The following is a 44,313-nucleotide window of genomic DNA, read 5'->3' as shown; positions in this document are numbered from 1 at the left end:
CGCCCAAGCATGCCTCTTGGCTGAACCAGATCGAGATGTGGTTCTCCATCTTGGCGCGCAAAGTGATCCGCCGCGGTAACTTCCTCTCGGTCGATGATCTTCATGAGAAACTCGCCAACTTCATTGATTTCTTCAACGACAAGCTGGCCAAGCCGTTTCGCTGGACCTATACCGGGAAGCCACTCGCGGCTTGATTGGCTGGTCGGTATTAGGATTTTCACAGCAGAGCACTAGCTGCTGGTTCAGCGCGAAACGGAGTGGCTGGGCGAGTAGGCTCGTTAATACTTCTTCATCAAAACCTTCTTGCTCATCCTTATCTGAATATGATTAAAAAAGCTTCCTCAGCGGAGCGGCGATTTTTGGGCGACCTGAAGAAGACCTATCGAATTTATTAAGTTTTATGAAGATTCGGAGGTGACCTGAAGAGGGCCCATCGGATTTATTAAGATTTATAAAGATTTGGAGAATAAGCGCTACACACTTCTTTAATATTTTCACAAGAGTTGTTGCACCAAAACCGAGTAGGCACAGCGCATAATGCAGTCAGTGTCCTACTATGAATCTCCGGTTTGTGCAGCAACTCATCCATTCTGCACGGTCCATGAGAAGACGGTAGTACAACCGTAACGCTCACCTTATTTAAGGATGTGACACCGATGCAGAATCTAAACATTGCACTAGGTGCATTCGCGGCTGCTGGCACCAGCCTGACTGTCATCTATGCGCTGCACCCGCTGGCTCCGCGCCTCGGGCTGATCGATCACCCCGGCAGTTGGCGTAAGCTCCACCAGCGCGCGATCCCCACCATCGGCGGTTTGAGTATTGCCGCCGGTCTACTGGCCGCCTACATGCTCATCGCGCCTGCATCCGAGCCGAGCGGTATTGCCCTCTTGGGCGCCGCGTTGTTGGTCGTCGTCGGCGGCCTCGACGACCGCTTCAACCTCGATTACCAGCTCAGATTCCTCGCCCAGGCCGCGGCCGCCCTCATCCTCGTGTTGGGCGCCGGCGTCAAGGTCACCAACCTCGGCGACTTGCTCGGCCTCGGTCCCATCGACCTGGGCGCATTCTCGTTGCCGTTTTCAGTCATCGCCGTCGTCGGCCTCATCAACGCCTTCAACATGATCGACGGCATCGATGGCCTCTCAGGCGGACTCGCCTTGATCGCGCTGGTCAGCTTGTGTATCGCCGACCCGACTTGCTCCACGGGCGGCGCCTTCCTGCTGCCCATCGTCTGCGCCGCACTGCTGCCATACCTGGCGTGCAACCTCGGCATTGGCAGATTGCGCCAGAAAAAGATATTCCTGGGCGACGCAGGCAGCATGCTCCTCGGCTACCTCGTTGCTTGGGCCTTGATTAGCGCCACTCAGCCAGCAGAGGCCGCCGCAGTAGGCGATACCGCTGCAGCATCCAGGCTGGCACCGGTCATCGCCCTATGGCTGGTTGCCATCCCCCTGCTCGATGTCTTCAACGTCATGAGCTGGCGCATGCTGCGCAAGCGCTCCCCGTTCAAGGCCGACCGCAGCCATTTGCATCACAAGCTCACCCGCGTCCTCGGCCACTCCCGGGTTGCCCTAGCCGTCATCCTGGCAATAGCCAGTCTATTCGCGACCGTCGCCCTCGTGGTCTGGCATCTGGGCGTGCCAGAACCGGTGCTGTTCTACGCCGCACTGCTCGTCTTCGCCGGCTATGTGCTGATGCAGACCCGTGTCCCCCGCGTCTACAGCGTGCGTTATCGCCGCCGCCTCCAGCGGCGCCTTGCGCTGCAAACAGTGCTGTGATCCGCAAAGACAAGACGAGCCTTCATCCCATGCACATGTCTCCGCATCATCAACCGCGTTGGTACATCGTCCAGAGCAAGCCGCGTCAGGCCGAGCGCGCCCAGAGCTGCCTCGAGCAGCAGGGTTACCAGGTGTTTCTGCCGCGCATCACCGTCGAGCGCATCCGGCGCAAGCAGCGCTGCTTCGTCGAGGAGCCGCTGTTCCCGAACTATCTCTTCATCCGCCTACAGCGCTGGGTGGACAACTGGGCCCCGGTGCGCTCCACCCGCGGCGTAACGCGCCTAGTCGCCTTTGGTGGTGAGCCGGTCCCGGTCGGTGACCACCTCATCGACGCCATCGCCCAGCGCTGTGCATCGAACGCCGACCCCAGCGAGCTACAGGCCGGCCAAGAGGTACGCATCCTCGACGGCCCCTTCGCCGGCCTCAACGCCATCTTTCAGGCGCCGCAGGGTGAGCAACGTGCCAACCTGCTCATCGAGCTACTCCATCGCAAGGTCACCGTCAGCGTTCCCCAGCGCCAGATCAGCGCCTGCTATGGCTAGTGTGATTGGCCTGGCCGCAGCGGCGCACTCCCGAACGCCGCGCCGGCCAGGAACAGATAAGCCAGCACCACCGCCGGCATCTGCATGCTGAAATCCGCCAGCGAGTGCAGGCCCACCTGCACCGTTGCGGCCACGAACAACAGCGCCAGCTCGAACTCCTGGCGCTGCGCGCTCATCACCAATGCCGTGCCCAACAACAGCCCGAACGCCCCCAGCAACGCAATGGTGGCAGGCCAGCCGAGCTCCATCACCAGCTCCAGGTAATCGTTATGGCCGCGTCGAAGGATCGCCGGAATGGTCTCGTCACGTACCAGCCGGAATGCCGACTCGAAGCTCCCCAGCCCATAGCCGAGCAGCGGCCGCTCATCGATCGCCTCCTGCATCAGCGCATACCCTTCGAAGCGCAGGTCGCCGTTCTCGAACAGATGCGCAAAGCGCGCCATGGTCTGATCCCCACTCAGTAACAGGTTCAGCGCCAGCAACATCAGCGGCAGGCTCACCAGCGCCAGCCCGAGTGTCCGCGTGCGACCCGCCGGCAAGCGCAGACTCCAACCCAGCAACAGCACTGTCAGCCCGGCCAGGAAGGCCACCAACCCCATGCGCGACTCGCTCAGCAACAGCGCCAGAAAGCAGACCACAGTGGCAATCACCAGCAGCCAACCAGTGGTGCTTACATCCTCGATGAAGCTTCGCAACCGCGCACGCTGATCCGTCTCGCGGCTGGCCAATTGGCGCAGATAGCGCAGGATCAACGCCAGCGCCGCCAAGGTGCCGAGCCCAACATAGGTTGCATAGTTATTCCGGTTGATGAAGGTGGAGCGCACCAGATTGGCAGCGCCGATGTCATCGAACCAGAGAAAGGACCCGAACCCGGAGAAATAGACCACCAGCCCATAGACCGCATAGCTAGTCTGCGCCGCGATGAACAAGCGCAGCAATAACTCCCGGTTGCGGCCGCGCCGACACAACCAGAACGCCAGCCATGCGAACACCAGGAAGGTCAGGAAGTGAGTCGCCACCTGCAGCGAGCGCTCCGGCACCAGCGACAACGCCCCGGCCAGCTCCGGGTATTCCAGCAGCCCGCGCGTCTGCGCCCAGGCCGGATGCTCGAGCCCCGGGAACAGCCCCGGCAAGCTCTGCACGATGCCCCACAGAATCACCCCTAGCGCCAGCGCACTGGCCGCTACCACCGACGGTTGTGGCAGGGTGATGCCGCGCTCGCGGTGCCAGCGCTGCAGCACGAAGGACGCCACAGCCAGCGCCACCACCACCCCGTAGAGCGCCGGCCACACGGCATAGACACTGCCGAAGGGCAGCGGGCTGAATACCAGCAGCGCCGCCAACAGCCAAAACGACAAACCGCGTGTCGGCGCCTGCCGACGGCGCGGGGGGGGGAAGGACAAGACAGCGGGGCTAAGCATTGAACGACTCCTTATAACGGAATAACTGACCCTGAATGATGACTGATTCCTGAATGATTGACCCTGAATCACGCAGGCATCTTCATCGTTCTTCATTTTTATCGGAGCGCCTTCCATTAGATAATGCAGCCACTTTGACACTCCCGGTCACCGCAAGAACCAAGGTGCCTCAATGAAGAACCCCCGCATCGCAGTTCCGCTTCTGAGCACGCTGATGTCCTTTGGCGCTTACACCAGCGCCCAAGTCCAGCCCATGCTCGAAACAGAGTCACCAAGCGCTGCATCTGTCAGCACCCAGGCCGAAGCTGCTGGAACTGAGCAGGCCCTGGTCGGCCTCATTACGCCCGAGATCCTGAGCCAGGCCATCGCCGATGGAAACCTAGAGGAGGTCCTCGCCGAGGCCCTAGGTGAGAACCCAGGACCGGAGCAGATCAACGCTCTGCAAGGAGCGCTCGATGGACTGGCGGTGAACGTACCCGCCGATGCCGCCGTTGCCGCACGTGCCGTGGTCGCCCGCGCGCTAGCACTGGCTATCGACAACCCGCAGGCGGCGGTCGACCTCTCTCAGGCAGCGAGCCGCGTACTGACCTATCCCGGGGTTGCTGAAGCCGATCCCGCTGGCGTTGGGCAGGCCCTGGCGGATGTGGTGGGCGTGGTCACGCTAGCGAAGCGCTCGGCCGAGAGCCAAGGCCTCACCCTCACAGGGACCGAGGTCGCCGAGCAGGCGGTCCAGTTCGCCCAGACCAACGACGCCGTCAGTGCCGCAGTGCCGGACTTCAACGAGCGCGTCGCCGAGGCCGAAGAGCTGGCCAACATCCAAGCTGATCTGGCCGATGTCATCCCTGCCGCTGGAGACGATGAGGCGGACGACGCAGCGGGCGATGAAGACGGGGTAGGGGACGACACCGGCCTTGGAGAAGCCGCTGACCAGGTCAGCACGCTGGCCATCACCGGCGACCAAGGCGGCGGTGGCAGCTCGATCATCAGCACCGCAGCCCCCCGCTAACGTAATCACGCGAGACGATACCGATGCGAGCCCTCATCTCAACCTCGATCGTCATGGCTGTTGCGGTGCAAGGCCTGAGCATCTCTGCCGCCCAGGCACAAGACTCAGCCGGCGACATCGCCTTTGACGTCAGCGACGCGCTGCGCCCGCTGGAGGCCCGGGGCATCGGCTCTCTGCGCCTAGGCGCCTGGCTGATGACGCCAGTCGTCAACATCGGCCAGACCTACGACGACAACATCTTCGCCACGCCCGATGACAAGGTCGATGATTTCATCACCGACATCGACCCGGCCATCACCCTAGCCTCGGATTGGAACCGTCATCAGACCGCGTTCAAGCTCGACGGCAGCTTCGGTTTCTACCAAGAGAACCCAGACGAGAACCGGCGCGACTACTCCATCGCCAATACCACCGTGTTCGATGTCTGGGCCGGCACCCGGCTCACCACCGACCTGCTGTATCGCCATGCACAGACGCCACGGACTTCGCCCGATAACCTCGATGCCTCGGCCGAGCCGCTGAGGTTCGACCAACGCCAGGCCGGCCTCGTGCTCTCGCGCGACCTCAGCATCTTCACCCTCAGCCTGAGCGGCACGATGAAGCGCCTGACCTACTCGAATAGCGAGGCTGTCGGTGGCGGCACCATCAACAATTCCGATCGCGACCGTACCGACAGCGGCTATGCGATCACCCTCGGCTACCAGCCGTTCCCGCAGACCAGCGCCTCGCTCAGCCTCGGCTATGAGGACACCGACTACGACGACGCCGCCCAATTCGGCGGGCCGGACCGCGACAACAACGGCCTGACCATCGACCTCAACGCCAGCAAGACCATCAGCGAACTCTGGGTCATCGGCCTGAACCTGGGCTACCACCAGCGCAACTTTGCCGACCCCAGCCTGGACGACCTCAGCGGTAGCAAGGCCATCATCCTGGGCGCCGACGTCCAATGGAACCCGACGCGCCTCACCTCGGTCACGGCCACCCTGCTGCGCCGCTCCTACGAGACCACCGAGGCCGGCGCCTCGTCCATCGTCAGCACCTTCGGCACGCTCGGTCTGGAGCACCAACTGCTCAGCCAACTTGTGGTCAGCGCTGGGCTCGATTACAACCTCAGCGATTACGAAGGCGCCACCCGCGAGGACCACGATTACGGCCTCAGCCTGGGGCTCGAGTACGCGCTGATGCGGTTCCTGGCCATCGAGGCCGAATACAGCTATCGCCAGCGTGACAGCAACGTCGACAGCGCCGGCTACGACAAAAACACCGCCTACCTCGGCCTGCGGCTGAGCTTTTGATCACCGAATATCATGGAGAGACAGAACGCATGACCATTCCAGCATGCCCTAAGCACCGATTGCAGCGACTCGGCCTCGTGCTGTGGCTCGGGCTGCTGCTGCTCGCAATGCCCCAACTGCTGCCGGCCCAAGGCGCGGACTACCAGCTGGGCCCCGGCGACAAGCTGCGCATCACCGTCTTCGCTGAGCCCTATCTCTCGGGCGAATACATCGTCAGCGCCAACGGTTCGGTCTCGATGCCGCTCATCGAGCCAGTCAAGGTCGGCGGCCGCACCCTGCCTGAGGCCGAAGACCTGGTAGAGCAGGGCCTGCGTGCCGGCTTCATCGGCGACCCGAACGTCGCCATCGAGATCCTCGGCTACCGCCCCTTCTTCATCATCGGCGAGGTCAAGAGTCCGGGCAGCTATCCCTACGTTGCCGATATGTCCGTGCTGCATGCGGTCGCCATCGCCGGCGGCTTCACCGCGCGGGCGGCCAAGCAAAAGATCGAGATCCAGCGCAACGGCAAGGTCATGCGCTCGATCCAAAACACCACCCCGGTCTTCCCAGACGACATCATCACCGTCAAGCAGCGCTTCTTCTAGGCATCGCATGGATAAATCGCATGGATAATGGACGCAACGCGCTGCCTCCAGGGAGTCAGCCCTATCCCGCCTACCAGATCCCGGTGGGCCCGAACACCACCCTGAGCCCAACCGAAGAGGACGAAGGCCTCGACCTACGCGCACTGCTGAGTGTCCTCTGGCGCCGCCGCTACGTCATCCTCGGCACGGCCCTGTTCATCTACCTGCTGGCGTTCATCTATCAGATCCAGCTCACGCCCCGGTACACCGCCTCGACCCTGCTGACGCTCCAGTTCCGCAGCGAGGCCGTCGTCGACATCCAGGCGGTGATCTCCGGACTCTCGGCCAACGAGAGCGTCATTCAGACCGAGATTGAGGTCATCTCATCGCGCCGGCTGATCAGCCAGCTCGTCGACCGGCTGAACCTAACGCGCGACCCCGAGTTCAACCCGGCCCTGCGCGAGGACAGCTCCCTGCTGCGACTGATCGACCCGCGCACCTATCTCTCCTCGGATTGGCTCATGGCGCTGGGGCTGCAAGAACCGCCCGAGCCGCTGAGCGAAGCCGAGCGCGAACAACGCCAGCGCGCTGGTGTCATCGGCCGGGTCAGCAGTGCGCTGCGCGTCAGCAGCCCGCGCATGGCGTACACCATCAAGATCGCGTTCGAGTCCGAGAACCCGCAAACCGCCGCGCGGCTCGCCAACACCCTGGCGCAGGTCTATCTGGACGACCAGCTCGAGGCCAAGTTCGAGGCCACCCAGCGCGCCACCGACTGGCTCAGTATTCGTATCACCGAGCTGCGCCAACGCGTGGTCGCCGCCGAGCGCGCGGTCCAGGCCTATCGCGAGGAGCATTCGATCATCGAGTCCGGCGGCCAAGGCACCATCAGCGAGCAGCAGCTCTCCAAGCTCAACACCGACCTGGTCGCCGCCAAGACCCAACTGGCCGATGCCAAGGCCCGCTACCGCCAGATCCAGACCAGTGGCCCAGCCGACATTGGAGCCCTGGGCGAGGTCATGAGCGCGCCCATGATCCAACGTCTGAGCGAGCAGGAGGCCGACATCCGACGCAAGGCCGCCGAGCTCTCCGAGCGCTACGGCAGCAGGCATCCAGAGGTGATCAACGTCCGCACCGAGCTGCGCGACATTCGCCGCTCCATCAGCACCGAGATCGACAAGATCGCCAAGAGCGTCGAGAGCGAGGTCGAGCTGTCCCAGGCACGGGTCGAAGGTCTGAGCGCCACCCTGCAAGAACTGCAGGCCAAGAAGGCCGAATTGGAAGGCTCGCGCATCGAGCTGCGCGAGCTCGAGCGCGAGGCCGAATCCAGCCGCCTGCTGCTCGAGACCTTCATCAACCGCTTCAAGGAGGTCAGCACTCAGGATGGTCTGCAAAAGCCCGACGCCCGTATCCTCTCCGATGCGCAGCCCGGCGCCCAGACCTTCCCGAACAGTCGGCGGTCACTGATCATCGCCTTGATCCTCTCGCTGGGCGCCGGCATTGGCCTCGCGTTCCTGCTGGAGAAGCTGGACAACGGCTATCGCACCCCGGAGCAGCTGGAACGGGCACTGCGCATGCGCAGCCTGGGCATGGTGCCCAAGCTCAGCTCCCTAAAGCTGCGCGGTCGCACACCCTCGCAATACGTGCTGAAGAAGCCCGCGTCCTCCTACGGCGAGGCCCTGCGCACGGTCTACACCGCCATCACCCACGCCAGCGCCAGCGGCGACAAGCCCAAACGGCTGCTGGTGACCTCATCGATCAGCGGCGAAGGCAAGACCACCTTCTGCCTCAGCATGGCGCGCCTGCTGGCCCTAGCCGGCAACAACCGCATCCTGCTGCTGGAGGCTGACCTGCGCCGCGGGCGTATCCACAAGACGCTGTACAGCAATGATGCGACGGCTGAGGTTCCGCCCATCTCGGACTACCTCACGGGCGAGGTCGCGGACTGGCGCCGCTGCGTGTACACCGAGCCGGACAGCGGCCTGGACCTGATCACCGCCGGCGGCAAGGTAGAGCACCCACAGACCTTGCTGCAATCCGAAAACATGCAGCGCCTGCTGCACGAGGCCACTGACAGCTACGACCTCATCCTCATCGACACACCACCGCTGCTGGCGGTGGCCGATGCCCTGGTGCTGACTCGCTATGTGGACGCCGCCATCCTCCTCGTGCAATGGGAATCGACACCGCGCGATGCCGTCAAGAGCAGTCTGGACCTATTGCGCAAGGCGCATGCACCGGAGGGTGGGGTGGTGCTGACCCAAGTGGACGTAAAGAAGCACGCCTACTACGGCTACGGCGACTACGCGAGCTACTACGGCCGCTATGGCACCTATTACACCAATTGACCCTGAGCGCATCGATGCGCCTGCACCGGGCCGCGCCGCCAGCTGGACCGGGCGCGACAGCCTGGTCACTGCGCTCGCGCTCATCACCGCCCTTGCATTGCTGCTACTGGCCGGCAACCAACTGCTTAACCAACTGAGCCGCATCCCAGCCAACAGCTACTACGAAAAACGCCAATCACAGTTCCGTGCGCCCGAGCACGGCCAGGGCTACCTGCGCGAGGCCATCCAGCGCCTGAAGCAGATCCCGCCCGAGCGCCGCGGTGCGCAGGAATGGCGCCGCCTGGCCGCCGCCTGGCTGCTGCGCCGGGTGCCGCCGGACGACCCAGAGCAGCGCACGCAGCGCGATCGCGCCATCCGCCAAGCCATCACTGCCAGTCTGATCCAAGAACCGGTTCAGGCACACGGCTGGGCCTATCTAGCCGACCTCCAGCAGACCCCGCCCGGCGACTGTTCCGCAGCCATGGCCGCCCTGACGCAATCCTTCCGCGTGGCGCCGGTCGAGCCAACCTTGGCCGTTTACCGCCTAGCGCTAGCCGTGCGCTGCCCGATGCAATGGACCCCCGAACTGCTCAGCGCACTGCGCACCAACCTGCTGATCCCCTATGCAGACAACCGCGCCATTAGCGCCTGGGCGGCCGAACGCCCGCGCGTGCAAGCCATGATTCGCCGCCTGCTGCAACCGCACCCGCAGGCCCTAGCGCGCTTCGAGCGCGCGCTAAAAGCCGCGACCGGCTGAGCACGCTTTAAGGGCCATAGCCCCTTGCCATCAGCGGGCGGAGATGGTCAAATAACGCAGTGCGTTCATTAATGAACCCACTCGGCAATACAATCTAGCCAAGGTGCCCAAGCACCGGCCAATGTCCCAAAAAGATCAATCGGGGCAGTGCGGCAGCTATGGCTCATCAAGGAACCAGTCCCATGGACCCGACCTACGCGTACCTTACTGACCCAAGCACCCCCATCGCCATCATCGGCCTGGGCTACGTCGGCCTTCCGCTGGCGGTCGAATTCGGTAAACAGCGCCCGGTCATCGGCTTCGACATCAACCCCGGCCGCGTCGCCGAGCTGCAAGCCGGCACCGACAGCACCCGCGAGACCACCCCAGAGGACCTCGCCGAAGCACAACAGCTCCAATACACCAGCGACCCCGAGGCCCTGCGCGCCTGCAGAATCTTCATCGTCACCGTGCCCACGCCGATCGACGCCTACAAGCGGCCGGACCTAAACCCGCTGCTCAAGGCCAGCGCCAGCGTCGGCCAGGCGCTCAAGCCCGGCGACCTGGTCATCTACGAATCCACCGTCTACCCCGGCTGCACCGAGGAAGACTGCGTACCGGTGCTCGAGCACCATTCTGGCCTGACCTACAACCGCGACTTCTTCTGCGGCTACAGCCCAGAGCGCATCAACCCCGGTGACAAGGCACACCGCCTAACCACCATCAAAAAAGTCACCGCTGGTTCCACGCCCGCCATTGCCGAGCAGGTCGACGCCCTCTACCGCGCGATCATCACCGCCGGTACCCACAAGGCCGAGAGCATCGCGGTAGCCGAAGCCGCCAAGGTCATCGAAAACACCCAGCGGGATCTCAACATCGCGCTGATCAACGAGCTCGCGATCATCTTCAACCGCCTCAACATCGACACCCAGGCGGTGCTCGAAGCCGCCGGCAGCAAATGGAACTTCCTCCCGTTCCGCCCCGGCCTGGTCGGCGGCCACTGCATCGGCGTCGATCCCTACTACCTGACGCACAAGGCCCAGGCCATCGGCTACCATCCCGAGATCATCCTCGCCGGGCGGCGCCTCAACGACGCCATGGGCGCCTACGTGGTCGGGCAACTGATCAAGGCCATGACACGCCGGCGCATTCCCATTGGCGACAGCCGGCTGCTCGTACTCGGCCTCACCTTCAAGGAAAACTGCCCGGACCTGCGCAACACGCGGGTAGTAGACATCATCGACGAGCTGAAAGACTATCAGTGCCAAGTCGATGTCCACGACCCCTGGGCCTCAGCAGAGGAGGCGCGGGATGAGTATGGAATCGAGTTGACCGCGCAGCCCGCACAGGGGGCTTACGACGCCGTCATCGTTGCCGTCGCGCATGATCAGTTCAAGGCGCTAGGCCAACAAGGGCTAAGAGCCTTCGGCAAAGCCGAGCATGTACTTTACGACCTGAAATATGTGCTGCCAGCAGACGGGGCGGATGTGCGGCTCTAAGCACTAAGCGCTAAGAACGCTGTCCTCCCGTGGTCCAAGCCAGACCGCCCAAAATCTTCGCCCGCAATTCCCGATGCTCCGTCATTCCGGCCGGGAAGCCGGAAACCAGTCCAGGGAAAGCAACCTCGCAGCAAAAACAAAGTGCGAAACAGAGGCGAAACAGCGAAGACCACGCTTTTGGCGCAACACCCCCTTGCCAACAGCAAGCAGAAATGCTTTAATCACGCAGTGCGTTCATTGATGAACCCACTCGCCAACACAATCCAGCCAAGGTGCCCAAGCACCGGCCAATGTCCCAAAAAAGATCAATCGGGGCACTGCGGCAGCTATGGCCTAACAGAACGCTTCCCCAACGCAGCATGCGACTGACAAGCAGAGCAGGGCGGCAGCGTGCCTGACGCAAACAAGCACACTGCAAAAGCGCTCACCGACGACCTCACCTTCCAGGCCCTGCGCCAGCTGCAAGCCAACCCACGCCTGAGCCAACGCCAACTGGCGCGCGCGCTCGGCATCAGCCTGGGCAAGACCAACTACTGCCTGCGCGCCCTCATCGCGCGTGGCCTAGTCAAGGCCGAGAACTTTCGCACCAGCAAGAACAAGCTGGCCTACGCCTATCTGCTCACCCCAGAAGGCATCGACGCCAAGGCCCGCATCACCGCGCGCTTCCTCAAGCGCAAACAGGCCGAATACGACGCCCTCAAGGTCGAGCTAGAGCAGCTGCTTGCCGAGGCGCAAGCCGACGGCCTGATCGACTGACCGCTCAATAGCTCAGTTCAATTGCTGAAAGAGAAGCTACCGGTGCTGCAAAAGCACGCCTGGCCTCGCTGAAAAGCAAACCACATCATCGCTATCAAAACAGTACCCGCCCGGTGATCGCCGAACGGGCGATGCCTGCTGCTGCGCGATTAGCACCGCCAGACGAAAACAACGGTTGTCGTCTTCGTTTTGCAAAACAAAACGCAGAAATGAGCCGAGCCCTATGATCAATGCCACTGCGTTCATTCATGACAAAGCCTTAGTCGATAAAGGCGCCAGTATTGTCGGCAGAGTGAAGGGCGAATCATGACCGCTAACCAGCTGCCGACACAGCTCCCGAAGATCCAAAAGGCACAGCAGGTCAAGGGGAAAACGCTCGTATTTCGAGACGCTAACGCCGAAGACGCCGCCTTCATCCTCTCACTACGCACGGATGAAAAGAAATCACGCTACCTCAGCACGACGTCATCGGATCTGAGCGCACAGCAGAAATGGTTACAAAGCTATTCGCAAGCGACCGATCAAGCCTATTTCATCATCGAGTATCAGAGTGAGCCTATCGGCACCGTTCGTCTATACGACGCAATAGACAACAGTTTCTGCTGGGGTTCCTGGATCCTGAAAGATGGCCGGCCATCACAGGCAGCCATGGAATCCGCGCTCATGGTCTACGCCTACGCCGTCGACCATCTCGGCTTTACCGCCGCCCATTTCGATGTCCGCAAGGGCAATGAGCGCGTCTGGCAGTTCCACGAACGCTTCGGCGCCAAGCGCACCGCAGAAACAACGCTCGACTACTTCTACACGCTGAGTCTGGAAGCCATCCAGGCCTCAAGGACGTGCTACGCCAAATTTCTCCCGGCTGGCGTAACAGTCACCAACTGAATCGATCTAGCAAAATAAAGCAGCGACTATGTCTATCAGTGACTGCAAAATCATCGACTTACCCAAGATCGCCAATCCCCAGGGCAACCTCACCTTCATCGAAGGTGAAAACCATATCCCCTTTGAGATCCAACGCGTCTACTACCTCTACGACGTGCCAGGAGGAGGCGAGCGCGGCGGGCATGCACACAAAGAGCTGCAGCAACTCATTATCGCCATGTCGGGCAGCTTCGACATCGTCCTCGATGACGGTAAAGACAAGATCCGTTACCACCTCAACCGGTCTTACAACGGCCTCTATGTCTGTCCAATGATCTGGCGTGAATTGGATAACTTTTCTTCCGGATCGGTCTGCATGGTGCTGGCCTCCAATCGCTACGACGAAATCGACTACTACCGTGACTACGCCGAGTTCATGCGTGCACGCTGGGGCGCTGAATGAGTGTTCCTTTCCTTGACCTCGGCGCGGCCTACCAGGAGCTCAAAGACGAGCTTGACGCCGCCTATCAGCGCGTCATGGCCTCCGGCTGGTACATCCTCGGTGAAGAAGTCGAGCGCTTCGAGACCGAGTTTGCAGCCTACTGCGAGGCGGCCCACGGCATCGGGGTCGCCAGTGGGCTCGATGCCTTGCATCTGGCCTTGCGTGCCTGCGACATCGGCCCTGGCGACGAGGTCATCGTCCCTTCGCATACCTTCATCGCCACCTGGCACGCCGTCTCCCACGCCGGTGCCACGCCGGTGCCGGTGGAGCCGATCGAGGCCACCTACACCATCGACCCGGCACGCATCGAGGCGGCCATCACAGCACGCACCCGCGCCATCACCCCGGTGCACCTCTACGGCCAGCCCGCGGATCTCGACCCGATCCTAGCGATTGCCCGGCGGCACGGGCTCAAGGTCATCGAAGACGCCGCACAGGCCCACGGCGCCCGCTACAAGGGCAAGCGCATCGGCGCGCACGGCGATGCCGTCGCCTGGAGCTTCTACCCAGGTAAGAACCTGGGTGCCTTCGGCGATGGCGGCGCCGTCACCACCAACAACGCCGACCTGGCCGAACGCCTGCGGCTGCTGCGCAACTACGGCTCGCGCGAGAAATACGTCAACCAGGCGCAGGGCTACAACAGCCGGCTCGACCCGCTGCAGGCCGCCTTTCTCGGCGTCAAGCTGCGGCATCTGGATGCCTGGAACGACCGCCGCCGCGGCCTTGCCCAAGCCTACCTGCAAGGCCTGGCCGACAGCCCGCTGACCCTGCCGGTCGTGCCCGAGTGGGCCGAACCCGTCTGGCACCTGTTCGTGATCCGACACCCGCAACGCGACACCCTGCAGCGCCAACTGACCGAGGCCGGCATTGGCAGCCTGATCCATTACCCCATCCCGCCGCACCGGCAGCCCTGTTACGCCGATGCCGGGTACGATGATCGCCGCTATCCCATCGCAACGCGCATGGCGGGCGAGGTGCTGAGTCTGCCGATGGGGCCACACCTCTCGCGCGAACAGTTCGGCTGCGTCTTGGCGTACATGAGTGAAAACGATCGGACAGGCTTCGAAAGTAGTATAGGGAAGCGATAGATGCGCTCGTCGTGCTTCTCCTTTCGCTTTGAATAAGCTTTCACAAAATGAAATATCTAGAAAAATTTCTCAAGAGAAAGTTGAACAAGGATGGTTCGCTCTATTTTTGCCTTTCCGTTGTTCGCTCGCGGCCTTTGGCTTTCATAACGACGTGTCTCTATTCTTCCTACTATACAAAAAGATTGACCGGCAAGTTGTGGCCGATCGTGGTCCGATTTCGTGGTAAGTTGGTTCCGCTAACGATCTCAGTCAAATCGGCTAATGTTGTAACTGAAGGGAACTTGATAATTGAATCATGGCAAAACGGAACAGCCCCGATTTCAATTGCTCTTGGAAGAGGTTCAAAATTCGCCATTGAAGGTGACTTCATTATTGGGCAGGGTGTGAAAATCGCAGTGTCGGATGGCGCGACCCTGTCTTTAGGTGGAAGGAAACATTCTACTGGTTCAGGAATCACCTGCGACAGTATCATCATGGTCAGAAGTAGAGTCGAGATAGGTGCTGACGTCATAATTTCCTGGGGTGTATTCATCACCGACTCTGACTGGCATAAGATAAATGGTGCCGAGGACGTACTGCCTGTACAGATCGGCGATAACGTATGGATCAGCCATGATGCATCTATATTGAAGGGGGTTAAGATTGGTGCAGGTAGCATTGTTGGTGCTAAGAGCTTAGTGATTGGGTCAGTACCCGAGCGCTGTCTGGTGGGAGGCGCTCCGGCAAAGATCATACGGGAAAATGTATCCTGGAGTCGTTGATTGGAATTATGAACATAGCGAATTATTTGTAATTTGGGAGTTCAAGAAGATAATTTGGGTTCTGTCGCGTGCAACAAAAATCATACACTCAAATACTAAAGTCCTCCTCTATCATTGGTGGTGCTCAAGGCATTAATCTGCTGCTGAGTATGGTTCGGGTCAAGTTTGCTGCCGTCCTGATTGGTCCCGTTGGCATCGGTTTGCTAGGTAATTACTCAGCCATACAGGGTTTGATTGGAACCATCGCTGGTTTGGGCATTCAGTCGAGTGCGGTACGGGATGTTGCCCAGGCGGTGGGCAGGGACGACCAAGAAGCCATTGGTCGGACGGTGCTTTCCCTGCGTCGGGTCTGTTGGCTAACCGGATTAATGGGTGCGGTCGCAATGGCTCTGCTCAGCCCGCTCTTGAGCCAATGGACCTTTGGCTCGGACGATTATGTGCTGGAGATTGCACTGCTGGGACTTGTCATCCTCTTTGGCAATCTAGCGGGCGGTCAGATGGCGCTGATCCAGGGAATGCGGCGTATCGGCGATCTAGCCCGACTCAACATCATCGGCGCCGCGGCGGGCACATTGATTGCTATTTGGGCCTACGCATGGCTTGGTTTGGGGGGGATCGTTCCAGCGCTGCTGCTGATGTCGGCGATTCAACTGCTGGCCTCTGGATATTTCGCGCGACGAGTAGCAGTACCCTCTGTCCGCATGACTTGGCTTGCAAGTCTCCGGGCGACCGGTGGGATGCTTCGGCTGGGTATGGTTTTTATGTGGACCAGCCTGATCGCAGCTTTGGTCGCATTCGCGACGCGCGCCCTTATCACCCAACAGATTGATCTGTCGGCGGTGGGCATCTTTAGCGCGGCTTTTGCCCTGTCGGGAATGTTCGTCGGTTTTGTGCTTAGCGCCATGGGCGCGGATTACTATCCGCGGCTGACTGCAGCCTCCCACGACCCAGCCGCTATGAATCGATTAGTTAACGAACAGACCGAGATCGGGTTACTGCTAGCTGTACCAGGGCTGCTTGCAACCCTTAGCCTTGCTGGTTGGATCATCCGAATCTTTTATACCGGAGAATTTCTACCTGCGGCTGACCTGCTGCAATGGTTCGTCCTCGGCTGTCTTGGGCGCGTCATCTCCTGGCCATTAGGATTCGTGATGCTGGCGCTAGGTAAAGGAGTTTGGTACTTCGTCGCGGAAACTCTTTGGAATTTTTTGCATCTGTCCCTCATTTGGATCGGCCTTGCCGTCGTAGGCCTTAAAGGCGTGTCGATCGCTTTCTTCATACTTTACATCGTTGTTACGATTAGCGCATATTTCATTGCTCAACGCCTAACCGGCTTCGCTTGGTCTGACGCCACCCGGAAACTGCTCTTGTTACTGCTCCCAGTCACCTTGCTAGCGTTCTTAGGCGCGCGACTGCTACCGCTCTGGCCCTCGACACTCATTGGTCTGGCCGTCACCCTTGTCGCATCGATCATCTGCTTGCGTGGATTGGTCACTCGTATCGGCCAAGAACATCGTATCGTCCGCAGTGCCTGCCGCATCCCCGGCATGCGCTGGGCCTGTGGTTTGCCAGCATCCTGAGAACTCCTGAGAACGGGGGAGTTTTTCGATCGTGTACCCCCTGACGCGTTGGTCCTACGAACAACTCAGCGCCCGCTTGGACCACCTGGCCGCGCACCAACTCTATCCGGAATTGGTCGTGGTCAGTTGCCAGGTGATCGAGCAGGTCATCCGCCGGCACCTGGCGCGAGAAATCAATCTGCAGCGCCTAATCTGGGTCACCGGGGAATCGGGTGGCTGGCGACCATTGACAACCCCTGCGGAACGCGACCAGGCGCTGCGATCCCTTCAAGGACCTGAGGCCTGGAAGCCTGTCTGGCGGAAGCAGCTTCACGAACATCGCCGTCTGCCGCCATTGGATCAGGCCTTCAATCAGGCGGTCGGCTCCAATGCCTGGAATATCCTGATGCGCAACGCCAAGCTGCCCTTGCTGCCGTGCCAGTCTGCCAAAGACGCCCCCTTGCGTTTCGGCCTGCGCCATTGCCGGCACAAGTTGGTGCATGGCATGCAGTCACCGCCCCAACGCGAGCTGGAACTGCTCGCGCCTTGAGGCGCCGAGGCGGTCAAGCGCCTCCTACATCAGGAAACTGGCTGGCCGAAGATCCTGGGCAGCGGATTCCACCGCCATGTGCTCGGTGACAGAGTCCGATGCGATCACCGAGAGGTGTTGTGGGACTGGCATGCCCTGATTGACGCGACGGCAGAGCGCATGCAGGTGGCGTGTCCAAGTCTGGAACAGCCGCCCGTACTGCGATGGGAAACGCTCCTCGGCCGGGCAATACAGGAAGGATTCCGTGAACCGGACGGCTGCTGGCAACCGCAGCAAGAGATGCAGGCTAATCGGGTCGAATCCGGCGCCAAAGCCCGCCTGGCTGAGGTATTGCGGGTTGCAAGCCGGGACTACCCACCTTCCACACGCGCAAAGATACCGCTCGATGATCGCTGGGGCTGCGTGATTTCGTTGAACTTCGATCACGCCTGGCGGCCGGGTATCACCCGCAAACACCGATGCCGCGTTCCCTCGCCGAAACCAACCGGTTCGGCGGCACCGAGTCTAAGCCGAGACTGGATCCGGACGGAATGTTCAGTGGAATGTTCGGCAGGCCCCGGACAAACACCATGTCCTCGCCTCTGGTTTCCGAACGGGTCCGTTTTGCGACCAGACAGCATCCGCATGGGGTTGCACGACGATGGCAGCGCGCCGGCGTCGATCCGCAGCACATTCAATCGACTCAAGGCTTGGGAGCGGCGGTCGCTCGATGCAATCGATCCGCGCTCACCAGTCGGGTTCAGTGCGATCGTCGCCGCGCTGCGGGCCGCCAGTGAGCAGGTCCCCAATCTGTCCGCCTGGCTTGGCAAGCCGCCAATGCCGCTTACCTGGATTGCAGAGTTCCTATACCGGCCACTGTACTTCGCCGGTGTGGGACTCTCGGATCAAGAATCGGGCCTCTGGTGGCTGCTGGCGCAGCGCGCACGAAACCATGCACGGGTGGGAGAGGCAGCGAATGCCCTGGTGTGCATCCTGCTTGGGCGTGACAATCGCCCGGCCTTCTGGCGCACCCGCGCGTTCGGGATCGAACCCGTGCTGTGTGATGACTGGGATGCGGGGTGGGCGAGATTGTTGGAACTGTCAGACAGATCGGACAAGCGGAAATGTTAGAAACACAAGATGAGCGTTCTGAAGATCGGCCGTTGGTCACCTTCGCGCTGTTTGCCTATAACCAGGAAAAATATATTCGAGAAGCAGTTGAGGGGGCGCTGGCACAGACATATTCACCGCTGGAAATTATTTTGTCGGATGATTGTTCCGCAGACAGTACCTTCGCAGTAATGAAGGACTGCAGCGAAAAATATAAGGGGCCGCACAAGATTGTACTGAACCGGAATGAGCGTAACCTTGGCATTGGTGCTCATGTGAACAAAATCATAAATCTTGCAACCGGTCACTGGGTCATCATGGCGGCCGGAGATGATGTTTCATTTCCGCATAGAACGCGCACAGTTATGGCGTTAGTGAGCAACGAAGGGGACTCTCTCGGGATCGTTCATTCCAGTGCGACCCTGGTCAGCGACGTGGGTGAAGTAATACAAGACACCAATGCTGGTTGTTGGTATGGAAACCCGCACGATCCCGTTGATTTTGTGGTGAAAACTCGCACCGTGTTAGGTGCTTCGCAATGCATAAGTAAAACTGTAGCTAATTACTTCGGTGATTTTGATCCCGCCATTTGGGCAGAGGACAAGATTTACCCATTGCGTGCGATGCTGTTGGGTAAAAGAATTCATTTCATTGAAGAACCTCTGTTGAGGTATAGAGTTGGTGTCGGCGTATCTAGCTCGTGGTCACGGAGAACTGGAACCAAAAGACAGAGGCTTGATGCAGCGATAAAGTCTCTGCGTAGAACGGAAACCTTGTTAAAACAGTATTTGAAAGACAGTGAAATAGCCACAAGCAAGCCCCTAGAGCTAGAGGCTTCGATACAGAAGAAGTTGGTGGCGATAAATCATAGGATATCTGTATTTGGATCAACGACGACCCCGTGGTTATGCACAAAACCCAGTGCGATTATTGAGCATTACAAATCCGTTTTTAAGCGAGCGATTATATAGGTACAATTTATGAGAGTTTTCGGTGCAGTTCTGCGGACGCTAACACCTCACGGCATCGTCCGGCTACAGGATTGGGCTTCTCGATTCGAGCGACTTGGAGCGCCCCGATACTATGCTTTCGATTCGAAAAAACGGCAGGCGCTGCTGCAATGTCGTGCCGAACTGTTGCCATATCAATTTGGACAGAAACTTTCTCAGGTCATTGACGTTGGCGCAAACCAGGGAAGCTGGACTAGGTCAATTGGCCAGTTTTTTAGTGTCGGATCATTCGATTTAGTTGAACCAAACCCCTATCTCATTGAGGACTTTTTGTTTCCCATTCGAGATTCTCTGAATAATGTAACGGTTCATCAGTGTGCCTTGGGGAGCTCAGAGGGTTCAGCGAAGCTCAATATCACAAAAGGCTCTGCTCTTTCTTCATTGCTCCCTGTGCTTGACATCCAGCAGCGATGGCACGGCGACAGTGCCGCAGTGATGGAAGAAGTGGAGGTGCCTGTCAAGACGCTGGACGCATTATTCGCCAATAAGACCACCTGTGATCTTCTGAAGGTCGATGTCCAGGGACTGGAGAAGCAGGTGTTGGAGGGGGGGGGGAGGCTGCTGTCCAGAACACGATGCTTGCTGTTGGAATTGGACTTTGAGCGGCATTATGCAGGTGATACGAGTTGGTATGAGTTAGCTCGGTACTTGATCGAAGACCTTGGTTTCCAATTTTGGGATATGTCTCCTCCAGAGCGTCGCGCAGATGGGCGTGCGCTGTGGGCGGACGTCTGTTTTGTACGGGACGTGATGGAAGTCTAAATGAACAAACGCAATCTTCTCGTCAAGTTGATCAGACTGAAGCCCCACCTCCACGGTCGTTTGTATGGCTGGCTGTGGGAGATCGTTTGGCCCTTGGTCAGGGAGCCCGATGGACTACCAAGCCGCTATCGTTTGCATATTCCGGTGCCATGGCGAACGTGGACTAGGCGAAGCCGCGAAGAGGCTGAAGCAGTTATCGGCCTGGAGCAGACAAACAGAATTCGAATAATCTGGGCATCGCGTTCGGTCTTTTTCAAAAGACCATGGGTGTTTTTTAACCTTATCAGAGCCTTTCTCCCATGGTCTTCCGAGTATGAATTTGTTGTTGTAACCAATCACCTTGAACAGCAAAAAAAGAAGTTTGAAGATTGCTGCGAAGGTCTGAATATCAAGTGGTTTGATATGTTTGATAACCCTGAAGGTTACGAAGCAGCATTTCAGGCGTCTGATCTGGCCATCTTCCCTGCTGCCGGCAGTGTGACTGGATTGATGTTCAAGGAGTGCGTGGCCAACGGTATTCCTGCAGCCTGTACGGTCGCACCAGAGGATATTATCCTACATACGCTTTTTGAAAAAAATAAAGACTTCTTGGAGATAGATGAAACAGATTTTACGGAATCGGCCGAAAGGATTCGAAAAGCTGTCTCCGATAAAAGCCATGTAAAGATAGCAGAGCGTGCTTTGGAAAGGATCAGGACAACGCAGCCAAGTCAAGATGAGTTTGGTGGCGTTTGTAGTGATTTTCTTGTAAACCTCGTCGATAGGTGAACTCTTCAGTTTTTATAGGGTTTATCTTGGGTGGGCGCGAGTTATCAATAAAAGAGTTGAGTGTTATGGTGACAAAAAGTATAGTTTCGAAATTCGGGTTTTTGGAGAAAATTGCATCTTTGCTTCCAAAGGTTTCATCGGACTCGACGGGCTTCGTTTCTCGGAGAAACTTGGAGACTGCGGCGCTTAGTGATTTGCATCACTGGTTGCTAGCGCAATGCAACAATGATTATGCGAGAAGATACCTGGAAGGTGGTCTACGGCATTGGTCCCGAAAATGGGAATACCCGTATATTCTTGGTCAAGTAGCCAAATTCGTGATTGCGGGCGGGGGGGGGTACACGTATTTTCGACAACGCGTGCGGTGTCAATGCGACCGCCTTTCTGCTCGCGAGCGCCGGCTTGGATCTGACGGGTACTGACCTGAATGATCAGGCCTCACCCGACGGCGAACTCCCCTCAGAGGCATGGAGCCATGTGGATACAAAAAAATTTCAGGGGTCCATGCGATTCCAAACTGCTGATTCCTTGGCTTTGCCGTTCAGTGACGGAGAATTTGATGCTTCATACTCCATATCTTCGCTTGAACACATGCCCGATCCCGTACAAGCAGTGAAAGAGATGATTCGGGTCACGCGGTCTGGTGGATTGATTACCTTCACGATGGATGTGTCCCCGCTGAGCAGTCCAGTTGAAGGTGAATCGAATGTGAATCTAACCAATTTTTCCGACATTCAGGATGTTCTTCAGGCCACATGTAGCTTTTTTGCGCCGCCCAGATTTGATGTGCCCGATGATGTTTTGTCGTGGCATGGGAGTCAGCGAGACAGAACGGCACTTCATGGATTGCTCAAACTAATTCGCAGGCATTTTGCTGATTCAAAAAAAGACAGGAATTTCTATATCTTTTGCGGTTCATATATCAAACGATAAACAAGCGAGTTAGGAATGAGTAGACGCAATCTTCTTACTAAGCTGATCCGACTGAAGCCCCACCTCCACGGTCGTTTGTATGGCTGGCTTTGGGAGATGGTTTGGCCCCTGGTCAGGGAGCCAGATGGCTATGTGCCGGCTCAGTTGGGCGCCATCGAGATGCGACTGGATCTCCGTGAAGACGCAGAGCGTTCGATCTATCTTGATGCCTATGATCCAGCATTGCGCAAGTTCATCAGGTCGCATTTGCGTGATGGCGACCGGATGGTGGATATCGGCGCGAATGTCGGGGCGCTGAGCGTGACTGCGGCGAATGTGGTCGGTGCCGGGGGGGGGTGCTCTTGGTGGAGCCTAATCCGACCTTGGCGAAACGGCTGCAGGCCCTTTCTGCGCGCAATCCCATGGGGAACACCCAGGTACTCGATGTGGCGGTTGGCGATGTTGCCGGGCAGGCAGAGTTCTTTCTCTCGAGCTCCCATCCGTACTCGAGCCTTGATCGCTCCGAACTACCTGATTATCCCCTGCGCGGAACGGTGAAAGTGCAGGTTCGCACACTGGACGACATTTGGATGAATGAGCTTGCTCGACAGCCGATCCAGTTGCTCAAGATCGATGTGCAGGGCTTTGAGGCCAAGGTGATTGCCGGAGGCAGACAGTGCCTGACGGAATGTCCGCCAGAATGGATCGTGCTCGAACTCATGGGTGAAGGCCTTGATCAGGTCCGGGAAGAACTGCGGTCACTCGGCTATGCCGAGTCCGGGTTGGATGAGACCGGAGCACTGACCGGCTCCGTCGATGGGTTGAAGCCGGGCGCGAATCTGGTACTGCACCGAGAACCATGACCCTACACATCCTCTTCTCCCCCAAGGCCGAGGGCTGTCCGCGCCTGGCGCTGGATCTGATCCATCAGGAACGGCTGCAGACCGGTCAGCGGCCTTCGGTGGCCTTCCTGACGGTCGAGCCCGATGATCTGTTGTCGGAGTTCGAGGCGCGCTGCGCCGGCGTCTATCACCTCGGCTGGTCTAGAAAGGGTTTCATCGGTCTGGCGTGGCGCGCCTGGACGCTGTTACGGCGGGTCAAGCCGGATGGGGTGGTGGTGTATACGCTCGGCCAGCATCTTTCCATTGGGGTGGCGGCCAGGTTGCAAGGTATCCCAGTCGTCGTTCATGTTGGTTGTCGGCCCCCATTCCGTAACTCGACTGCGTCGAAGAAGTTAGTATTTGTAATGCGGATTGGTGCATTTTTTGTAGGAAATCATATCGCTTGTTCTGATGTTGTTGCAGATGATTGCCGTAATTATTATGGTCTCCGAAATGTTGTCGCCGTTCCTAATGGGACCAATCTAAGCAAATGGCTTGGGCTTAGAAAAAGACAATATAACGAAGATGCAAAGTTAGACGAAAATATGCCATTTAAGTTCGCGATGGTCGGAAGCCTGGAGCCAAGTAAAAACCATGAGGTACTGATACGCGCACTACCGAGGATTTTGATAAAAGGTGGAAATCCAGAACTGCATTTGATCGGTGAGGGCTCGATGCGCAGACCTCTCGAAGAACTGGCCAAGGCGCTTGGTGTTCATCAATTGATTGTCTGGCATGGAACGTTGTCAGATGTGGGTAAAGCATTGGCGTTGGTCGATTTGTTCGTCTACGCCGCGAAGGAAGAGGAGGGCCTCGGCATTGCGCTGGTTGAAGCCTTGGCCGCTGGTTTGCCGGTCGTCGCTTCTGATGTGCCCGCATGCCGCGAGGTGCTGGAGGGCGGACGCCGGGGCCGTTTGGTGCCGGGTGATGACCCAGAAGCCTGGGCAGATGCGTTGCTGTGTAAAGAGCCTATTGCGATACCGCCGGTCGATGCACTCGCTCGCTACGATATCGCCGCTACCTGGGGGCAGTATCGTCGGAGTCTGGATTTGGATGCCGCCTCGGTGAAGGATGGTTGATTGATGAAGCTGCGTTTTGGGATCTTAAATCGCATGAAGTCCGTGGGTTCATCGCTCCATCAAACACGAATTGGGGGGGGGGTTGCACGACTGGAAAATGCTTATCTGATGGGGTTTTGGAACCGGTCGAATTTTGACCTTGAGTCGAATGGCGAAGGGTTCTTGCTGGACCAGATTGCAGCGCTAGTTGAGTCCATGCAGTCAATAAATGCTCCTATCATCTTTGATATTGGTGCCAACGTCGGCGATTGGAGCCACGCCGCGGCGAGGCGTGTTGGGTCTGCGCGCATCTTTGCTTTTGAGCTCGATCCTGACACGGCTGCGGTGTGTGAGCAGAACTGTGCCGTGCTGCCTGGGCACCAGACGCACGCATTCGGGCTATCGGATCATAGCGGTGATGTCGATTTCTGGTCGCTGGGTGACTGTGCCAGCGGCTCCAGCATCGAGCGATTAAATTCTGCTTCCGCTGCAGTAAAGCGAGGTCAGGTTACAACAGGCGATGCCTTCTGCGAGAAATATGGGGTTGACCATATTGACCTACTGAAGATCGACGCCGAAGGCCATGATTTAGCGGTTCTTCGCGGATTCTCTGGCTTGCTGAAAGCAGGATCAATTCCCTGCATACAGTTTGAGTATGGCATTACCTCCCTCGGCGCAAAGGTCATGCTGCGAGATTTCTATGACTTGCTCGAACCATTCGGCTATCGGATCGGTCGCCTGTACCGCGATGGCGTTGAGTTCAAGTCGTACGATCATGTGGAAGATGAAGGACACATCATGGGCAACTGTGTTGCTGTGTTGAAGCCGGGAGAGCTGGGCAAGCCGCTATTTGATCGCCTCGCTATCCTGAAATATGGCCACAACACGATTTGAACCCCTCTCTGAGGTCACTCGGGTGAGTATCCTCCACGTCCTCGGCGGCGATGCTATGGGTGGCTGTGAGCGGTTGTCGATTGATCTGGCAGCAGCCTATGCCGCGCAGGGGTTGACCCAGGCGGTGCTGTTTTACGGTGCGGCGGGCTCGGGTCCGGCCTGGCGGGCGTTCGAGGCGCTGGGTGTCACGCCTTACCGGATTGGCTACGACGGCAAGCCGTTTCACTTTGTCTGGGCGTTAGCGCGCCTGTGTCGCCAGCTGGGCGTGCAGGCGGTCCTCACCCATGGCTTCGGCATGCATCTGCTGATTGCCGCCGGCGCGCGTCTCGGCGGTGCGGGGCGGGTGCTGGCGCTGGTCGGCAATCCGCCGCCTGCGGAACCAGCCCTGCTGCGGCGCGTGCGATGGCGGGCGCATCTGGCCCGGCCGTTGGTGACGCGCGAGATCGCCTGCTCCCGGTATGTCCGGGAACGCATGCTGCGCGAATACCGGCTCCCGCCTGATCGGGTGGTGGTGGTGCCCAACTGGGTGCGGGTTAATGAGATCGCGCGTCGAGCAGATGAGGCGAGGTCGGCGCGCCAGGCGGCGATCGGGCGGGGCGACGAATCGGCCGACCCGGTCATGCTGATGGTCGCCCGGCTGGATCCGATCAAGGATCACGCCACCGTTATCCGGGCCATGGCACTGCTGCAAGGCACCAACCCGGAGCTGCGCCTGCGGCTGGTTGGCGACGGCAGCATTCGAAAAGCGCTTGAAGCCTTGGCGGCGGAGCTCGGGCTGGCGGATCGGGTGGAGTTCCTCGGCGCGCGGGAAGACATCCCCGAGCAGTTGGGCCGCGCCGATCTGTTCGTGTATGGCACCACGGTGGATGAAGGCTTTGGCATCGTCCTGGCCGAGGCCATGGCTGCGGGCCTGCCGATTGTTTGTACCGATGAAGGGCCTTGTGCCGAGGTGCTGGACGATGGGCGGGCTGGGCTGCTGGTCCAGCCGGGTTCAGCCGAGGCCATGGCGGAAGGTTTGCGGCTAACGTTGAGTGATCCGCATAGTGCAGAACAGATGGTGGCTGTGGCGCTCGCGGTGTCACGCGAGCGCTATGATGTGAAACGTGCGGGTGACGAGATCAGACGTATCGTTCAAACATGATTTTTGGAGCAACTATTGACATGACGGATTCTGATTTGACGTTAATCTCGCAACCGCCAAAGCTCAGTTTTCGTAAGAAAATAAGAGTCCTCTTGCGTGCCTTGCGTCAATTTTCCGGGTGGTATCAGCGCCTTTTGGCGGAGGAAGTTTGGCAGCAGATGAAATGGCATGGTGCAAGAATTTTAGTGCCTGCGGGGGGGGGGCATTTTGCGATTTTCACTCCAGTCGCCGAAGGCGATGAGCAGGGAATGATTCAGCGGACGCACCGTATCTTTGATCACCATACCTATGCGCCTTACACGCAAGCAGAGAATCACATGTTTATTCAGGCTGCTCGCGGTAAGAAAAGGTTTCTCGATATTGGTGCGGCGGAAGGATATTATTCAGCGCTTTTCTCTGCAATTGCTGGCAGTGACGCTGAAATTATTTCAGTTGACCCGATGGATCCGGGTTGGGTGGGTGAGGGGCATCTGGAGTCGGTGCGGACACAAAATCGCAAGTTTCACAAAAATAAACGATGGGAGATTGTTCGTGCTTACCTGACGGATAACACAAACGCTATTGATCCGGCGGCGCAGGTCGAATCCGAATGCGAGGTAATGACGCTTGTGCAGTTATGTGACAAATTTGATTTTAGGCCAGACTTTATAAAATTAGATATCGAGTCCTGGGAGTGGGAGGTTTTATTGAGTTCAATCGACTTTTTGCGTGAAATAAAGCCCACTATTATTTTGGAACTGCATGGTTCCATTTTGAGGGACCGCGGTCTATCTCCTTCTGAATTGGTTGAGCGTATCAAGTCTGTCGCTGGTTACAAGGTTGCATTCCAGGAAGCACGGAGTCTTGAAAACGCTGATAACAGCCATTTAGTTTTGCAGCCGGTTACAGCTAAGACTGAGCCGCTCTCAGACGCTGCCCGAAGTCGTCATACAACCGCATGATCACTGTTATTCATCTGCCCGTTTCTTATCTCCCTTGGACCGTCGGTGGAAAAGAAATTTTTACGCATAGCCTCGCAAAGGCACAGGCCAGCCAGGTGATAGAACCAACCATCGCTATCCACCAGGACCGTAACGGTACCCAATCCATCGGTACCCATCAGTATGAGGGTATCCCGGTTGAGGTCATGCCCAGTCTGATGGGGACGACAACCCGACGAGCGGTCTACGGCTGTCTGCCTGATGCGGCGCCGGGTTTCGAGCAGTTGCTGCAACAAAAACATCCGAACATTGTCCACTTCCAAGACTTTTCCGTTGGGGCAAATCTGCTCCATATGCGCGCAGCCAAGGCGGCGGGTTGCGGGATTGTGCTGACCTATCACTCGCCCGGCCAGGTCTGCACGCAGCGCTCACTGTTGTACCGCGGGCAATCGGTCTGCGATGGTCGCTTGGACGAACAGCGCTGCACCCGCTGCCGCCTCGGGGTGTTGGGCGTGCCTGAGTGGCTGGTTTCGGGGATCGGCCGAATCGGCAGCCTGGGCTTTCCTGTTGACACCAAGAATCGCTTGGGGCGTGCCATGACGGTCCGGGCGACGGTCCAGCTGTTTCAGCAGGCTTGGGAAGAATGTATCTCGCTAGTCGATCGCTTTACCGTGCATGCCGATTGGTGTGCGGAGTTGTTGCTGACCAATGGTGTGCCACCCGAAAAGCTGGTGATGGTGCGCTCGGGTTGGCATGGAACGGCGGCGCCTGTTGCTGATCAAGAGGGCAGTAGGCAGAGCCACGGCGAGCCGCTCCGGGTGGCCTTTGTGGGTCGCGCCGACCCAGTGAAGGGCTTGCATGTGCTGATAGATGCGGTGCGCTCGCTGCCGCAGTCTTTACCGATCGAAGTAGGTTTTTTCGGGCCTTATTGGTCCGAGGCCTACGGTGTTGGACTGGCGCGGCAGGTTCGGGGTGACGGCCGGTTTCAGACGCCGGAGCAACTGGCGCCCACCGACCTGATGCAGCGTCTCGCAGCTTACGATGTGTGCGTTGTTCCCTCGCTATGGCTGGAAACCGGCCCGCTGGTGGTGTTGGAAGCCTTTGCCGCCGGGCTGCCGGTGGTGGGCAGCCGCTTGGGTGGTATTGCCGAGCTGGTCTCTGACGGTCAGGACGGGCTGTTGTTCGAGCCCGGCAACGCGGCGGAGTTAGCCACCTGCCTGCGTCACCTGGCCGATGAACCGGCCTTGCTGGAACGTCTGCGCAGCGGCATCCGTCAGCCGCGCACCATGGCGGATGTAGCCCGGGAGATGGCTGATCTCTACCGGGAACTGATCGACGAGGGGACACAAACGGCATGACGCAGACCTTTTTGGCCGCTGTTGGAGATGCAAACGACCCAAGCGCATTTGGGGGGACCCCGTTTCATTTGCTGCAAGAAGGAATGTGTCAAGGCTTCCTAACCGAGGGCTTGCCATTAGGGGCTGATAGCTTGCTTTGGAAAAGTCGACGATATTTTTGGAATTTGCTATCAGTTGTTTGGGGGCGTGGATTGGGCGGTTATCAATTCTCAGATATATTTATGGAGAAGCTCTGGGGGCCTTATCGATCGAAGCTGGTCGGGAATAAAGTAATTAATCTCAATCAGCTCTATCCTTCAACTGTTTGTCAGGACCGGGCAGTCGAAAAATGGTTTTTTATCGACCAGACACTAAAGCAACTCTTCGATACCTATGGTATTCGGAGTGGCATCAGTAAATATATTGCCGAAGATGCGTTGGCTCGTGAGGCTGATGGCTATCAACGAGCCAAAGGGGTTGTTGTCATCAGTCATTTTGCCGCACAAAGTTTGTATCTCGATTATGGTGTAAGCCCGGATAAGGTGTTTGTTGTGCCGCGCGGCGCCAACCTAGATCGCGAGGCTTATCCTTTATGGGCACAAACAAAAAGTAATACCAAGCTAAAAGAGCGATACCCCTTGCGGCTGGTGTTCGTTGGCAAGCATCCTGAGCGTAAGGGCTTGGACCGCCTGCTTCGGGGGCTGACGCTGGCCCGCGCCGAGGGTGCCAACTGCACGCTTCGGATCATCGGCTGCACGCCGGATGACCTGGCGCCCGAACTCAGGGATACCCAGGGTGTTGAGTGGATCGGCTTCATCGACAAGCGGCGCGATGGCGTGACCTACCTGAATGCGGTGGGTGAATGCGACATCGGCTGCCTCCTCTCTCGCGCGGAGGCGGGCGGGATCGGCCTGCGGGAGTACCATGCCCTCGGTCTGGCGGTGATCGGGCCGGACGTGGGGGGCTCGCCGGACCATGTCATTCCGGAGGCGGCACGATTGGTCTCGCCACTGGCAAGCGATGAGGACATTGCGGCATTGATTCTGGAATTGGATGGGGACCGTGACGCGGTGCAGCGGATGCGCGAGGTTTCCTGGAAGCGTCGGCGAGAAGTGACCTGGGAGGCCAGTGTGGAAAAGCTTGCAGCGGTCATGGCGCGCGCGGGCGCATGAACAGGACTGCGCAAACGGCCGTTCAGCCGGCCTGGTTGCAGCAGGGGGCGATGCCGGCGCGCGCGCACGCGAGGCTGCCGCCTTCCTACGTGCCGCTCTTGGGAGTCGCGACCATCATCAGTGTGGTTGCGGCGCTCACAGACTCGATGGCCATGGTGATCTTGGCGACTTGGGTCAGCGTGGCGGTTGGGCTTTACGTGCTGGTGGGAGATTCCTTGCTGATGTGGCGCCGAGGCGGCATCGTCGGTCGCTTGGCGGTGAACTTCGGCATCTTTTACTGGTTCTGGCTCGGGGCTTGGCAATCAGCGGGTCTTGATCCTGCCTTTCCGTCACCGGATTTGCTTTATCCAGGATTCGGGGCGCTGGTGCCGCCGCGTGTGGTGGCGATCAGCCTGGTTGGCGTCAATCTGTTCGCGCTGACCGCGATGTTGGGCTGGAGGCACCTGCCGCAGCCACATCGGTTGATCGCGCGGTTGGCGGACCGGCTGGATCCCCAACCGGCGAATTGGCTAGACCTGGTGGCACTGGGATTGGCTTCGTTGGCCTGGGTCAGCGTGTTCCTCGCCTATCAGGGGAATCTGGTCGCCGCTGTGCAGGACCTGCTGCTGATGCGCGCGGGCGGCAAGACCGGTCCGAGCGCTGATGTGGGGCTGCTGCATCATCTGCATCTGTTGGGCGTCTTTGGCGCGGCCCTGGGCCTGGCGCGCATCGTGCTGAAGTCACCGGGATTACGCTGGGCACGGTATCTTGCGGTCGGTTTGATGTTTCCGCTGCTGTTCTTTGGCCAGGGTAGCCGGTTCAATCTTGGCTATTTGCTGTTGCCGGCCATGCTGATCCTGATGGCGCCAGCCCGCCATCGGCTGAAGTGGAGCAAGCGACGGACAACGGTGGTTGTTTTTGTGGCTGTCGGGGCGCTGCTGATCCTCTACCAAGGGGCGATCCGAACGGTAGGCATCGATGCGGCGCGTCAGACAAACGTCGATCTGACGGCAGGGCTCTATGGTCATGATCATTTCGGGGCCATGATGGTCGCCGTTGATCTAGCGGATGCCAACGGGTTCTACATGGAGCCGATGACACCCTTTTTTATTACCCACTTTATCCCGCGTCAATTTTGGCCCAGTAAGCCTTACCCCCAATCCTGGCTCGACTATAACTTCGCATGGACTCAGGGGAACGCCTTTAATGTCACGCCCTCCATTACCGGTCAGTATTATCTCAACTGGGGATATGCCGGTGTACTCTATATCGGGTTCTTCATTGGTTGGTTAGCGCGATTCTGCGAGACTTGGTTTTCCCGGTTGGACATCCGACGGCAATTGATGAGTGCGACGGTTGCGGGGTTGTTGCTCGGATTTCTCTTCCTGTCATTTCGGTTTTTTTACCCCTTGTATTTCGCTTATCCGCTGTTTGGCTTTTTGGCCTATCGGATTTTGTCGCGCCGCATGCCTCGGCAACGGCAGGGGCCTGGTGGTTCCGGACGATGAATATCGATTTGCGAATCAGTCCGGCCGACAGCTTACGCGTCCTGCTGATCTACCAATTTTTCGGTCCTTACCATCTGGCTCGCTGGCAGCACTGGCGTGGTGTGGCGACGGCGCTGGGCTGGACACCGCTGGCATTGCAACTGTTTCGCAAGCCCGACCTTTACCAGTGGCAACCCTCAGGGGACCAGGAGCATTGCTTCGTCGATCTGGGTCTTGAGACGGCGGGGCGGGACCGCTTGGCTTGGCGGGATGTTCCGCGCCTCATTGGGGCGCTACAGCGATTGCGGCCGGATGTTGTGGTCGTCAATGGCTGGGGGATGCGTGATGCGATACTCGCGCATCTCTGGTGCCGGCTGTCGCGGATGTCGCGGGTTGTGGTCAGCGACAGCCAAGCGATCGATTTTTCGCGCTCAGCGCTCAAGGAGGGCATCAAGCGCACCATTCTCAGCGGGACGGGGAGCGCCTTCGTGGCAGGCGAGCCACATCGCCGTTATGCGATGGCGCTCGGGGTGCCGGCATCTCGGATCACCTTCGGCTGCGATGTGGTCGATAACGCACATTTCAGGCCTGCCCGGCTCGCGCGTCAGCTTGGCTGGTATCGACTGCTTTCGGTCGCTCGACTTGCGGAGCAAAAGAATCTGCTATCGGCCGGGAGCGCCTTCCTGGCCTTCGTCGCCAATCGACCGGCCGCCGAGCCCTGGCAGTGGTCGATCGCCGGCTACGGCCCACTGCAAGCGGAGATCCAAGCCATGGCCAACTCGAGCGGCGGTCGGATTCGATTGCTCGGCGCCGTCGATTATGCCGATCTGCCCGCAACCTATGCCGCCGCCGATCTTTTTTGGCAGCCCAGTCGTTGGGAACCTTGGGGTTTGGCGGTGAATGAGGCCATGGCGTCCGGCCTGCCCGTGCTGGTCTCGGCGCGTTGTGGATGCCAGGAGGATCTGGTCACCGATGCGACGGGCTGGACCTTTGATCCCTTGGACGAGGACGACATGACGCGAGCACTGAACCGCGCCGCTGACGCGCATGCTGCATGGCCCGCGATGGGACGCGCAGCCGCTGAACTGATCGGGGACTGGGACTTACCGCGATTTTCCGAGGGGCTTGCACAAGCGGTTCGCTTGGCAATGGCATCGGCGGAGAAGCGCTGACGATGGGCCTACGCGTCTTGCATGTGGTGCCGGGGCTGGATCCGGCGGCCGGCGGTCCGTCGCGCAGCGTGCTCGGATTGGCCCGTGCGCAGGCGGCGATCGGTGCCTCGGTGACGTTGGTGGCATGCGGCACAGGGCAGGTCTCCGCCAGCGAGATGACGGGGTCGGGGGACGCGGCTGTTGGCGCGCCCAATGCCTTGTTGATCCGCCTGGGGCCCTTCCTGACCCAGCGGTTTGCCATCCCTGGGCCGCGTTTGATGTCCATCCTGCATCGGTCTATCCAAAGGGCCGATATCGTCCACCTGCATAGCCTTTGGAACGGCGTCATCACCCAAGCGGGCTGGTTCGGGCGTTTTTGTCGCAAGCCGATGGTGTTGAGTCCGCGGGGCATGCTCGACGCGCATAACATGCGGCGGCGTGAAGGGTTCAAGCAGTGGTATCTGCGCCTGGTGGAGCAGCGCAATCTGGAGGCGCTGGCCGCGTTCCACTTTCTCGACGAGACCGAGCGTGCCGGCTGTGATTGGCTGGCACCCGCGCGCGAGCGGCCCTGTGTGATCCAGCCGAATGGACTCGACCTGGAGGGTCTGCGGCAGCGGCTCGCGTCGGTGCCCGCGGATCTGCCGTCGCGCGCGGTTCCTGACCCGGCGGCGCGGCATCTGGTCTTCCTGGGGCGCTTGAACGTCATCAAGGGGCTGGAGCTGCAACTCGAAATCCTGGCCCAGCTGCGCGCGGCGGGCGAGCCTGCGCACCTGCATTGGATCGGTCCGGACGACGGCGAATGGCCCAAGTTACGTGAGCTGGCCACCCGGCTCGGGGTGTCGGATGTGCTGCATTGGCATGGCCCGGTGTATGGAGATGAGCGCCTCGGCTGGTTGCGCGCGGCCGATGCGGTGCTGCTGACCTCGCATTACGAGTGCAACTCGAACATGGCGGCCGAGACCCTGGCGGTGGGTGGCGCGCTGGTTGCTACCGATACCTGCCATCTGGATCGAGCGGCCTTGGCTGGCGCGGCGCGGGTGGTGCCGCGCCAGCCTGGCGCGCTCAGTGCGGCGCTGCTCGAGCTGTTTCATGATGCGTCGGCCACCGCCGCGCTGCGGGGTGCGGGCATCGCCTTTGCGCGAGCGGAACTGGATTGGGCGCCCCTCGCGGCGCGGATGCTGATCTTCTATCAAGGGTTGCTGGACGGGAGCCGGACATGTGCGGCATAGCCGGTATCGTCGGGCCCGATGCGCCCTGGCTGGAGCCCGCGTTGGCGCGCATGACGCGGGTGCAGCAGCATCGGGGGCCGGACGACGAGGGGTTGGCCTGGTCCGCCATCGGCGCGGCACGGATCGGTCTGGGTCACCGACGGCTCTCCATCCAGGACCTGTCGGCAGCTGGTCATCAGCCCATGGCGCACCCGGAGACTGGCGATCGCTTGGTCTTTAACGGTGAGATCTACAACGCGCCCGCCTTGGCCCGCGAGCTCCGGGCGGAGGGTGTGCGCTTTCGCGGACACAGCGACACCGAGGTCTTGCTACATGGCCTGCGTCGATGGGGCACCGATTGTCTCAGCCGGCTTGAGGGTATGTATGCCTTCGCCTGGCTCGATCAGGTCAGCGGCAGCTTGGTCTTGGGGCGTGATCCGCTGGGCATCAAGCCGCTTTATGTCAGCCAGGCTGGTGGCCGTTTGCTGTTCGCCAGCGAGGTGCGGGCACTGTTGTCGACGGGTCAGGTGGACGACGCGCTGGATGATCGAGGCTTGCTCAGCCTGTTGGCTTACGGCTCGACACAGGCGCCCTGGACGCTATTCCGGTCCATTGAGGTCTTTCCTGCGGGCCATTGGCAGCGAGTTGATCTGAATCCAAGTGGCCAGGCCGTTTGCCATCAGCCTGTGCCGCATTGGCGCTTCCCCGTTCCACACGCCGGCATGTCGCATGAGGATGCGGCGCAGGCTGTGCGTGCGCAGCTGACGCGCTCTGTGCAAAGCCATTTGCTAAGCGATGTGCCGGTCGGGGTGTTCCTGTCGTCTGGCTTGGATAGCACCTTGGTGGCGGGGCTCGCGGCGCAACAGGGCACGGACCTGCGCGCCTGTACGGTTGGCTTTGCTGACGCGCCGGATCAGAGCGAGGCGACCCTGGCGGCCGAGACAGCGCACGCCTTTGGTTTGCCTCACGATGTCCTGTGGCTAGAGCAGAAGGATGCGCTGGCGGCGGTGGTACCTTGGCTGGATGCCCTGGATCAACCATCGATGGATGGGCTCAACATCTTTGTGATCGCGCGTCGCGTGCGTGCGGCGGGGCTCCTGGTCGCGCTCTCTGGGCAAGGCGGGGATGAGTTGTTTGGAGGCTATCCGTCGTTTGCCGATGTACCAGCCCTGATGCGCTGGCTGCGCTGGCTGGACTGGGCACCGGCAGGGCTGCGCGCACGGCTCGCGGCGCCCCTTTCGATGGGCAGGGGCCTGGCGTTTCGCGAAAAGCTCGCCGATGTGCTGCGTGCTGGCGCCGATCTTGTCGCCTTGGGCTTGCAACGGCGTCGCTGTTTCAGCAATGCACAGATTCAGGCCTTGCTGGGCGGTCGGGATGTTTCCGTGGCTTCGGGTGCTGGGTTTATCGACCAGTCACAATTGTTGGACCTGCCAATCGAGCGACACGATCCCGTGCATGCCATCAGCCTGCTCGAATCACGGTTTTATCTGGGCAATACGCTACTGCCGGTGGGCGACAGCACGGGCATGGCGCATGGGCTCGAGATCCGCGTGCCCATGCTCGATCGGCCTTTGCTGGATTTGGCGCTGAGTCTGCCCGGTGCGGTCCGCCTGCCTGAAGGGACAGCAGACAAGTCGCTGCTGCGCAAAGCGTTTCCGGACCTGTTACGTCCAGCCCTGTTGCGGCAGTCGAAGCGCGGGTTTGTCATCCCTGTCAGGCGTTGGATGCAGGGCGAATTGCGGCCGGTCTGTGAGACGGCGCTTGGTGTCTTGAAGACACATCCGCAATTCGATGCTAATGCCATCACGGCAAGCTGGGATCAATTTCTCAAAGCCCCGGAATCGCCGCTATGGTCTCGGGTTTGGCTGCTGGTTGCATTGGGGTGGTATTTACACCAGGCCCCCTCCTTTGGCGTGCAACCCATTGCGGATGCCTGATCGCTGTTGAGCCTTTTGCGATCGATCGTCTGATGCTGACTGATGTCGTGGGGCGCTAACTCATTTTCGGAGAGGAATTGCTATGTCCGCCATTCTCGGTTTCAACGCCTTTCATGCCGACTCGGCCGCTTGCCTAGTCGTTGATGGTCAACTGGTCGGTGCCGTTGCGGAAGAGCGCCTCGGCGATCGTCAGAAGCACAGCCCCGCCTTCCCGGCAAATGCCATCCGGCGGTTGCTTTCGGATGCGGGGCTGCGACTGCGCGATATCACCCACGTCGCCATGGCGCGCGACCCTTCCGCAAATCGTGCAGCCAAGGCGGCCTATGTCGCGAAGAACCCCTTCAAGGCGGCCGGCGCGGTCGTGGAGCATCTCGGCCGCAACCGTCGCACCCAGAGTACGCTGGAGCAATTGGCTGAAGTCTGCGGCGAAGATCCAGCGCAGGTGCGCTTCGAGACCGTTGGCGTAGAACATCATTTAGCGCACATTGCTAGCGCCTACTACCTGTCGCCCTTCGAGGAGCTGACTGCCGGATTCTCCTACGATGCCTCGGGCGACTTCGCGAGCATGATGGCGGCGCGCTGCGAGGGCACGCGCATCGAGGTGCTGGACAAGGTCACGCTGCCGCATAGCCTGGGCTTTTTCTATACCGCCCTTTGCCAGTTCATCGGCTTCGATGAATTCGGCGAAGAGTACAAGGTGATGGGCCTGGCGCCTTATGGCGAAGACCAATATGGCGAGCTGATGCGTGAGCTAGTAAGGCTCGACGACAGTCACTGGTATCGGCTGGCGACGGACTACTTTGGCATGCACGAGGGCGGTGAGAGTGGAGCAGTGGACGATACCCAGCGCATCATCATGGGCCGTTTTTTTACTGATCGCCTGATCAAGGCGCTGGGCACGCCCCGCCGGCGTAACGATCCGCTCACGCAGCGCGAGAAGGACATCGCGCGCTCAACCCAAGTGCGGTTCGAGGAGGCGGCAATCCACTGCATGACGCGGCTGCAGGGGCTGGTGCCGACGTCGCGGTTGGCGATGGCCGGCGGCTGCGCGCTCAATGGCGTGGCCAATGCGCGGATTCATCGGGAGACTCCGTTTAAGGATCACTATCTGCAGGCGGCGGCCTCGGACGATGGCATCTGCCTGGGCGCGGCCTTCTGGTGCTGGCATAACGTGCTGGGTCGCTCGGAGCGCTTCCACATGCAGCATGCCTTTTGGGGGCCTGAGTATCCGGACGAGCGCATGCGTGCGGTCGCCGAGGGGAGCGGTTTCAAGGTGCATGCCTGCGCTGACGACGGAGAGCTGGTGGAGGTGGCGGCCAACCTGATCGCTGATGGCCTGGTCACCGGCTGGTACCAGGGGCGCAGCGAGTGGGGTCCGCGTGCCCTGGGCAATCGCTCGATCCTGGCCAACCCGGCGATCCCGACCATGAAGAACACTATCAACGCCAAGATCAAGCGCCGCGAGTCCTTCCGGCCCTTTGCGCCGAGCGTGCTGACGGAGGAAGTCCCGACCTACTTCGAACAGACGGTCGATAGCCCCTTCATGCAGCATGTGGTGAAGATTCGCCCCGAGTGGCGGGAGCGCCTACCAGCAGTGACCCATGTGGATGGCACCGGCCGCCTGCAGACGGTCGACAAGCAGAGCAACCCGCTCTATCACGCCCTGATCAGCGCCTTCCAGCGGCGCACTGGGGTGGGCTTGGTACTGAATACCAGTTTCAACGAGAACGAGCCGATCGTGGATACGCCGGAGCAGGCGCTGGATTGCTTCGCGCGGACGGATATGGATGCCTTGTGCTTGGGACGGTATGTGCTGACGAAAACGCAAGGGGACGCCTGAAGACCATGGAGACGGATATCTCGGGCTATCGGTACGCGACCGCACAGGCGGGTCACCATCATGCCTACTTGTTGCCGACTGTGCTCAAGGCGCTCGAGGGGCTGAATCTGCCAAAAGGCGAGCGACGCTTGTTCGAGCTTGGCTGCGGTAACGGCAGCATGGCCAATGCGCTAACCGAGTTCGGCTGGGACGTGACGGGCGTCGATCCGTCCGCCGAAGGGGTCGCACAGGCTCAAGCCGCCTATCCGCACTTGAAGCTCGAGCCCGGGTCTGCCTACGACGATCTGGCCGCGCGTTATGGACGCTTTCCGATCGTGCTCAGCCTCGAGGTGGTGGAGCACGTCTACGCACCCCGGGACTATGCCCGGTCGGTCTTTGATCTGCTTGAAGGGGGGGGGGGGTGGCGATCCTCTCGACCCCGTATCACGGCTACTGGAAGAACCTAGCGCTTGCGCTTGCCGGGAAGATGGACGCGCACTTCACCGCGCTCTGGGATCACGGCCACATCAAGTTCTGGTCGATCAAGACCCTGGGCGAACTGCTGCACGAGGCGGGCTTCGTCGACATCCGCTTCGAGCGCGTCGGGCGGGTTCCGCCGTTGGCAAAATCCATGGCTGCGATAGCGCGCAAACCATGAATTGAGCCACCGCTCTCCTCAGCACTTGTGTGTCGCAACGGACTTCGCTCGATCCAGCGTATCGCGGCGCAACGTGAGCAAACTCATGGACAGTCTAAGCGCTTGGGCAACGGCTTGCATCTGCTGGTGTCGGTGGAGGACTAGGAGGATGAATCTTGATCCGGCTCTCTAAACAGAATGACCAGCTGCTGCTGGAATATCACTCTGTAAGAGATAGCGCTCTTTGGGTAGACGATAAGCTGCAGCAGGATGGAAGTATAACTCTGCGCCGTACATTTACCTTTACATCCCCTGATTTGATTGTCCAACAAGAATCATCTGAAGATGAGCGTGTGTTTTTGCTGGGCGTTTTAGAAGACCGCTACTACAAAATCAGCAAGGACATTCTCGGTATCAAGCACGACCTAAGGCTCGATGCCAACATGAGAATTATTCTGGGAACGTTCATCGCACAACGGGATATCTCGGTATTCAGAAAAATTGATGATCTGATTGATGAACCCATCACCATAGGTGGAGAAAGCGAAAATGCTATCTCGTTGGCTGAATTCAATTTACTCCTGAAGACCTTCCCGACCAGCACCGAGCTAACACATTACGCGAGATCCCGGATTGCAAGGGTGCTCAAAGACTATTTCGGGACGATCTCAGATGCCGAGGGGAAATTAAACCAGTACTTGAATCGCAAGAATAAACTGCCTGCTCAATCCCGCGAAAGCATTGTTTCGAGCTTCGAAGTACAAAAGTTCGAGTATGTCTATGCGGAACTAGAGGACATGCTATCCGATGTTGATAGTTACGTTGAAAAAAATTGGCAGAAAAAGATATTAGGCTTGCTGTTGTTTGTTTTTCCTAAGTATGTTGCCGTTCTTGAGAATGTTCATATCAAGGATTTCTACTCGAATCAATCCAAAGTCATCGACCGATATATTGACCTGACGCTGGTTGATTACAGTGGCAGCATAGATATCATTGAGCTTAAAAAGCCGTTTTCGAATGCGCTGGTGTCTCGCTCTACATACCGCGACAACCACACGCCGCGGAAGGAACTGGCTGGATCTGTGATGCAGGCAGAAAAATACCTATTCCACCTCAACAAGTGGGGCCGTGCTGGAGAGCTGGAAATCTACAACAAGCGCAAAGCCGAACTTCCCGCAGGAATCGAACTGAAGATTACCAACCCAAAAGCAATGATCCTGCTTGGGCGGGACAATGATTTCGCGGGTCAACAGCATTTTGACTTTGAAATCATTCGGCGCAAATACGCCAACATGCTCGACATTATGACCTATGACGATCTGCTGCGCCGAGTATCAAACATCATCGAAATGATGAAACGCGAAAGTTCATCAAGTTCAAGCAGGCGCTGAAGCGACTGCGCGCGCTTTGAATTCAAATGATGCAAGAGCCTTCGAAACTCCCTGTCACGATCCTGCTCGCCGCCAAGAATGAGGCAGTGAACCTGCCGCGTTGCCTGGGAGCGCTCGGGCCAGCACAGCGGGTCATCGTGCTGGATTCTCACAGTACGGATGCCACCGCCGAGATCGCGCGGGCGCATGGCGCGGAGGTGGTGCAGTTCGACTATCACGGAGGCTATCCGAAAAAGCGCCAGTGGGCGTTGGAGCAGCTGCCGATCGAGACGCCTTGGGTGTTCTTCCTGGATGCGGATGAGGTGGTGCCCGATGCGCTGTGGCAGGAGATTGCGACAGTGGTTTGGCAGCCGGACGGCTGCGAGGCCTATCTGATCCGCAAAGGATTCCATTTTCTGGGTCGGCGCCTGCGCTATGGCGGCTTCTCGCATGCGGCGGTGTTGCTATTGCGCACCGGCAAGGGGCACTTCGAGCATCTTTTCGATGATGCGGCGGATAGCTTGGATATGGAGATCCATGAGCGGGTGGTGGTGCAGGGGCGCGTCGGCTCGCTGAAGACGTCGCTGATCCATGAGGACTTTAAGGGGCTGGAGGCCTACATCACGCGCCATAACAAGTATTCGACTTGGGAAGCGCGGGTCCGCCACCGTTATCTGACCACGGGCCGCTATGGCGAGACGACGATTGCGCCACGGCTGTTGGGCAATGCGCAGGAGCGTCGTCGGTTTCTGAAGGCGCTGATCATCCGGCTGCCGTTTGAGCAGCACCTCTGGTTCCTCTATCACTATGTCGCAAGGCTGGGCTTTCTTGAGGGCCAGCCGGGGTTGATCGCCTGTCAAATCCGGTCCAGCTATATCGCCCAGGTGCGCGCGAAGATGGTTGAGCTGAAGTTGCAGGCCGCGCAAGCGCAGCGCCAAGCGCTAACCCGCTGACCAACCCCATTCCTCAAACCAACCCATTCCCCAAACCCTTCGCCCTCCAGTCAGGACGCTCACTGATGAATTACGCTTTGAGAAAACGGATTCTGGTCACCGGCGGCGCCGGCTTTCTCGGCTCGCATCTGTGCGAGCGCCTGCTGGCCGATGGCCATGACGTGATCTGTGTCGATAACTTCTTCACCGGCACCAAGGACAACATCGCACCGCTGCTCGATAACCCCTACTTCGAGCTGATGCGCCACGATGTGACCTTCCCGCTCTATGTGGAAGTGGACGAGATCTACAACCTGGCCTGCCCGGCCTCTCCGGTGCACTACCAGCACGACCCGGTGCAGACCACCAAGACCAGCGTGCATGGCGCGATCAACATGCTCGGCCTGGCCAAGCGGGTGAAGGCGAAACTCTTCCAGGCCTCGACCAGCGAGGTCTATGGCGACCCGAGCATTCACCCGCAGACCGAGGACTACTGGGGCAACGTCAACCCCATCGGCCCGCGTTCCTGCTACGACGAAGGCAAGCGCTGCGCCGAGACGCTGTGCTTCGACTATCGCCGCCAGCACGGCCTGCGCATCAAGGTGGCGCGCATCTTCAACACCTACGGACCGCGCATGCATCCCAACGACGGACGGGTGGTCTCGAACTTCATCGTCCAGGCGCTGTGCAATGAGCCGATCACGCTCTATGGCGAAGGCACCCAGACGCGCTCGTTCTGCTATGTCGATGATCTGATCGAGGGCTTCGTGCGGCTGATGAACAGCCCGGATGCGCTGGCCGGCCCGGTGAATCTCGGCAATCCGGGCGAATTCACCATGATCGAGCTGGCCGAGGCGGTGAAAGAGCTGACCGGCTCGCGCTCCGAGCTGGTGCACCAACCGCTGCCCCAGGACGACCCGCGCCAACGCCAGCCGGAGATCAGCCTCGCGCGCGAGCAGCTGGGCTGGGAGCCAAAGGTGGCGCTGCGCGAGGGGCTGCGGCCGACGATTGCGTATTTTGACGCGTTGCTCTCGGCTTCCGCCGGATAATCCGGCCACCTCTCCCTCCGTCATCGCAGTCATGCCCTCCGTGATTCCGGCCGGGAAGCCGGAATCCAGCGCAGGGAAAGCAACCTCGCGGCAGGCATCAAAGCTCAGCAGTCAACCGCCCGTTCACCATCCCTGGCCTGGGTCCCGGCTTCCCGGCCGGGACGACGGGGCCATGGGCCGGGACGATGGGTGCCAGCGACGACATCTGTCCGACGAAAGCGAGCCCTTATGGCGTTATTGTCTCTTTCGTTTATTTCGGTTATAAGCCGCCCTAGTGCTGGTTGAAATTTCGAAGAGGCTGTTATGACCACCTTGTTACCCACCCGCCAGCTACCGACGGCAGAAGAGATCGCGCTTGCCCGGGAGAGCGGCCGGGTTCTGTCAGCCCATCTGCAAACCCGTGCCGAGACGCAGCAGATTGAGATCTTCGACAACAAGGGCTCATCCCACGCGGTTCGCATGCCGGTGTCGGCGCTGCGTTTGCTTGTGGATGTCCTGACCGAAATTGGCGAGGGCAACGCGGTCAGCATCATCCCGATCCATGCAGAGCTCACGACCCAGGAAGCGGCGGACGTACTCAATGTTTCGCGCCCGTTCCTTGTCCAGCTGCTGGAATGCGGCGAGATCCCGTTTCACAGGGTTGGCACACATCGACGCGTCCGCTACCAGGACGTGGTCGACTATAAAGCGCGCATCGACGCCGAGCGCAGCAAGGCGCTCGATGTTCTGACTGAGCAGGCCCAGGAGCTTGACATGGGGTATGAATGAGCTCCCACTTCACCGTCGTCTACGATGCATGTGTGCTCTACCCGGCACCCCTGCGCGATTTTCTGATGCGCTTGGCGCTGACGGATCTGTTCCGGGCGCGCTGGTCTGACATGATTCATGACGAGTGGACAAGAAACGTCCTCGCGCAGCGGCCAGACCTGAAGCCAGAGAACCTGACGCGCACCCGCACGCTGATGAATGCCCATGTGCGGGACTGTCTCGTGACCGATTTCGACCATCTGATCGCGTCCGTAGAACTGCCGGATGAGGACGATCGCCACGTCGTAGCAGCCGCCATTCACAGTGGTGCGAGTCTGATCGTGACGTTCAATTTGAAGGACTTCCCGCTTGAGGAGCTCAGGCGCTATCACCTAGCTGCACAGCATCCTGACGATTTCATCGTCGACCTGCTCGACCTGCACCCGGGTCGAGTGTGCGAGGCAGCCGCCAAGCACCGCCGATCGCTCAAGAACCCGCAGAAGACAGCAGATGAATACCTCGATACGCTGCGTACGCAGGGTCTTACGCAGACCGTTGGTCTGTTGCGGGAGTGGAAGGTGGCGATCTGACGCCTGGCTGGCCAAGCATTGAGCAGTCCCTTTGGTTTCTCGGTCAAAATGCTCCAAGGCTGGGCCTTCTCTTCCAGGCCTCGACCAGCGAGGTCTAGGGCAACCCGAGCATTCACCCGCAGACCGAGGACTACTGGGGCAACGTCAACCCCATCGGCCCGCGCTCCTGCGACGACGAGGACAAGCGCTACTGCGACGATGAGGACAAGCGCTCCTGCGACGACGAGGGCAAGCGCTGCGCCGAGACGCTGTGTTTCGACGATCGCCGCCAGCACGGCCTGCGCATCAAGGTGGCGCGCATCTTCAACACCGACGGACCGCGCATGCATCCCAACGACGGGCGGGTGGTGTCGAACTTCATCGTCCAGGCCCTGCGCAACGAGCCGATCACGCTCTATGGCGACGGCACCCAGACGCTCTCGTTCTGCTATGTCGATGATCTGATCGAGGGCTTCGTGCGGCTGATGAACAGCCCGGATGACCTGACCGGCCCGGTGAATCTCGGCAATCCAGGCGAGTTCACCATGATCGAGCTGGCCGAGGCGGTGAAAGAGCTGACCGGCTCAGGCTCCAAGCTGGTGCACCAGCCGCTGCCCCAGGATGATCCGCGCCAACGCCAGCCGGAGATCACCCTCGCCCGCGAGCAGTTGGGCTGGGAGCCAAAGGTGGCGCTGCGCGAGGGGCTGCGGCCGACGATTGCGTATTTTGAGGACTTGCTCCGTGGCGGGCTATCCAATGGTTGAGCCTTCTCATCGACCAGGGCTGTAAGCGTTTTCCAACCTAAGGCGTCTGGTTTGATCGATTGGCTCGACATGCAACGCTTCGCGACGGCCTTGGTCATGCCGCTGTCGCTGGGGTTGCTGCTCGGGTTGGCTGGTCTCGTCTTGGTGTGGCGGGTGCGGTGGCTCGGTGTCTTCGTTGCTGGGCTGGGTTTGGGGCTGATCGGGGCTTGCTCGTTGCCGGCGGTGGCGACGGCTTTGATGAGTCAGCTCGAGCGGGATTATCCGCCGCAGGCCGCAGCGGATTGTGAGCCGGCTGATGCCATCCTGGTGCTGGGTGGTGCCGTACAGCCGCTGTTGATTGGGGATCTGCGGCCGCGACTGCATCGGGGTTCAGATCGGGTCTGGGAGGCCGCGCGGCTGTATCACGCTGGTTGTGCGTCGCAGGTGGTGGTCAGCGCAGGCGGCAAGCTCGAGCCGCCGATCGCTGCGCCGGAGGCTGAGGCAATTGCCGAGCTACTGACCGCTCTGGGGGTGCCGCGTTCTGCGCTGCGCCTTGAGACGGAAAGCCGCAATACGCTCGGTAATGCGCGCTCAAGTCGCGAGGTGCTTGACTCATCCGGAACGCGGCGGGTGCTGCTGGTGACCTCTGCCTGGCATTTGCGTCGAGCGGTGGCGATTTTCGAGCAGGCGGGGTTTGATGTGGTGCCGGTTGGTGCGGATTATCGGTCCATCAGCAGCTGTCGCGGCCTTCAGTGCTGGCTGCCGAGCGCTGGTGCGCTTGAGGCGAGCGGGCTGGCGCTGAAGGAGTTCTTGGGGTACTTGGTGCAGGTGCAGTTGCGCAAGCGTTCAAGGGGACGGACCACGTTTTTGTCTCTATCCGAGCGCGTTGGTCTTCGTCTATCCTGCCGATCATGAAGACCGACCACCCGATCTATCTGTTTCTGCGCAGCGGCCCCGAGGCCTTTCGGGTGCTCACCGGCGGACTGCGGCTTGAAGGCGCCTACAAGGTCTGCTCGCTGACCCTCAAAAGCCTCGAGCGCCGCCTCGATGGCTTGGTCGCGCCCGACGGCCACTCAGGCCCCGCCTATGTGGTCGAATTCCAGGCCCAGCCCAAGGCTAAGTCCCTCTACAACCTCGCCGCCAAGATCGGGCTCTATGGCGAGGAGAACCCCGAGCATGAAGTCCTCGGCATGGCCGTGTTCCTGCGCGCGGCGGATATTCCCGAGCGACCGCACTGGGTGCATGCCCCAGGCTCGCCGATCCGCTGCATCAGTCTCGACAGCTTCCTGCGCGAGTGGCTCGCGCGCGAGCCCGACAATCCCTATGTTGCGGTGTTCGCCCCGCTGATTATCGAGACGGATGCCGAACTGACGCAACGCGCCCCGCTGCTCTGGCAGACGATCCAACAAGCGCCGCTTGGCGCAGAAACCCGCGAGACGTTGTCAGAAGTGTTGGAATTCTGGTTTTTTGAACGCTTCAGCCGCTATACCGATG

General features: G+C 59.6%; 42 protein-coding genes and 3 pseudogenes. 43 read left to right on the top strand and 2 right to left on the bottom strand.

Annotation, left to right across the window (positions count from 1 at the left end):
• The 3 genes and pseudogenes from CKO42_RS19895 to rfaH all read left to right on the top strand — a co-directional run.
• Positions 1-194 (top strand): annotated as a pseudogene (locus tag CKO42_RS19895) (IS630 family transposase); the annotation flags it as partial.
• 462 nt (positions 195-656) lie between these two features.
• On the top strand, positions 657-1,778 hold the full coding sequence (locus CKO42_RS19890) for an undecaprenyl-phosphate alpha-N-acetylglucosaminyl 1-phosphate transferase (RefSeq protein ID WP_200247859.1): 1,122 nt from the start codon (positions 657-659) through the stop codon (positions 1,776-1,778).
• 29 nt (positions 1,779-1,807) lie between these two features.
• Complete coding sequence (gene rfaH / locus CKO42_RS19885; protein ID WP_200247856.1) at positions 1,808-2,320, top strand: transcription/translation regulatory transformer protein RfaH; 513 nt, start codon at positions 1,808-1,810, stop codon at positions 2,318-2,320.
• Here rfaH and CKO42_RS19880 read toward each other — a convergent pair.
• Positions 2,317-3,741, bottom strand: coding sequence for an O-antigen ligase family protein (locus CKO42_RS19880; RefSeq protein WP_200247853.1), 1,425 nt, complete (start codon positions 3,739-3,741; stop codon positions 2,317-2,319). The genes rfaH and CKO42_RS19880 overlap by 4 nt on opposite strands.
• 214 nt (positions 3,742-3,955) lie before the next feature.
• Here CKO42_RS19880 and CKO42_RS19875 point away from each other — a divergent pair, with 214 nt between their 5' ends.
• The 13 genes from CKO42_RS19875 (at position 3,956) to CKO42_RS19815 (ending at position 17,247) form a co-directional block, all read left to right on the top strand.
• Positions 3,956-4,747 carry a hypothetical protein gene (locus CKO42_RS19875; protein WP_200247851.1) on the top strand — a complete coding sequence of 264 codons (792 nt, stop codon included), beginning with the start codon at positions 3,956-3,958 and terminating at the stop codon, positions 4,745-4,747.
• A gap of 23 nt (positions 4,748-4,770) precedes the next feature.
• Positions 4,771-6,045 carry an outer membrane beta-barrel protein gene (locus tag CKO42_RS19870; protein WP_200247848.1) on the top strand — a complete coding sequence of 425 codons (1,275 nt, stop codon included), beginning with the start codon at positions 4,771-4,773 and terminating at the stop codon, positions 6,043-6,045.
• Between the two features lie 29 nt (positions 6,046-6,074).
• The gene (locus CKO42_RS19865) at positions 6,075-6,629 is read left to right on the top strand and encodes a polysaccharide biosynthesis/export family protein (protein WP_200247845.1); all 555 of its coding nucleotides are present in this window, start codon (positions 6,075-6,077) and stop codon (positions 6,627-6,629) included.
• 20 nt (positions 6,630-6,649) lie between these two features.
• Entirely contained in the window at positions 6,650-8,953 is a 2,304-nt protein-coding gene (locus CKO42_RS19860; protein WP_200247842.1) for a GumC family protein, read from the top strand.
• Entirely contained in the window at positions 8,931-9,689 is a 759-nt protein-coding gene (locus CKO42_RS19855) for a hypothetical protein (protein WP_200247840.1), read from the top strand. The genes CKO42_RS19860 and CKO42_RS19855 overlap by 23 nt, the downstream gene beginning before the upstream one ends.
• Before the next feature lie 182 nt (positions 9,690-9,871).
• Positions 9,872-11,167 carry a Vi polysaccharide biosynthesis UDP-N-acetylglucosamine C-6 dehydrogenase TviB gene (gene tviB, locus CKO42_RS19850; protein ID WP_200247839.1) on the top strand — a complete coding sequence of 432 codons (1,296 nt, stop codon included), beginning with the start codon at positions 9,872-9,874 and terminating at the stop codon, positions 11,165-11,167.
• Positions 11,168-11,557: 390 nt separating this feature from the next.
• Positions 11,558-11,923 (top strand): MarR family EPS-associated transcriptional regulator, encoded by a 366-nt coding sequence (locus CKO42_RS19845; RefSeq protein ID WP_200247837.1) that lies wholly within the window; start codon positions 11,558-11,560, stop codon positions 11,921-11,923.
• Between the two features lie 306 nt (positions 11,924-12,229).
• Complete coding sequence (locus tag CKO42_RS19840; protein WP_200247835.1) at positions 12,230-12,808, top strand: GNAT family N-acetyltransferase; 579 nt, start codon at positions 12,230-12,232, stop codon at positions 12,806-12,808.
• A 28-nt stretch (positions 12,809-12,836) separates the two neighbouring features.
• A complete protein-coding gene (locus CKO42_RS19835) occupies positions 12,837-13,250 on the top strand; it encodes a sugar 3,4-ketoisomerase (RefSeq protein ID WP_200247833.1) in 414 nt (137 codons plus the stop codon).
• Positions 13,247-14,377 carry a DegT/DnrJ/EryC1/StrS family aminotransferase gene (locus CKO42_RS19830; RefSeq protein WP_200247831.1) on the top strand — a complete coding sequence of 377 codons (1,131 nt, stop codon included), beginning with the start codon at positions 13,247-13,249 and terminating at the stop codon, positions 14,375-14,377. The genes CKO42_RS19835 and CKO42_RS19830 overlap by 4 nt, the downstream gene beginning before the upstream one ends.
• 47 nt (positions 14,378-14,424) lie before the next feature.
• On the top strand, positions 14,425-15,138 hold the full coding sequence (locus tag CKO42_RS19825) for an acyltransferase (RefSeq protein ID WP_200247829.1): 714 nt from the start codon (positions 14,425-14,427) through the stop codon (positions 15,136-15,138).
• 68 nt (positions 15,139-15,206) lie between these two features.
• Positions 15,207-16,718 (top strand): oligosaccharide flippase family protein, encoded by a 1,512-nt coding sequence (locus CKO42_RS19820; RefSeq protein ID WP_200247827.1) that lies wholly within the window; start codon positions 15,207-15,209, stop codon positions 16,716-16,718.
• A 31-nt stretch (positions 16,719-16,749) separates the two neighbouring features.
• Positions 16,750-17,247 carry a hypothetical protein gene (locus tag CKO42_RS19815; protein ID WP_200247825.1) on the top strand — a complete coding sequence of 166 codons (498 nt, stop codon included), beginning with the start codon at positions 16,750-16,752 and terminating at the stop codon, positions 17,245-17,247.
• A 24-nt stretch (positions 17,248-17,271) separates the two neighbouring features.
• On the opposite strand, the gene CKO42_RS19810 is transcribed toward CKO42_RS19815, so the two are convergent.
• The gene (locus CKO42_RS19810; protein ID WP_200247823.1) at positions 17,272-17,514 is read right to left on the bottom strand and encodes a hypothetical protein; all 243 of its coding nucleotides are present in this window, start codon (positions 17,512-17,514) and stop codon (positions 17,272-17,274) included.
• Between the two features lie 363 nt (positions 17,515-17,877).
• On the opposite strand from CKO42_RS19810, the gene CKO42_RS19805 reads away from it, so the two are divergent.
• The 27 genes and pseudogenes from CKO42_RS19805 to CKO42_RS19675 form a co-directional block, all read left to right on the top strand.
• Complete coding sequence (locus tag CKO42_RS19805; RefSeq protein ID WP_200247821.1) at positions 17,878-18,357, top strand: hypothetical protein; 480 nt, start codon at positions 17,878-17,880, stop codon at positions 18,355-18,357.
• On the top strand, positions 18,351-19,307 hold the full coding sequence (locus tag CKO42_RS19800) for a glycosyltransferase (RefSeq protein WP_200247819.1): 957 nt from the start codon (positions 18,351-18,353) through the stop codon (positions 19,305-19,307). The genes CKO42_RS19805 and CKO42_RS19800 overlap by 7 nt, the downstream gene beginning before the upstream one ends.
• Positions 19,308-19,472: 165 nt before the next feature.
• Complete coding sequence (locus tag CKO42_RS19795; protein WP_200247817.1) at positions 19,473-20,108, top strand: FkbM family methyltransferase; 636 nt, start codon at positions 19,473-19,475, stop codon at positions 20,106-20,108.
• Positions 20,109-20,876, top strand: a complete 768-nt coding sequence (locus CKO42_RS19790) for a glycosyltransferase (RefSeq protein ID WP_200247815.1) — start codon at positions 20,109-20,111, stop codon at positions 20,874-20,876.
• A gap of 321 nt (positions 20,877-21,197) precedes the next feature.
• Entirely contained in the window at positions 21,198-21,809 is a 612-nt protein-coding gene (locus tag CKO42_RS19785; protein ID WP_200247813.1) for a class I SAM-dependent methyltransferase, read from the top strand.
• A gap of 311 nt (positions 21,810-22,120) precedes the next feature.
• A pseudogene (locus CKO42_RS19780) lies at positions 22,121-22,651 on the top strand (FkbM family methyltransferase); the annotation flags it as partial.
• Complete coding sequence (locus CKO42_RS19775; RefSeq protein WP_200247809.1) at positions 22,648-23,748, top strand: glycosyltransferase; 1,101 nt, start codon at positions 22,648-22,650, stop codon at positions 23,746-23,748. The pseudogene CKO42_RS19780 and the gene CKO42_RS19775, both read left to right, overlap by 4 nt.
• A gap of 3 nt (positions 23,749-23,751) precedes the next feature.
• On the top strand, positions 23,752-24,621 hold the full coding sequence (locus tag CKO42_RS19770) for an FkbM family methyltransferase (RefSeq protein WP_200247807.1): 870 nt from the start codon (positions 23,752-23,754) through the stop codon (positions 24,619-24,621).
• 22 nt (positions 24,622-24,643) lie between these two features.
• On the top strand, positions 24,644-25,762 hold the full coding sequence (locus tag CKO42_RS19765; protein ID WP_200247805.1) for a glycosyltransferase: 1,119 nt from the start codon (positions 24,644-24,646) through the stop codon (positions 25,760-25,762).
• 20 nt (positions 25,763-25,782) lie between these two features.
• Positions 25,783-26,703 carry an FkbM family methyltransferase gene (locus CKO42_RS19760; protein ID WP_200247803.1) on the top strand — a complete coding sequence of 307 codons (921 nt, stop codon included), beginning with the start codon at positions 25,783-25,785 and terminating at the stop codon, positions 26,701-26,703.
• The gene (locus CKO42_RS19755; protein WP_200247801.1) at positions 26,700-28,040 is read left to right on the top strand and encodes a glycosyltransferase; all 1,341 of its coding nucleotides are present in this window, start codon (positions 26,700-26,702) and stop codon (positions 28,038-28,040) included. The genes CKO42_RS19760 and CKO42_RS19755 overlap by 4 nt, the downstream gene beginning before the upstream one ends.
• Positions 28,037-29,191 carry a glycosyltransferase family 4 protein gene (locus CKO42_RS19750; RefSeq protein ID WP_200247798.1) on the top strand — a complete coding sequence of 385 codons (1,155 nt, stop codon included), beginning with the start codon at positions 28,037-28,039 and terminating at the stop codon, positions 29,189-29,191. Before CKO42_RS19755 ends, CKO42_RS19750 begins: the two co-directional genes overlap by 4 nt.
• Positions 29,188-30,678, top strand: a complete 1,491-nt coding sequence (locus tag CKO42_RS19745; RefSeq protein WP_200247796.1) for an O-antigen polymerase — start codon at positions 29,188-29,190, stop codon at positions 30,676-30,678. The genes CKO42_RS19750 and CKO42_RS19745 overlap by 4 nt, the downstream gene beginning before the upstream one ends.
• Entirely contained in the window at positions 30,675-31,829 is a 1,155-nt protein-coding gene (locus CKO42_RS19740; protein WP_200247793.1) for a glycosyltransferase family 4 protein, read from the top strand. Before CKO42_RS19745 ends, CKO42_RS19740 begins: the two co-directional genes overlap by 4 nt.
• 2 nt (positions 31,830-31,831) lie before the next feature.
• The gene (locus CKO42_RS19735) at positions 31,832-33,037 is read left to right on the top strand and encodes a glycosyltransferase (protein ID WP_200247791.1); all 1,206 of its coding nucleotides are present in this window, start codon (positions 31,832-31,834) and stop codon (positions 33,035-33,037) included.
• Complete coding sequence (gene asnB, locus CKO42_RS19730) at positions 33,025-34,953, top strand: asparagine synthase (glutamine-hydrolyzing) (protein WP_200247788.1); 1,929 nt, start codon at positions 33,025-33,027, stop codon at positions 34,951-34,953. The genes CKO42_RS19735 and asnB overlap by 13 nt, the downstream gene beginning before the upstream one ends.
• Positions 34,954-35,035: 82 nt before the next feature.
• Entirely contained in the window at positions 35,036-36,793 is a 1,758-nt protein-coding gene (locus CKO42_RS19725; RefSeq protein ID WP_200247785.1) for a carbamoyltransferase family protein, read from the top strand.
• A gap of 5 nt (positions 36,794-36,798) precedes the next feature.
• A complete protein-coding gene (locus CKO42_RS19720; protein ID WP_200247782.1) occupies positions 36,799-37,239 on the top strand; it encodes a class I SAM-dependent methyltransferase in 441 nt (146 codons plus the stop codon).
• Positions 37,240-37,259: 20 nt separating this feature from the next.
• Complete coding sequence (locus CKO42_RS19715) at positions 37,260-37,430, top strand: hypothetical protein (protein ID WP_200247779.1); 171 nt, start codon at positions 37,260-37,262, stop codon at positions 37,428-37,430.
• A 155-nt stretch (positions 37,431-37,585) separates the two neighbouring features.
• Positions 37,586-38,800, top strand: a complete 1,215-nt coding sequence (locus tag CKO42_RS19710; protein WP_200247776.1) for a Shedu immune nuclease family protein — start codon at positions 37,586-37,588, stop codon at positions 38,798-38,800.
• Between the two features lie 29 nt (positions 38,801-38,829).
• A complete protein-coding gene (locus tag CKO42_RS19705) occupies positions 38,830-39,732 on the top strand; it encodes a glycosyltransferase family 2 protein (RefSeq protein ID WP_200247773.1) in 903 nt (300 codons plus the stop codon).
• A gap of 65 nt (positions 39,733-39,797) precedes the next feature.
• The gene (locus CKO42_RS19700) at positions 39,798-40,760 is read left to right on the top strand and encodes a UDP-glucuronic acid decarboxylase family protein (protein WP_200247770.1); all 963 of its coding nucleotides are present in this window, start codon (positions 39,798-39,800) and stop codon (positions 40,758-40,760) included.
• 303 nt (positions 40,761-41,063) lie between these two features.
• On the top strand, positions 41,064-41,528 hold the full coding sequence (locus CKO42_RS19695; RefSeq protein ID WP_200247768.1) for a helix-turn-helix domain-containing protein: 465 nt from the start codon (positions 41,064-41,066) through the stop codon (positions 41,526-41,528).
• Positions 41,525-42,097, top strand: a complete 573-nt coding sequence (locus CKO42_RS19690; RefSeq protein WP_200247766.1) for a VapC50 family PIN domain-containing toxin — start codon at positions 41,525-41,527, stop codon at positions 42,095-42,097. The genes CKO42_RS19695 and CKO42_RS19690 overlap by 4 nt, the downstream gene beginning before the upstream one ends.
• 68 nt (positions 42,098-42,165) lie before the next feature.
• Positions 42,166-42,840: pseudogene (locus CKO42_RS19685) on the top strand (NAD-dependent epimerase/dehydratase family protein); the annotation flags it as partial.
• 69 nt (positions 42,841-42,909) lie between these two features.
• Entirely contained in the window at positions 42,910-43,734 is an 825-nt protein-coding gene (locus CKO42_RS19680; RefSeq protein WP_200247764.1) for a YdcF family protein, read from the top strand.
• On the top strand, positions 43,731-44,313 hold a 583-nt coding region (locus tag CKO42_RS19675), incomplete at its 3' end, for a DUF2887 domain-containing protein (RefSeq protein ID WP_200247762.1). The genes CKO42_RS19680 and CKO42_RS19675, both read left to right, overlap by 4 nt.

Source organism: Lamprobacter modestohalophilus, assembly GCF_016583905.1.
GTDB lineage: Bacteria > Pseudomonadota > Gammaproteobacteria > Chromatiales > Chromatiaceae > Lamprobacter > Lamprobacter modestohalophilus.
The sequence above is the reverse complement of the archived record's forward strand: the minus strand, read 5'-3'. Positions and strand labels throughout refer to the sequence as shown.

Bases quoted from the DNA above. Each gene is read 5' to 3' on its own strand.
- CKO42_RS19890 (WP_200247859.1), top strand. From the start codon at position 657: ATGCAGAATCTAAACATTGCACTAGGTGCATTCGCGGCTGCTGGCACC.
- rfaH (WP_200247856.1), top strand. From the start codon at position 1,808: ATGCACATGTCTCCGCATCATCAACCGCGTTGGTACATCGTCCAGAGC.
- CKO42_RS19880 (WP_200247853.1), bottom strand. From the start codon at position 3,741: ATGCTTAGCCCCGCTGTCTTGTCCTTCCCCCCCCCGCGCCGTCGGCAG.
- CKO42_RS19875 (WP_200247851.1), top strand. From the start codon at position 3,956: ATGTCCTTTGGCGCTTACACCAGCGCCCAAGTCCAGCCCATGCTCGAA.
- CKO42_RS19870 (WP_200247848.1), top strand. From the start codon at position 4,771: ATGCGAGCCCTCATCTCAACCTCGATCGTCATGGCTGTTGCGGTGCAA.
- CKO42_RS19865 (WP_200247845.1), top strand. From the start codon at position 6,075: ATGACCATTCCAGCATGCCCTAAGCACCGATTGCAGCGACTCGGCCTC.
- CKO42_RS19860 (WP_200247842.1), top strand. From the start codon at position 6,650: ATGGATAATGGACGCAACGCGCTGCCTCCAGGGAGTCAGCCCTATCCC.
- CKO42_RS19855 (WP_200247840.1), top strand. From the start codon at position 8,931: ATGGCACCTATTACACCAATTGACCCTGAGCGCATCGATGCGCCTGCA.
- tviB (WP_200247839.1), top strand. From the start codon at position 9,872: ATGGACCCGACCTACGCGTACCTTACTGACCCAAGCACCCCCATCGCC.
- CKO42_RS19840 (WP_200247835.1), top strand. From the start codon at position 12,230: ATGACCGCTAACCAGCTGCCGACACAGCTCCCGAAGATCCAAAAGGCA.
- CKO42_RS19835 (WP_200247833.1), top strand. From the start codon at position 12,837: ATGTCTATCAGTGACTGCAAAATCATCGACTTACCCAAGATCGCCAAT.
- CKO42_RS19830 (WP_200247831.1), top strand. From the start codon at position 13,247: ATGAGTGTTCCTTTCCTTGACCTCGGCGCGGCCTACCAGGAGCTCAAA.
- CKO42_RS19825 (WP_200247829.1), top strand. From the start codon at position 14,425: ATGAAATATCTAGAAAAATTTCTCAAGAGAAAGTTGAACAAGGATGGT.
- CKO42_RS19800 (WP_200247819.1), top strand. From the start codon at position 18,351: ATGTTAGAAACACAAGATGAGCGTTCTGAAGATCGGCCGTTGGTCACC.
- CKO42_RS19790 (WP_200247815.1), top strand. From the start codon at position 20,109: ATGAACAAACGCAATCTTCTCGTCAAGTTGATCAGACTGAAGCCCCAC.
- CKO42_RS19775 (WP_200247809.1), top strand. From the start codon at position 22,648: ATGACCCTACACATCCTCTTCTCCCCCAAGGCCGAGGGCTGTCCGCGC.
- CKO42_RS19770 (WP_200247807.1), top strand. From the start codon at position 23,752: ATGAAGCTGCGTTTTGGGATCTTAAATCGCATGAAGTCCGTGGGTTCA.
- CKO42_RS19760 (WP_200247803.1), top strand. From the start codon at position 25,783: ATGACGGATTCTGATTTGACGTTAATCTCGCAACCGCCAAAGCTCAGT.
- CKO42_RS19755 (WP_200247801.1), top strand. From the start codon at position 26,700: ATGATCACTGTTATTCATCTGCCCGTTTCTTATCTCCCTTGGACCGTC.
- CKO42_RS19750 (WP_200247798.1), top strand. From the start codon at position 28,037: ATGACGCAGACCTTTTTGGCCGCTGTTGGAGATGCAAACGACCCAAGC.
- CKO42_RS19745 (WP_200247796.1), top strand. From the start codon at position 29,188: ATGAACAGGACTGCGCAAACGGCCGTTCAGCCGGCCTGGTTGCAGCAG.
- CKO42_RS19740 (WP_200247793.1), top strand. From the start codon at position 30,675: ATGAATATCGATTTGCGAATCAGTCCGGCCGACAGCTTACGCGTCCTG.
- CKO42_RS19735 (WP_200247791.1), top strand. From the start codon at position 31,832: ATGGGCCTACGCGTCTTGCATGTGGTGCCGGGGCTGGATCCGGCGGCC.
- asnB (WP_200247788.1), top strand. From the start codon at position 33,025: ATGTGCGGCATAGCCGGTATCGTCGGGCCCGATGCGCCCTGGCTGGAG.
- CKO42_RS19725 (WP_200247785.1), top strand. From the start codon at position 35,036: ATGTCCGCCATTCTCGGTTTCAACGCCTTTCATGCCGACTCGGCCGCT.
- CKO42_RS19720 (WP_200247782.1), top strand. From the start codon at position 36,799: ATGGAGACGGATATCTCGGGCTATCGGTACGCGACCGCACAGGCGGGT.
- CKO42_RS19715 (WP_200247779.1), top strand. From the start codon at position 37,260: ATGGACGCGCACTTCACCGCGCTCTGGGATCACGGCCACATCAAGTTC.
- CKO42_RS19705 (WP_200247773.1), top strand. From the start codon at position 38,830: ATGCAAGAGCCTTCGAAACTCCCTGTCACGATCCTGCTCGCCGCCAAG.
- CKO42_RS19700 (WP_200247770.1), top strand. From the start codon at position 39,798: ATGAATTACGCTTTGAGAAAACGGATTCTGGTCACCGGCGGCGCCGGC.
- CKO42_RS19695 (WP_200247768.1), top strand. From the start codon at position 41,064: ATGACCACCTTGTTACCCACCCGCCAGCTACCGACGGCAGAAGAGATC.
- CKO42_RS19690 (WP_200247766.1), top strand. From the start codon at position 41,525: ATGAGCTCCCACTTCACCGTCGTCTACGATGCATGTGTGCTCTACCCG.
- CKO42_RS19680 (WP_200247764.1), top strand. From the start codon at position 42,910: ATGCAACGCTTCGCGACGGCCTTGGTCATGCCGCTGTCGCTGGGGTTG.